The sequence below is a fragment of the Corynebacterium macginleyi genome, from assembly GCF_003688935.1.
Classification (GTDB): Bacteria; Actinomycetota; Actinomycetes; order Mycobacteriales; family Mycobacteriaceae; genus Corynebacterium; species Corynebacterium macginleyi.
This window is the reverse complement of record NZ_REGE01000004.1, coordinates 1-55910: the sequence shown is the minus strand read 5'-3', so window position 1 is coordinate 55910 and position 55910 is coordinate 1. Positions and strand designations below refer to the sequence as shown.

58 protein-coding genes, 3 tRNA genes and 4 pseudogenes (1 of these 65 running past the window's edge) are annotated in these 55910 nt (G+C 56.7%); 33 read left to right on the top strand and 32 right to left on the bottom strand.

All coding sequences use genetic code 11. From position 1 onward, the window contains the following. Positions 1–1246 carry the 3' portion of an MFS transporter gene (locus tag D9V82_RS04530; RefSeq protein ID WP_121911196.1) on the top strand. The gene continues 29 nt to the left of window position 1, outside the view, so 1246 of the gene's 1275 nt are visible here — the last part of the coding sequence; its start codon lies off the left edge, out of view; it ends in the stop codon at positions 1244–1246. A 238-nt stretch (positions 1247–1484) separates the two neighbouring features. On the opposite strand, the gene D9V82_RS04525 is transcribed toward D9V82_RS04530, so the two are convergent. From D9V82_RS04525 to D9V82_RS04500, 6 genes are all read right to left on the bottom strand, one after another. Further along, positions 1485–1557, bottom strand: a tRNA-Arg gene (locus D9V82_RS04525). Positions 1558–1724: 167 nt separating this feature from the next. Beyond that, the gene (locus D9V82_RS04520; protein ID WP_121911195.1) at positions 1725–2792 is read right to left on the bottom strand and encodes a GTP-binding protein; all 1068 of its coding nucleotides are present in this window, start codon (positions 2790–2792) and stop codon (positions 1725–1727) included. A 50-nt stretch (positions 2793–2842) separates the two neighbouring features. Next, positions 2843–4417, bottom strand: coding sequence for an SLC13 family permease (locus D9V82_RS04515; RefSeq protein WP_121911194.1), 1575 nt, complete (start codon positions 4415–4417; stop codon positions 2843–2845). 279 nt (positions 4418–4696) lie between these two features. Next, on the bottom strand, positions 4697–6061 hold the full coding sequence (mgtE, locus tag D9V82_RS04510; RefSeq protein ID WP_121911193.1) for a magnesium transporter: 1365 nt from the start codon (positions 6059–6061) through the stop codon (positions 4697–4699). A gap of 124 nt (positions 6062–6185) precedes the next feature. Beyond that, on the bottom strand, positions 6186–6509 hold the full coding sequence (locus tag D9V82_RS04505; RefSeq protein WP_121911192.1) for a DUF202 domain-containing protein: 324 nt from the start codon (positions 6507–6509) through the stop codon (positions 6186–6188). Further along, a complete protein-coding gene (locus D9V82_RS04500; protein ID WP_121911191.1) occupies positions 6502–6864 on the bottom strand; it encodes a YidH family protein in 363 nt (120 codons plus the stop codon). Before D9V82_RS04500 ends, D9V82_RS04505 begins: the two co-directional genes overlap by 8 nt. A gap of 220 nt (positions 6865–7084) precedes the next feature. Between D9V82_RS04500 and D9V82_RS04495 the strand changes: the two genes are divergently transcribed. After that, positions 7085–7285: a hypothetical protein gene (locus D9V82_RS04495; RefSeq protein WP_121911331.1), complete on the top strand. Its 201-nt coding sequence runs from the start codon at positions 7085–7087 to the stop codon at positions 7283–7285. A 376-nt stretch (positions 7286–7661) separates the two neighbouring features. Here the strand turns inward: D9V82_RS04495 and D9V82_RS04490 are convergent, their stop codons facing one another. From D9V82_RS04490 to galE, 4 genes are all read right to left on the bottom strand, one after another. Continuing rightward, positions 7662–8855 (bottom strand): MFS transporter, encoded by a 1194-nt coding sequence (locus D9V82_RS04490; RefSeq protein WP_121911190.1) that lies wholly within the window; start codon positions 8853–8855, stop codon positions 7662–7664. Next, the gene (locus tag D9V82_RS04485) at positions 8852–9322 is read right to left on the bottom strand and encodes an acetoacetate decarboxylase family protein (protein ID WP_167449728.1); all 471 of its coding nucleotides are present in this window, start codon (positions 9320–9322) and stop codon (positions 8852–8854) included. Before D9V82_RS04485 ends, D9V82_RS04490 begins: the two co-directional genes overlap by 4 nt. Positions 9323–9492: 170 nt before the next feature. Further along, entirely contained in the window at positions 9493–10380 is an 888-nt protein-coding gene (locus D9V82_RS04480) for an ATP-grasp domain-containing protein (protein WP_121911188.1), read from the bottom strand. Positions 10381–10716: 336 nt separating this feature from the next. Then, positions 10717–11751 carry a UDP-glucose 4-epimerase GalE gene (gene galE, locus D9V82_RS04470; RefSeq protein WP_121911186.1) on the bottom strand — a complete coding sequence of 345 codons (1035 nt, stop codon included), beginning with the start codon at positions 11749–11751 and terminating at the stop codon, positions 10717–10719. A 470-nt stretch (positions 11752–12221) separates the two neighbouring features. Here galE and D9V82_RS04465 point away from each other — a divergent pair. Then, positions 12222–12551 (top strand): annotated as a pseudogene (locus D9V82_RS04465) (IS481 family transposase); the annotation flags it as partial. 52 nt (positions 12552–12603) lie between these two features. Here the strand turns inward: D9V82_RS04465 and D9V82_RS04460 are convergent. Beyond that, positions 12604–12689: transfer RNA gene (locus tag D9V82_RS04460), tRNA-Ser, on the bottom strand. Positions 12690–12808: 119 nt separating this feature from the next. On the opposite strand from D9V82_RS04460, the gene hisC reads away from it, so the two are divergent. Both hisC and D9V82_RS04450 read left to right on the top strand, forming a co-directional pair. Then, a complete protein-coding gene (gene hisC, locus D9V82_RS04455; RefSeq protein WP_121911185.1) occupies positions 12809–13861 on the top strand; it encodes a histidinol-phosphate transaminase in 1053 nt (350 codons plus the stop codon). After that, positions 13862–14254 carry a phage holin family protein gene (locus tag D9V82_RS04450; RefSeq protein WP_121911184.1) on the top strand — a complete coding sequence of 131 codons (393 nt, stop codon included), beginning with the start codon at positions 13862–13864 and terminating at the stop codon, positions 14252–14254. It abuts the gene before it with no gap. A 60-nt stretch (positions 14255–14314) separates the two neighbouring features. On the opposite strand, the gene D9V82_RS04445 is transcribed toward D9V82_RS04450, so the two are convergent. Next, on the bottom strand, positions 14315–14575 hold the full coding sequence (locus tag D9V82_RS04445) for a MoaD/ThiS family protein (RefSeq protein ID WP_121911183.1): 261 nt from the start codon (positions 14573–14575) through the stop codon (positions 14315–14317). 58 nt (positions 14576–14633) lie between these two features. On the opposite strand from D9V82_RS04445, the gene D9V82_RS04440 reads away from it, so the two are divergent. The 5 genes from D9V82_RS04440 to D9V82_RS12885 all read left to right on the top strand — a co-directional run bounded on the left by D9V82_RS04440 (position 14634) and on the right by D9V82_RS12885 (position 17980). Further along, positions 14634–15770 (top strand): molybdopterin molybdotransferase MoeA, encoded by a 1137-nt coding sequence (locus tag D9V82_RS04440; RefSeq protein WP_121911330.1) that lies wholly within the window; start codon positions 14634–14636, stop codon positions 15768–15770. Continuing rightward, the gene (locus tag D9V82_RS04435) at positions 15767–16246 is read left to right on the top strand and encodes a MogA/MoaB family molybdenum cofactor biosynthesis protein (RefSeq protein ID WP_121911182.1); all 480 of its coding nucleotides are present in this window, start codon (positions 15767–15769) and stop codon (positions 16244–16246) included. Before D9V82_RS04440 ends, D9V82_RS04435 begins: the two co-directional genes overlap by 4 nt. Next, positions 16236–16697, top strand: a complete 462-nt coding sequence (locus D9V82_RS04430; protein WP_121911181.1) for a molybdenum cofactor biosynthesis protein MoaE — start codon at positions 16236–16238, stop codon at positions 16695–16697. Before D9V82_RS04435 ends, D9V82_RS04430 begins: the two co-directional genes overlap by 11 nt. Next, a complete protein-coding gene (locus D9V82_RS04425) occupies positions 16694–17701 on the top strand; it encodes a ThiF family adenylyltransferase (RefSeq protein WP_121911180.1) in 1008 nt (335 codons plus the stop codon). Before D9V82_RS04430 ends, D9V82_RS04425 begins: the two co-directional genes overlap by 4 nt. Positions 17702–17848: 147 nt before the next feature. Continuing rightward, positions 17849–17980, top strand: coding sequence for a hypothetical protein (locus D9V82_RS12885; RefSeq protein WP_267910833.1), 132 nt, complete (start codon positions 17849–17851; stop codon positions 17978–17980). 364 nt (positions 17981–18344) lie between these two features. Here the strand turns inward: D9V82_RS12885 and D9V82_RS04410 are convergent. Beyond that, positions 18345–19226: pseudogene (locus D9V82_RS04410) on the bottom strand (SMI1/KNR4 family protein); the annotation flags it as partial. Further along, a complete protein-coding gene (locus D9V82_RS13095) occupies positions 19178–19480 on the bottom strand; it encodes an HNH endonuclease (RefSeq protein WP_420826868.1) in 303 nt (100 codons plus the stop codon). The pseudogene D9V82_RS04410 and the gene D9V82_RS13095, both read right to left, overlap by 49 nt. A 57-nt stretch (positions 19481–19537) precedes the next feature. Here D9V82_RS13095 and D9V82_RS12390 point away from each other — a divergent pair, with 57 nt between their 5' ends. After that, positions 19538–19693, top strand: coding sequence for a hypothetical protein (locus D9V82_RS12390; protein ID WP_200439105.1), 156 nt, complete (start codon positions 19538–19540; stop codon positions 19691–19693). A gap of 853 nt (positions 19694–20546) precedes the next feature. Here D9V82_RS12390 and D9V82_RS04400 read toward each other — a convergent pair. Next, positions 20547–20631: transfer RNA gene (locus D9V82_RS04400), tRNA-Ser, on the bottom strand. Positions 20632–20759: 128 nt separating this feature from the next. Here D9V82_RS04400 and D9V82_RS04395 point away from each other — a divergent pair. Then, positions 20760–21716, top strand: coding sequence for an NAD(P)H-quinone oxidoreductase (locus tag D9V82_RS04395; RefSeq protein ID WP_121911177.1), 957 nt, complete (start codon positions 20760–20762; stop codon positions 21714–21716). A 27-nt stretch (positions 21717–21743) separates the two neighbouring features. Here the strand turns inward: D9V82_RS04395 and D9V82_RS04390 are convergent, their stop codons facing one another. Next, the gene (locus D9V82_RS04390; protein WP_121911176.1) at positions 21744–22997 is read right to left on the bottom strand and encodes an aminotransferase class V-fold PLP-dependent enzyme; all 1254 of its coding nucleotides are present in this window, start codon (positions 22995–22997) and stop codon (positions 21744–21746) included. Between the two features lie 213 nt (positions 22998–23210). Between D9V82_RS04390 and wzm the strand changes: the two genes are divergently transcribed. Then, positions 23211–24062 (top strand): galactan export ABC transporter permease subunit Wzm/RfbD, encoded by an 852-nt coding sequence (gene wzm / locus D9V82_RS04385; protein ID WP_121911329.1) that lies wholly within the window; start codon positions 23211–23213, stop codon positions 24060–24062. A 55-nt stretch (positions 24063–24117) separates the two neighbouring features. Next, complete coding sequence (gene wzt / locus D9V82_RS04380; RefSeq protein WP_121911175.1) at positions 24118–24918, top strand: galactan export ABC transporter ATP-binding subunit Wzt/RfbE; 801 nt, start codon at positions 24118–24120, stop codon at positions 24916–24918. 3 nt (positions 24919–24921) lie between these two features. Here wzt and D9V82_RS04375 read toward each other — a convergent pair whose 3' ends face one another. Next, the gene (locus D9V82_RS04375; protein WP_121911174.1) at positions 24922–25587 is read right to left on the bottom strand and encodes a GNAT family N-acetyltransferase; all 666 of its coding nucleotides are present in this window, start codon (positions 25585–25587) and stop codon (positions 24922–24924) included. Positions 25588–25649: 62 nt separating this feature from the next. On the opposite strand from D9V82_RS04375, the gene glfT1 reads away from it, so the two are divergent. Further along, complete coding sequence (gene glfT1 / locus D9V82_RS04370; protein ID WP_200441607.1) at positions 25650–26576, top strand: galactofuranosyltransferase GlfT1; 927 nt, start codon at positions 25650–25652, stop codon at positions 26574–26576. Between the two features lie 12 nt (positions 26577–26588). Here glfT1 and D9V82_RS04365 read toward each other — a convergent pair whose 3' ends face one another. The 3 genes from D9V82_RS04365 to D9V82_RS04355 are packed head-to-tail and all read right to left on the bottom strand — an operon-like array spanning position 26589 to position 28134. Next, complete coding sequence (locus D9V82_RS04365; RefSeq protein ID WP_183122518.1) at positions 26589–27029, bottom strand: GtrA family protein; 441 nt, start codon at positions 27027–27029, stop codon at positions 26589–26591. Between the two features lie 11 nt (positions 27030–27040). After that, positions 27041–27949, bottom strand: coding sequence for a hypothetical protein (locus D9V82_RS04360; RefSeq protein ID WP_121911172.1), 909 nt, complete (start codon positions 27947–27949; stop codon positions 27041–27043). Beyond that, positions 27934–28134 carry a hypothetical protein gene (locus D9V82_RS04355; protein ID WP_121911171.1) on the bottom strand — a complete coding sequence of 67 codons (201 nt, stop codon included), beginning with the start codon at positions 28132–28134 and terminating at the stop codon, positions 27934–27936. Before D9V82_RS04355 ends, D9V82_RS04360 begins: the two co-directional genes overlap by 16 nt. A gap of 434 nt (positions 28135–28568) precedes the next feature. Between D9V82_RS04355 and D9V82_RS04350 the strand changes: the two genes are divergently transcribed. From D9V82_RS04350 to D9V82_RS04320, 7 genes are all read left to right on the top strand, one after another. Next, the gene (locus tag D9V82_RS04350) at positions 28569–29186 is read left to right on the top strand and encodes an ABC transporter ATP-binding protein (RefSeq protein ID WP_121911170.1); all 618 of its coding nucleotides are present in this window, start codon (positions 28569–28571) and stop codon (positions 29184–29186) included. Next, positions 29186–29977: a hypothetical protein gene (locus D9V82_RS04345; protein ID WP_121911169.1), complete on the top strand. Its 792-nt coding sequence runs from the start codon at positions 29186–29188 to the stop codon at positions 29975–29977. Before D9V82_RS04350 ends, D9V82_RS04345 begins: the two co-directional genes overlap by 1 nt. A gap of 643 nt (positions 29978–30620) precedes the next feature. Further along, complete coding sequence (locus D9V82_RS04340) at positions 30621–30896, top strand: hypothetical protein (RefSeq protein ID WP_121911168.1); 276 nt, start codon at positions 30621–30623, stop codon at positions 30894–30896. Positions 30897–31022: 126 nt separating this feature from the next. After that, complete coding sequence (dprE1, locus tag D9V82_RS04335) at positions 31023–32438, top strand: decaprenylphosphoryl-beta-D-ribose oxidase (protein WP_121911167.1); 1416 nt, start codon at positions 31023–31025, stop codon at positions 32436–32438. Between the two features lie 42 nt (positions 32439–32480). Beyond that, entirely contained in the window at positions 32481–33239 is a 759-nt protein-coding gene (dprE2, locus tag D9V82_RS04330) for a decaprenylphospho-beta-D-erythro-pentofuranosid-2-ulose 2-reductase (protein ID WP_121911166.1), read from the top strand. Between the two features lie 137 nt (positions 33240–33376). Further along, the gene (locus D9V82_RS04325) at positions 33377–35353 is read left to right on the top strand and encodes a galactan 5-O-arabinofuranosyltransferase (protein WP_121911165.1); all 1977 of its coding nucleotides are present in this window, start codon (positions 33377–33379) and stop codon (positions 35351–35353) included. 74 nt (positions 35354–35427) lie between these two features. Continuing rightward, positions 35428–38871, top strand: a complete 3444-nt coding sequence (locus D9V82_RS04320) for an arabinosyltransferase domain-containing protein (protein WP_121911164.1) — start codon at positions 35428–35430, stop codon at positions 38869–38871. Positions 38872–38910: 39 nt separating this feature from the next. Here the strand turns inward: D9V82_RS04320 and D9V82_RS04315 are convergent. Together D9V82_RS04315 and D9V82_RS04310 are read right to left on the bottom strand one after the other, a co-directional pair. Continuing rightward, positions 38911–39788, bottom strand: a pseudogene (locus D9V82_RS04315) (alpha/beta hydrolase). A gap of 55 nt (positions 39789–39843) precedes the next feature. Further along, positions 39844–41778 carry a M13 family metallopeptidase gene (locus tag D9V82_RS04310; RefSeq protein ID WP_121911163.1) on the bottom strand — a complete coding sequence of 645 codons (1935 nt, stop codon included), beginning with the start codon at positions 41776–41778 and terminating at the stop codon, positions 39844–39846. Between the two features lie 42 nt (positions 41779–41820). On the opposite strand from D9V82_RS04310, the gene D9V82_RS04305 reads away from it, so the two are divergent. From D9V82_RS04305 to D9V82_RS13090, 3 genes are all read left to right on the top strand, one after another. Next, positions 41821–42402, top strand: coding sequence for a hypothetical protein (locus tag D9V82_RS04305; protein ID WP_121911162.1), 582 nt, complete (start codon positions 41821–41823; stop codon positions 42400–42402). Beyond that, complete coding sequence (locus D9V82_RS04300; RefSeq protein WP_121911161.1) at positions 42403–43281, top strand: PrsW family intramembrane metalloprotease; 879 nt, start codon at positions 42403–42405, stop codon at positions 43279–43281. 379 nt (positions 43282–43660) lie between these two features. After that, on the top strand, positions 43661–43912 hold the full coding sequence (locus tag D9V82_RS13090; RefSeq protein ID WP_375231836.1) for a helix-turn-helix domain-containing protein: 252 nt from the start codon (positions 43661–43663) through the stop codon (positions 43910–43912). Positions 43913–44439: 527 nt separating this feature from the next. Here D9V82_RS13090 and D9V82_RS04285 read toward each other — a convergent pair. Beyond that, a complete protein-coding gene (locus D9V82_RS04285) occupies positions 44440–44967 on the bottom strand; it encodes a hypothetical protein (protein WP_121911159.1) in 528 nt (175 codons plus the stop codon). Between the two features lie 264 nt (positions 44968–45231). On the opposite strand from D9V82_RS04285, the gene D9V82_RS13085 reads away from it, so the two are divergent. The 3 genes from D9V82_RS13085 (at position 45232) to D9V82_RS04270 (ending at position 47082) form a co-directional block, all read left to right on the top strand. Beyond that, a complete protein-coding gene (locus tag D9V82_RS13085) occupies positions 45232–45468 on the top strand; it encodes a recombinase family protein (RefSeq protein ID WP_121911158.1) in 237 nt (78 codons plus the stop codon). Continuing rightward, positions 45395–45565, top strand: coding sequence for a helix-turn-helix domain-containing protein (locus D9V82_RS13080; RefSeq protein ID WP_121911157.1), 171 nt, complete (start codon positions 45395–45397; stop codon positions 45563–45565). Before D9V82_RS13085 ends, D9V82_RS13080 begins: the two co-directional genes overlap by 74 nt. A 185-nt stretch (positions 45566–45750) precedes the next feature. Then, positions 45751–47082: an SLC5/6 family protein gene (locus D9V82_RS04270; protein ID WP_121911156.1), complete on the top strand. Its 1332-nt coding sequence runs from the start codon at positions 45751–45753 to the stop codon at positions 47080–47082. 18 nt (positions 47083–47100) lie between these two features. On the opposite strand, the gene D9V82_RS04265 is transcribed toward D9V82_RS04270, so the two are convergent. The 9 genes from D9V82_RS04265 to D9V82_RS04235 form a co-directional block, all read right to left on the bottom strand. Then, positions 47101–47949, bottom strand: a complete 849-nt coding sequence (locus D9V82_RS04265; protein WP_121911327.1) for a hypothetical protein — start codon at positions 47947–47949, stop codon at positions 47101–47103. A gap of 94 nt (positions 47950–48043) precedes the next feature. Next, positions 48044–48871 carry a VOC family protein gene (locus D9V82_RS04260; RefSeq protein WP_121911155.1) on the bottom strand — a complete coding sequence of 276 codons (828 nt, stop codon included), beginning with the start codon at positions 48869–48871 and terminating at the stop codon, positions 48044–48046. Continuing rightward, positions 48872–49156 (bottom strand): RNA-binding S4 domain-containing protein, encoded by a 285-nt coding sequence (locus D9V82_RS04255; protein ID WP_121911154.1) that lies wholly within the window; start codon positions 49154–49156, stop codon positions 48872–48874. A gap of 91 nt (positions 49157–49247) precedes the next feature. After that, positions 49248–49733, bottom strand: coding sequence for an alpha/beta hydrolase family protein (locus tag D9V82_RS12610; protein WP_234458148.1), 486 nt, complete (start codon positions 49731–49733; stop codon positions 49248–49250). After that, the gene (locus D9V82_RS12605; RefSeq protein WP_239088619.1) at positions 49726–50043 is read right to left on the bottom strand and encodes a hypothetical protein; all 318 of its coding nucleotides are present in this window, start codon (positions 50041–50043) and stop codon (positions 49726–49728) included. Before D9V82_RS12605 ends, D9V82_RS12610 begins: the two co-directional genes overlap by 8 nt. Further along, on the bottom strand, positions 50036–50365 hold the full coding sequence (locus D9V82_RS04245) for a YbjQ family protein (protein WP_121911153.1): 330 nt from the start codon (positions 50363–50365) through the stop codon (positions 50036–50038). The genes D9V82_RS12605 and D9V82_RS04245 overlap by 8 nt, the downstream gene beginning before the upstream one ends. A 9-nt stretch (positions 50366–50374) precedes the next feature. Next, complete coding sequence (locus D9V82_RS04240) at positions 50375–50527, bottom strand: hypothetical protein (protein ID WP_234464927.1); 153 nt, start codon at positions 50525–50527, stop codon at positions 50375–50377. Positions 50528–50605: 78 nt separating this feature from the next. Further along, on the bottom strand, positions 50606–50773 hold the full coding sequence (locus D9V82_RS12170) for a hypothetical protein (protein WP_167449726.1): 168 nt from the start codon (positions 50771–50773) through the stop codon (positions 50606–50608). A 339-nt stretch (positions 50774–51112) separates the two neighbouring features. Beyond that, positions 51113–51670 carry a hypothetical protein gene (locus D9V82_RS04235; RefSeq protein ID WP_200448764.1) on the bottom strand — a complete coding sequence of 186 codons (558 nt, stop codon included), beginning with the start codon at positions 51668–51670 and terminating at the stop codon, positions 51113–51115. Positions 51671–51779: 109 nt separating this feature from the next. Between D9V82_RS04235 and D9V82_RS13075 the strand changes: the two genes are divergently transcribed. From D9V82_RS13075 to D9V82_RS12975, 5 genes and pseudogenes are all read left to right on the top strand, one after another. Then, positions 51780–52007 (top strand): hypothetical protein, encoded by a 228-nt coding sequence (locus D9V82_RS13075; RefSeq protein ID WP_234458146.1) that lies wholly within the window; start codon positions 51780–51782, stop codon positions 52005–52007. A gap of 895 nt (positions 52008–52902) precedes the next feature. Beyond that, positions 52903–53112, top strand: coding sequence for a dihydroorotase (locus D9V82_RS04225; protein ID WP_234457480.1), 210 nt, complete (start codon positions 52903–52905; stop codon positions 53110–53112). 19 nt (positions 53113–53131) lie between these two features. Next, positions 53132–54565, top strand: a complete 1434-nt coding sequence (locus D9V82_RS04220; protein ID WP_121911151.1) for a recombinase family protein — start codon at positions 53132–53134, stop codon at positions 54563–54565. After that, positions 54566–55474 (top strand): annotated as a pseudogene (locus D9V82_RS12980) (recombinase family protein); the annotation flags it as partial. Then, a complete protein-coding gene (locus D9V82_RS12975) occupies positions 55454–55786 on the top strand; it encodes a recombinase zinc ribbon domain-containing protein (protein WP_338079643.1) in 333 nt (110 codons plus the stop codon). The pseudogene D9V82_RS12980 and the gene D9V82_RS12975, both read left to right, overlap by 21 nt. The last annotated feature ends 124 nt before the right edge of the window (positions 55787–55910 follow it).

Genomic DNA, 55910 nt, shown 5'->3' with positions numbered 1-55910 from the left:
ATTTTGGACTACCGTACGCAAGAACCATCCTGACTATCTACGGTGGTTCTTCGCTGATACAGCAAGCGCCTTGGGGGCGTCCCTCGTTGCTATCCCCATTTCACTTGCGAGCTACTACCTCACTGGAGGCCTAAGTCAGGCAGGAGTGATTGGAGCCGCAAGCTCGGCAGGCTCGATGATCATGACGATCCCAGCCGGCATGATCATCGACCGTTTTAACAAGAAGAAGTTACTTTTCTTCTACGGGCTGAGCCAAATTGGTATCTGGTCAACCTTCTCGCTACTGCTTTACTTGGGCAAATTCACTTTCATCCTTTTGTTCTTCTTTAGCCTGTTTGCAGGAATGATTACAGGCACGTTTGGAGGCCTAACCAACGCCATTTTGAGATTCATCATTCCCGAGAATTTGCTTGTTCAAGCGCAAGGCCGTAACCAGACTCGAGACAACATTATCTGGATGGTTGGACTACCTTTAGGAGGCTTTCTCTACGGTCTAGCCTCGGTTATTCCCTTCATCGTACAAACTTTGTGTGGGCTGGGTCCGCTCTATGCTTCGAAAACCCTCAGTATGGATCTGGGGAAGTCAAACAGTGGGCAACAGTATTCATTTAGAGAGTTCTGGTCCGATAGCAAATATTCTTTGACTTGGATTTGGAAATATCCGCTACTTCGAACAATCTTCAGCATCGATATCTTCTCCAACTTCGCCAACTTTTTCCTCATCGTGTCCATTGACCTATGGTTGGCCTACCTCAAAGTTGATGGTTGGATAATCGGCCTCACCTCCACCATGTTCACTCTTGGAATGATCGTTGGAGGACTTCTTCAAGACCGCCTCATCAAGCAATTTCCAGGAAGAAACATCATCCGAGCAACGATGTTCTGGCAACTAATGTGGTATCTATTTCTTCTTGCATTTTCTCAGTATTGGCCGCTTATCGCAGTTGCAGCATTTTTTATCGTAGTTCCCTCCATTGCGTGCAACTCATACTCCGGAGGACTGCTTGCGTTATCAGCGCCTCCCGAAAAAATAGGAAAATGCTCGGCAGGAGCGCGTCTGATGATGGGATTGCTACCAATCATCGTCTCCGCCAGCGCGGGTGCATTCCTCGCCGCAATTGGTTTTCAGGCAAGCATGGCACTGTGCGCTCTGTGCTCGGTTATCTCCTGTTTGATAGCGGCGAGTTCAGTCCTACGCACACTACCTAAAGCATCCGAGTTCAATTCACTCCCCGTATGCGAGTAAGTCCCAAGGTCATCTACCAACAACTCAAAGACAGATCTACAACGATCGGACCCGGCCCCCGGAAAATGGACACGCCGGGGGCCGGGCCCTAATTACCACAAGCCCTACTGGAAAAAGGCGCCCCACCCCTAGACCCAAAACACGAAAAACCGGCACCCCAGAACAAAAACAACTGAGATACCGGTTTGTCAACAATGTCGCGACTGACCTGTCAAACATGTCGCGACTCATGACAGTGTGCGCCCGGAGGGATTCGAACCCCCAACCTTCTGATCCGTAGTCAGATGCTCTATCCGTTGAGCTACGGGCGCGGTAGCTGTTAAGCATTGCGTATGCACTGCCGTACAACGAGAGTTTACTATACCCACGGACCGCAAGACAGACAAATCGCCTGCACAGAGCCGCGTTCGGCGGGATAGCCAGAGGCTTATTGTTCACCCACCGTTCACACTTTAGCTGGGCATGAAAAATCCAGAAGTTATACGAGGGCGGCGGCTTCGGCATCAGAAAGCAGGGCATCTTGAAAAGCTTGCCCGGTGGATTCGTGATCGAAGTCGACGCCAATGAGCACGAGCTCCGTGCCGGGGGTTACGCCATTGGCGGCCCATAAAGAAGCGGGCATAATCTGCAGGTTGGGCCCGGCCTGCTGCCACGCGTGAGCTACGCGCAGGTCGGTATCGATCCAGCAGTACCCCTTGGATCGCACAAGGCCCGTGCTTGCCCGAAGGGCGGCGATGAGGCGCTCGCGATTAAAAGGGCGATCGGCACGGAAGACGAGAGAGGAGATGCCGTATTCCTCGGTTTCTGGTGTATGCGGGTTCGCAAGCTCTTCGGCGTAGCCATGATAGGAGGCAGCGGTTGCGGTATTAAATAAATGCGCATCGAGAACCAGCTCCGGTGCGATAGCCCCGTGGGTGACCGGTACTACACGCGCCCGCGGATTCATGGCGCGAACGGCGGCGATAACGCGCTCGGCTTCGACCGCCTCGACGAGATCGGTCTTGGTGATGAGGATAAGGTCGGCGAATTCGACCTGGTCCACCAAGAGATCGGAAATAGTGCGATCATCTTGAGGCGTAGCCTCGATACTTTCGGATACGAGGCTGCGGCCGCGGCGCAATTGGTTCAAGAAGGTCGAGGCATCAACGAGGGAGACCATGGTGTCGATAGGGGCGACATCGGCAAGCGTGGTGCCATCGGCAAATTCCCACTCAAAGGTGGCGGCCACGGGCATGGGCTCGGAAATGCCGGTAGATTCGATGACAATCTGATCAAAGCGGCCGGAGCGCGCTAGCCTGCCCACAGACTCGATGAGGTCTTCGCGCAAGGTGCAGCAGATGCAGCCATTCGACAGTTCCACGAAGCGATCCTCGCCGCGCTCGAGGTGGCCTTCGCCGGCAACGAGGGCGGCATCGATATTGACCTCAGAAAAATCGTTGACAATGACCGCTAACTTGCGCCCCTCCCGGTTCGCGAGCAGGTGATTGAGTAGCGTGGTCTTTCCGCTGCCTAAAAATCCGGACAGCACGGTAACGGGTGTAGCCATCCTTTAATGGTACCGTTTTTCATTAAAGGATGGCTATTGGGGGTTCGCGCCTAGACCGCCAGCCCGAAGATCGGCACCGCCAGTAGAAAGACGGTAAGGGTAATAAGGAAGATGCCGATGATATTGAGGCCGACGCCGCCCTTGATCATCTCGCCAATCTTGACGTAGCCGGAACCATACGCAATGGCGTTCGGCGGGGTTGCCACCGGAAGCATAAAGGCACAGGTGGCAGCCAAGGCGACCGGAATAGTGAGCAGCAGGACGTTAATATCGCCTTCGGTGGTCAGGCCCACACCCACGGCGACGCCGCCCATAATGGGAATGAAGGTGGCCGCGGTTGCGGTATTAGAGGTGAACTCCGTCAGGAAAAGCACCAAGGCGGCAACGGCCGCAACGATAAGCATGGTTGGCAAGGAACTTAGCCCCTTGGCCATCTCACCAATCCACAGGGACAAACCGGAAGAGTTGAAGGATGAGGACAGGGAGAGGCCACCACCGAAGAGAAGGAGGACATCCCAGGGCATTTCGTTGGCCGTTTTCCAATCCAGCAGGCGGATGCGACGCTGCGAGTCGGCCGGCAGGATGAACAAGAGTATACCGGCGGCGATGCCGACGATGGCATCGTCATAAAAATTAAAATCATCAAGAACGATGGGCAGGGATACCCAGGCCACGGCAGCTAAAACGAAGATGATGCCGGTCATGATCTGCGGGCGGGTCCACGAGCCCAGGGCTTTGATTTCTGCATTGATGAGCTCGCGGCCGCCGGGGATTTCGGTCATTTCCGGCTTGAAGATGGTAATCAACAGCACCCATGCGATGAGCAGGAAGGCAAGCGCCAGGGGAACACCGACGACCATCCAGCGCCCAAAGCCGAGGGTCACGTCCCAGGTATCGGCCATGTACGCATTCAGGAAGGCATTCGGCGGGGTGCCGATCAGGGTACCCAACGAGCCGATGGAGGCGGAGTACGCGATGCCCAGCATCAGAGCGGTGGCGAATTTCTTCTGCTTGTCCCAACCGCCAACAGTCTCTGCGGTAAGCGCCAGCACGGAAGTACCAATCGGCAGCATGACGACGGCGGTTGCGGTATTTGATACCCACATGGACAAAAAGCCGGTGGCCAGCATAAAGCCCAAAATCAGGCGACGCGGCGAAGTGCCGATAAGTTTCACCACATAAAGCGCCAGGCGGCGGTGCAGGTTCCAGCGTTGCAACGACAGCGCGATGAGAAATCCACCCATGAACAAGAAAATCGTGGCAGAGGCATACGGTGCGCCGACCTCCTTGATGGTTCCCACGCTAGCGAGTGGGAAGACTACCAACGGAATCAGCGCGGTGGCCGCCAGCGGGATAGCCTCAGTCATCCACCACACGCCCATGAGAATGGTCACGGCCGCCACGGTGCGGATGGCGCTCAGCGTGTAATCGGCTTCTTCGTCCACGCCGGTGGACTGCTGGACAGTATCGATCGCGTTGGAGGGGAAGATGAAAAATACGAGGATAGCCAGGGCTAAGCCAAGGAAAAGGCCAATGAACTGGCGGCGCCATTCATTGCGTGGGGCACCGGGATCCTCAGCGCCCTCCGATCGGGCGGTCGATTCGTGAGTATGCGGGGTGGTCATGCCGCGAACTCCTTTGCTAGAGAGATTTTTAGCAGGGCGGGGTGATAGCTCTGCCAATTACCAGCAATAGAGCTAGATCCTTGGTGCATACCGAATATCATCCAGTCCGTGCAGAGCATGCTAAGACCCTACAAAACAATTGCACCGTAAACCACAAACTTTTTCAAATCACCCCCATTCTTTTTAAAATTCACAGACCACAGCTTCTCAAAATGTGAAATCTTCCCCACCGGTTCGCTACCCCCGTCCGGCGCGACCCACCCCGTGTGCCAGGGCCCCTTATAAACCGAGCACCGACTTGGCGATGAGGAAATAAATAATCAGACCCGTAGCATCGCAGAACGTGGAAATAAAGGGATTGGAAAATACGGCGGGGTCCGCACCAATGCTCTTCGCGACAATGGGCATCAGCCCACCCACCGTGGCGGATATGGAACAAATTAGAAACAGCGTCGAACCAATGACTAGACCTATATCTACGCCGTAGATCACCGTTGCCAGGCCAAGTCCGGCCAAGCCCAATACGGTACCAAGCAACATACCCACGCGGAGCTCGCGCCAAAGGACGGCGAGAAGGTCGCGCCCGCGGACATCACCAAGCGCAAGCGCACGGGTAACCGTGGTTGCCGCCTGGTTTCCCGTATTACCACCGGTACCGGTCAACAACGGGATAAACAGAGATAGCACCACGGCCTGCGCCAAGGTGCCTTCAAAAGCGTCCAAGACCCGCACGGTCAACAGCGCAGACACCGCCAGCACCAGCAACCACACGATGCGGGACTTCACCAGTTTCAATAGCGGTGTGGACAGGTACGGCTGTTGCAAAGCCTCGGTACCACCGGCGCGCGCGGAGTCCTCGCTATCCTCTGCTTCAACAATGTCAATGGCATCGTCCCAGGTCAAAAGGCCGACCAAGCGGTCTGAATCATCCACTATGGGCAATGCCAAAATATCGAGCGGGAGGAACCACCTGGCGGTTTCTTCCGCATCATCATTGGCATTGGCGTAGATAGGGCTTTGCATAATATCCCCAATCGTGGTGCCTTCCCCTGCGGTAAAAATCTCCCGCAGCGTCACCACGCCCACCAGGCGGCGGTCCGTGCGGGTAATGGGCACCGCATAGATGGTTTCCAGCTCATCGGCCTTCGCACGCAAGGTCCGCAGCGCTTCCTCCACGCTCATTTCGGGATGGATGCCGGGGACCTCAGGCGACATGCGGCGGCCCACCGAGCCCTTGGTATAGCCCAGGACAACCCCGGTGACATCCCGCTTCGATTTGGTAAGCGAGCGCAACAACCGATCGGCGATTTCCGCCGGCAGCTCATCTAAAAGAGCCACGCGGTCTTCCGGCTCGAGCTCATCGAAGAACTCGTAGACATCAGCATTGCCCAGCTCATCAATGATATCGGCCTGGTGTTTGGCGTCCAGGGCATCAAATACCACGATGGATTTACGCCGCGGCAACAAGCGCAGAGCCAGCGCGGCGCGAATAGCATTTTGCCGCTCGACGATGGCGATAAGCTCCTGCAGCGGAACCTCATCAAGCAGCGCCTGCAAGCGGGGCGCTTTTTGCGGGTCAATGGCAGAATCCTGCTTCAGCCATGCCTCGACCGTATCGCTGGCCTGCTCAGTAACATCCGCCATCGCCGTCACCTTGCCCTTCTCGCCCCTCATACCGCAGCGCCGTAAGCCGCCTTAATTGATATAACCCCACATAGATTACGCCCATCCTCACCAGCCCACAGCGTTGCGATGGAAAACTTTGCCTTCAGGCGAAAACACCCCACAGGGCGAAGGCGGCGAGCAAAGAGACCAGCCCTGCGCCGCCAGCCAGGACGGCGGCGCCGGGGAGGTGGTGGTGGGCGCGGAGAGAGGCATCGACGAGCGATGCCCGCTTCCGCACCGCCATGTTCCACACCAACCCACCTACTGCAAGCACCGCCAGCGGGATAAACACGGTGACACTGACCACGCGCATAACCCCCAGAAATATCACCGCCAGCGCGAGGAGGGTGCGCTGCCAAGAAAGGCGGGTACGCTCGGGCTGCAAGCCGGGGTCAAAGAGTTCCCCGGGCAGCTGCGGACTACGCAAGTAACTCGCCTATAAACAGCACTGACGCGATAACAACGATGGTGCCCACGAGCACCGGGATGGCGATGCTAAAGGGCAGTGAGCGCTGCTGCCGCAAAGCACGCTCAGCCCGCTTCCATTGCACCCACGCAACTACCGGCAGAATAATCGCCACCACCAGCATGAACGCAGAAACCGCCGTGCGAAGAGTCGCCGGCAGCGACACATCAAAGGCTTCCAGGGCCACGCCCCCAGCAATCAGCGCGAGCGAGGTGCGGATCCAGGCGAGGAAGGTGCGCTCATTCGCCAGCGTAAAACGCGGATCAGGGTCGCTTCCTACCCCAAATACCGAGCGGGGAAACCTCGAATCGCTCATGTCTTCCTACCTTATATTCACAGCGCGGCCTTAGCGCGCTAAGGCCATCCCTATTGGATCATTCAGCCACAAAACAAATAGCACCACGTAGGTAACTGCTAAAGCGTGCAAAACTCCGTCTTTATCTTCTGCACTTTTCCACAGCGCCATTATTCACGATAAAAATCCACCACGTGAGGGGTTCATCCTTGTGAAGAAATCTCCTTGGGAGCCAAATGAAGTGTCCCAGGTTTTGTTCCGCTTGAGTAGATGGGAAAATCTGGAACATGCCAAGAAAAATTTTGACCAGGATGCAAACAACCGTGTGGTCCGTCTCGTGGAAGACCGCATCTTGGCGGAAAACATGTCAATGCACCCCGCGTACCAGGCAGTAGCCCCAAAGCTCGGGGTTTCATGGCACACAGCTCGTCAATGGACTTAAGCCTGCCCGCCGTGCAGGAACCATCCCAGAACCTGTTCCTGAAGACGTAGCCGCCGAAAACGCGAGGCTACGCCGCGAAAATCAAGAACTTCGGGATACCAACGAGTTGTTGAAGGCTGCGTCAGCTTTTTCGCCTCACGACTAGGCCCACAACATTAAGAAATGATCCGGTTCATCGATAAATACCGGAATCGTTTCTTAATCGAGTTCATCTGTAAGACGTTGAAGAATAACCGGGCTGGTGGGTTGGGCCCGACCCGGTCAGGAGACAACTTGTCTCGGGGAACCTTGCCTCCGACCAGCCGATCGCCGCAACCAATTTACTCATATGATCAACATTCACAACTTGCTCCCATAAGAATATTTGTGCACCTGATTATTCATCCCCCTTCAACGATCCGACCACCATCCCTGTTGTGATGAGTGCGGCGCTCGTGATATATATAAGCATACTCGTGGTCAGGATATTCGAGAGATGGGCGAAAACCAGATTCCCGAGCGGCATCAACGCTGCGGAACCCGTGGTGACGACAGCGATGACCCGACCCATCTTCTCCATAGGTATCTCACGTTGCAGTCGGCTGAAGAGAATGATGTTGTAGATCGTCACGAGCACGGCGATAACCGTTAAAGAGATAATGGTCGCCCAGATGCTAGCGGCAAGGCATGGCAGTAGCGCCACGGCGGTCGGTATCATTAGATGACTTGCACGAATTCCCCTCAAGCGTGCTGCAACGAGTGCGGCAGTCAGGGCGGCGGCAACTGCTCCGATCGCTTCGAACATGTTTGCCAGTCCAAACATGTAGGCTTCTGATCTTGTTTCTGTCACGCGGTTCAGCAGAATGAACGTCGTGCTCGTCAGGAAGAAGTTGATGCTCAGCGCGCTCAGTACTTCGCCTCGCAGAATCGGATGTCCGACTATGAATCGAAACCCTTGGAAGAGTGCATGCTTCTTCCGATCTCCTTCGCCGGCATGACTGGGCGGAGCCGGCGGTAGCGGTAACGTGAGCAATAAGGAAACGATAAACGAGACGCCGTTTACCAGAATACTCAGAGCGAAGGCGTCTGGCCCTCCGACGGTTAGCAGCAGTGCTCCCAGCGCGGGCCCGGCGGCTCGGGAGACCTCGCCGAACCCTGTGTAGGCGCTGTTGAAACGCTCCAAGTCTTCTGACGATACTACAGCCGGGATGATCGCGCGGCTCGTAGGCGAATACAAGCTGGCGACTGCTGACGTCGTGACAGCGATGCCCAGCGCGATCAAGACGACGTCGCTCTTCGGCGCGAAGAACAGCACAGAAACGGCAGTGAGGCAAACTGCGGCCGCCACGGCGTCTAACAGAATGAGAAGGATCCGCTTGTCGAACTTGTCTAGCCAAAAGGTGGCGAAGAAACCGACAAGAACGATCGTCAAACCGGCGATCGCATTCACCCAGCCGACACCGTCGTTGCCTGCTGCCTCACTGACAGCCCAGGTCATCACAACGATGTAGGAGAGCGCTCCAACCTTTGAGAACGCGACGGCGCCGATCAGCCAGTGTGCACGCCCGAGATTCTGGGGTCCGAACGTCATAGTGCGGTCGCGCGGTGGAGTACGAAGCGATCCGTCGTAAGCCTGGCCGCCTTAACGTCGAAGGATCGTCCTGAGACGGTACCGCCGCCGTCCGCTCCGACCCATCCCGTATCAGTGTTCTGGCGATAATCCGATACGACTAGGCCCGTCGCTGCGCCATCGTCAGACAAGACAAATCCGCCCGTTGCGGCTGCGAGCGGCGCAGTCTCTTCCATCGGCTCATCAGAGTGGACCGTGGCTGCGAGCTGGAGTCCTATTCCGTCGAATGTCACTCGATCTTCGACGAACTTGTCAACCGCAGCCATGTATTTGTTGAACCCGAGCTGGTATCCCCGAACGAGGGAAAGCTCGTTGTCCACGTACGTCCGCGGCGGAAAGATGAATGGGCGGTCAGCGACGATGACAGGAACCTTGATAATAACCTCGTTGTAGTCTACATAGTCCACGCCATTGAAATTAGAGCTCACAGTGGAGAATGTTACGAAAAAGTGGTCGACTGAAAGCTGCTGGGCACAGTCATCCGGTGTCGAAAGGTCGGAGAGCTGTTCGAAATCAACCAATCCGTCCTGTACATGACAAGAGAATGTCGTGTTGGTGGACTTGACGATGTTCGGAAGCAGGACCCGGCGTCCGCGGATCATTGAATGACCAGCCGTTCATCGATGATTGAGCGAGCCTGTGCGAGTTTTTCTTCGACTTCCTCGGCGTCTGCGCCGATGAACTCGAAGATGGCCGCGTTATCTGTGACGACCCCAGTATTCTCCGAGAACTCGTCTCCCGGCTTCGCCCAGATCCATGCGTTCTCAGCCATGCTGAAGTCCTCGCTCGTGGGAGCGGAGATTACCTCACCCTTCACGCGGTATCGCGCATAGCAGATGGCTCGTCGCCGTGGACGAGCCAAGGTATCCCAGGTCAACGAGGGGGCCGTGCTCTCTTCCCCAGCCAAAGCGGACCAATAGTCTTCGAGAACAGGCGCGTCGAAGGCATATCGCGCAATACGCGGAATTCCCAGTCCTCTAAATCGGCGACCCACCTCACAGAAGACAGGGACACCGTCTTTCGGGATGAACCATTCGAAGTGTAATGTGTTGACCCGATCCCGGCTGCCGATAGTCTTCAGAACCCGAAGCGAGGATTCAAAGAGCGCTTTGAGGAGGTCAGATGATTCGTCATATACCTTCGACGTCGAGATCGCGATTCCATCGCGCCCGTCGAGCGAGCTAAGCACGGTCGCGTCGTATTCGTGCACATAAAAGTGACGCATGTCGTGGCCGACGGCGAACCCATCGACTGTCACCATTCGGGGAGTCTGGATGAACGACTCAGCGATGTAGTCGCAGAGGGGAAGCGCTGCGAACTCGTCGTCGTCGATATCGTTGAGGAGATACACGCCTTGCGCTCCCGCACTTCTACGAGGTTTCACGATATCGAACCCCTCAGTGAGAAGTTGCTCCCGTGTCCCGGTGAACTCTTCCAGCCCTCGGAAGTCCGGCTGGGGTATTTTTCCCTCTAGCGCCGACCGCATGAACAGCTTGTCTTTAAAGAGGGTGCCGACCGCATACTCTGATACGCCTGTTACAAAAAAACTCTTCCAGCAATCCTGCAGTCGCTATGTCTTCCTCTGCCAGCGTGGAGACAGAACGGATCGTGTGCTCTCGGGCGATGTCTCTAATCGCCCTGAAGAGAGTGGGAACCTCGAAGTCGACAAGGAACCTGACCATCGACTGATCAACGGGCGGGGCCGATTTGTAGCGGGAACTAGAACCTTCGTGACTCAAGATGATCGCATCGCGGTCATTGAGGTGCCACAGTTCAACTGGTCGAGGCGAATGCCGAAACAAAACGACGTTGACGGCATCCATCACGCTTCCCCGGCGTCCATTGCGGTGGACCGTTCGCGAATTAGTACAGACGGGAGTTTTTCTGCCCACTCTAGTGATTCTCTGACCCCGTCTGCGATGCTCAACTCGGCTTGCCAACTGAGGAGCTGTTCGGCCTTGTCGGTCAAAGTCGCACAACCCACGACATCACCGGGCCGCGGAGGAGCTGTCTGCACATTCAGGGGCTTCCCGGTCGCTTGCCCGAACGCGTCGGCGAGTTCGAACACCGTTGTTCCCGTTCCGGTTCCGAGATTAATAATATCGAAACCATCGATCTCGGATCTCGAGATGACCTCGTCGAAGTTCTGAAGCGCCGCCACGTGGGCCCGGGCGAGGTCCCAGACATGCACATAGTCACGAAGTCCGGAACCGTCGCGCGTGGGCCAATCGACACCCGTCACCGTGAATACCCCTCCGCTTCGATACGCCTCGATCATCTTGCCGAGGGCGTGTGTCGGATGTGGATCCTGGAGGCCACTACGCATACTAGGGTCTGCGCCGATCGGATTGAAATAGCGCAACGCGATCGCGTTCATCGCACCGGTGGCAGCGAAATCGCGCAGCACGCGCTCCAACATCCATTTGGATGCCGAGTAGGGACTCTGAGGGGCGACTGCTCCGGACTCATCGACCATGTAGTCATCACCAGCTTCGTACATGGATGCGGTCGAGCTAAGAATGAAGCGGCGGACTCCGAGACCGGATAGCTCACGCAAAAGCGTCAGTGACTTGGCGACGTTGTTCTCATAGTAGTCGAGTGGCGCGGACACAGATTCAGGAACGACGATTTTCGCCGCACAGTGGATGACGGAATCGATATCTGGATGCTCAGACAGGATGTTCTGCACTAAGCAGGTGTCCGCGATATCGCCTTCGTAGTTTGCATACGGCCGTGAGAACTCTTTGAGCCCCTTGCTGTAGTCATCCAAGATGACGGGCGTTATGCCATTGTCCTCGCAACATGCCGCAATGGTCGATCCAATGTACCCTGCTCCACCGGTGATGAGAACCTTCATGCATTATCCTTCAGTCGAATGCCGCAACCTTTAGCCGCGCTCGACAAGAGTATATCTGGTCGCGTCTTCTAGAGTTGTGTCTCAGCATATTTTCCTGTGAGGCAAGTGGGTCGGCAGGTCCACGCGGCAGGCTCTCGTAACCGAGCAGGAGTCCTAGAGACTCGGCCCGTCGACGCCCGGGTCCATTCTCGGAGAACTGGTCGGTCCAGACGCCCGACCGGTCCACGACTGTCGGTGCTACCGATGCTACCGATGCTACCGATGCTGCTGGTTCCGGGGCCGGCGAGAGTCGGTGGAGTACGCGCGGGATCTCCTGGTCGCGGCGTGCAGCCGGGAGCGGGCAGATGTGACCCCGCACGCGGTGTGGGGCAAGAACTGGGATCGGTGGTTGATGGATCGACTGTCGACGGATCTTACGGTGGATGTTCACCCGTTCGCCGGCACACCGATGGCCAAGGCGATGGAGGGCCCGACCCCTAAACACAACCACCCCCGCAGAAGCCTATACAGCCCTACCTAAAGCGCATCCAGTAGAAATCACACCAGACCATGACTACCGACTGCGCACCGACAAAGTAGGCACCAACGGCAAGACAACCCTGCGATGGAATGGCAAACTACGCCGTCTCTACATCGGACGCAGATGGGGCGGAGAACCCATCACAATGGTCTGCGTCGACAACCACGTCGACATCAAAATAACCGCCACCGGGGCACAAATCGCCGCCTACACACTCACCGAAGAAAAGATCTACTACAACAAGAAAGACAACGAACTCAACCTCCAACGGGGCAACTAAAAAGAAAAGTCTCGAGACACCGACCGGAACGATGTCTCGAGACTTCACACGGCGGAGATGAGAGGATTCGAACCTCCGGACCCCAGAAGGGTCAACTCCTTAGCAGGGAGCCCCATTCGGCCACTCTGGCACATCTCCAGGTTCAGAAAGAACCATTAAAGACAATACCTGCCGCATGCGCCGCGGCCAAACCAACCCCTAGTTTTGTCCGCGGTTTCTTTCCACTCGCGCAGGAGAGACGACCTAGAGTGGTAGGCATGATTCGCTCTGACTTACACGCCATCCCCAGCTACGCGCCCGGCGCGCACCACGATGATGCTCTCCAGCTGTCTTCTAATGAGGCCGCCCAGCCACCGCTACCTGAGGTCACCGAGGCTATGGTCCGTGCCGCCGCCGAAGCCAATCGCTACCCGGATATCACGGCCACCAAGTTGCGTGAGGAGTTAGCTCAACACCTGGGGGTGGGGTTTGACCAGGTTGCGGTGGGAACGGGTTCTTCCGCGTTATGCCAGCAATTGGTGCAAATCACCACCGTAGGCGGTGAAGAGGTGATCTTCCCGTGGCGATCCTTCGAGGCTTATCCCATCTTTGTCCAGGTGGTAGGTGCGCGCCCCATTCCGGTTCCACTTGATGCGGACCATCGCGTGGATTTGGCCGCGATAGCGGATAAAATTACCGCGGATACGCGCCTGATTTTCGTCTGCAATCCGAATAATCCTTCCGGCACCACCGTAACCAAGGCGGAGTTCGCCGAATTTATGGACGTAGTGCCAAGTGATGTCCTCGTTGTCCTCGATGAGGCCTATATCGAATACAACCGTAATGCCGATACCCCACTGGGCACCGAGCTTTTTGGCACTTATCCCAATGTGGTTTTTCTGCGAACCTTCTCCAAGGCCTACGGTTTAGCCGGCGTGCGCGTGGGCTATGCCTTTGGCCCAGAAGAGATCATCGCGGCGCTTAATAAGGTAGCAATTCCGTTTTCCATCAATTCCGTGGCCCAAGCTGGTGCCCGGGCTGCGCTAACAGCGCAGGATTCGCTGCGCGAGCGCACCGAAGAAACCTGTCAACAGCGCGAGCGCGTGGAAAAGGAACTGGCAGAATGGGGTGTTCCCCACTCGGAGACCAACCACGTATGGCTGCCGGCGGAGAATATCAAAAAGCTGGGAACGCCACAGGAATTAGCCACGCGCCTAGCCGAACACGGCGTACTGGTGCGCGCCTTCAACGACGGCGTACGAATAACCATTACAACTGAGGAAGAAACTAACGCCCTACTTCGGGCGTGGAGCGATGCCATAGGAGGCTAAATGCGCTTGTTGATCAATTTTGTCCTCAACGTAGTCGCCATCACGATCGCGCCTAGGGTCGTCGTGGGCATTACTCCCGGCATTTACATCACTCCGGATAAGCTGGGTAATTTTATTGCCGTGGCCATTGTGTTCATCATTATTAACGCGGTGGTCATGCCAGTACTGCGCTTTATTGGCACCCCGTTGACCTGCCTCACCCTCGGGCTATTCGCACTCGTTATCAACGGCGCCGCTCTACTAATCGTGGAGTGGATGCTCAATACCTTCGACGTAGGAATTGGCCACCTCGTGGTCAACTCCTGGGGCTCTGCGATCTTCGGCGCCATCGTCTTGTCTCTGGTCAGCAGCCTGGTCAATTTCTTCACCAGCCCGCTGCGCGGGCCAGTCTAAGGCACCAGCTGGCCTAAAACACCGGCTGGTCTAACAGACCAGCCGGTCTAAAGGAACAAGTTATCCGCCGGCGAAGGGGGGCAGCACGTCAATGCGGGTCGCGCCCTGAAGTGGCGAGTCTGCTTGAGTATTCCCGGCGCCATCGATAAGAAAATTGCAGCGCTCCAGTACCTCTTTCATGCTCATACCGGCATCGGTGGTGCCGGTATGATCTTTGGCCAGTTGATCTATGAGTTGGCCCAAGGTGTTGGGCGCTTTTACCTGCTCCGAAGCGACGCCGGCCGCGGCACGGGCTGCCGCGAAATAGTGAACTGTCAACATGCTTCTTACTATGCCCGCAGGCTTCGAGCATGTCGAACTCGCGGGTAAACTAATCCCCATGCGCACTCCCGAAACCCACGCGCACGAGATCGCGGCAGCCCTCGGCCGGCGCGAAGTCATCTCCCTGCCACTGGGGCAAGCACAGGAGATGGTGCTTGCCGCCGATGTCTATACCGCCTTCCCCTCGCCGCGCTTTAGCAACTCCCAGATGGATGGCTACGCGTTGCCCGCCACTGCAGCCGGATCGTACGAGGTTGGCCCCACTATTGCCGCAGGCGCAGATCCCGCCAAGCTTCTGGATGGCCGCTTGCGCACCGCTTGCCCTATCATGACCGGAGCCAAGGTCCCAGAGGGAACGGCATCCATCGTGCCGATTGAACAGTGCCAGCCGCAGGAGTTCCTCCAGCCGGGCGAGGCCATTACCGTCCCCGCCACTGTAGAGGGTCAATTCATCCGCAGGAGGGGCACGGACCTCGAGCGGGGCGTTTTCTTGGCCGAAAAAGGCGATAAGCTCACCCCGGTCCGTCTGGCCGCGCTGGCCTCCCAAAGCATCGAGGAGGTCACCGTTTACCGGCCCGCCCGCATCCTCGTGTGCACCGGCGGCGCAGAGATTGGCACCGGTACCGCTGCCATTCCCGATGCCAATGCACCGCTCATCTCCGCTATGGCCCACCGCGCCGGCATTGAAGTCGCCGGTTATGTCGCCACCAATGATGATCCAAAGGTGCTCACCCGCGCACTGGCGGAGGCCACGCAGCTCCACCGCCCCGATGCCATCATCACCTCCGGCGGGATTTCCGCGGGTAAATACGAGGTCATCCGGCAGGTGCTCACCGGTTGGTTTGGGCACGTGGATCAACAGCCCGGCGGGCCGCAGGGCATCGCCAGTTTCCATGGCACCCCGGTCATCTGCTTACCCGGCAATCCGATATCCACCATGGTGAGCTTCCGCCTCTTTGTCGCCCCCACTCTGGGCTGGGCGCCCGCGGCATACCGTGTGCCAATCGCGCACGGCATTGAGGGCTTGGACCACAAGGAGCAATTTCGCCGCGGTTATGTCGATGCGCAGGCCCACGTTATCGGCGGTGCTAGCTCCCACCTTTTGGCTCAAGCCGCCGCTGCCACCCACCTCATCCGCATTCCCGCCGCTAAGAGCCTCAACGCAGGAGAAAAAGTAAAGGTCTATCCGCTATGAGTTCTGCTCGCACCGCCATTGTTTTAGTCGCCTCCACCCGCGCCGCCGCTGGGGTCTACGCGGATCGCTCGGGCCCCATCGCGGTAGATTTCTTGCGCCGCAAGGGCTTCGACTGCCCCGCTGCCCGCGTGGTTCCTGATGCCGATATCGCCGCGGCAGTGGATCAGGCCTTCGCCGAACAGCCCGCGGTCATCCTCACCTCCGGCGGGACCGGCCTGACCCCGGACGATCTCACCATCGATGCCGTCCAACCCCACCTCACGCGGGAGCTTCCCGGCATCACCATGGCCTTTTGGAATAAGGGCTTGGAGACTATCCCCACCGCGGTTGCCTCGCGCGCAGTAGCAGGAGTCAATGACACCACCTTTGCTATGACCCTGCCCGGTTCTACCGGCGGGGTGAAAGATGGTTGCGCCGTGCTAGAGGAATTAATCATCCACATCGTCGATATGTTAGAAGGAAGACATGAGCACTGATCCCTCTTATGTCGCCGCGCAGACTGGGCTCACTGTCGGCACTGTCCTGACCGAACAGCCCCTCGAACCTCTTCTTGATGCCGCCAAAACCGAGGTGATCACACCGGCCATGGGCGCGGTGGTTACGTTCGAGGGTATCGTGCGCGATCACGATGGCGGCCGGCCGGATGTCACCCAGCTAACCTATACCGCGCACCCCAGTGCCCCAGAAAAGCTGCGCGAGATTGTCAATGAAGTAGCAGGCCAGCACCCCGTGCGCTTGTGGGCGGCCCACCGCACCGGTGATCTGCAGGTGGGCGATCTGGCCTTTAGCGTCGTCGCCGCCTCTGCCCACCGCAGCGATGCCTTCCGCGCCGCGGAGGCCTGCGCCGATCGCGTCAAAGCCGAGGTGCCCATCTGGAAGGAACAAAGCCACGGTGATGGCTCCGTTAACTGGGTGGGCCTCGAATGAGCATCCGCTATGCCCGCCAAGAGGCCCTGTGGGGTGAAAAGGGTCAGCAGAAATTGGCTGACTCCCACGTCGCGGTCATCGGCGCGGGCGGGCTTGGCTCACCGGCGCTACTTTACCTAGCAGGCGCCGGGGTAGGCCGCCTTTCGCTTTTTGATGACGATATCGTCTCCCCCTCCAACCTCCACCGGCAGGTTATTCACACCACCGCATCCATTGGCACTGCGAAAACCGCGTCCGCCGCGGCTACAGTACACGCTCTCAACCCTGAGGTGGACCTCATCTGCCATGGCCGCCTGGAATCCGCCACCGCTCTCAAGCAGCTGCGCGGCTGCAACGTGATCCTCGATGGGACGGATAACTTCGACGCCCGCTACCTGTGCTCGTGGGCCGCCCACAGCCTGGGTATTCCGCATATTTGGGCCTCTATCCTGGGCTTTGATGCGCAGATGAGCGTCTTTTGGTCAGGCAAGGGCCCTGTGTACGAAGATGTCTTTCCCACCGCTCCTGCCCCGGGCGAGGTCCCGTCGTGTTCCCAGGCCGGTGTTCTAGGCCCCATCGTCGGCACGGTGGGATCCGCGATGGCCCTGGAAGCTATGAAGATCATTACCGGCGTCGGCACTCCGCTTATTGGCACCCTCGGTTATTTTGAAGCTCTATCTGGGACCTGGGAGTATATCCCCATCCGCCCCACCGGCGCGCAGCCTACCCAACCAGCCGATGCCCCCGAGGTCCGCGAGATCCCCTCGCACGCCCCGCTTATCGATGTCCGCACCAACGCCGAACACGCCCACACCGCCATTCCTCATTCGACGCATTTTCCCCTCGACCGCATCCTCGCCGGGGAGAACCCGGACATCGGCCAGGGCGATGCCGCCATTCTCTACTGCGCCAGCGGCATCCGGTCTGCGCAAGCGGTCCACGTACTGCGCGGTCGCGGCTACGAGCGAGTCGTTTCCCTGCGCGGTGGCATTAACGCGTGGCTCGAGCAGCACGATATGTCCTAGCCTCTCAAACAGGGTGGGGTGCCTATGACCTTCCGTATGTGTCTTCCTTGCCGCGGACAAAGACGAACCAGATCAGCGGCCCCAAAAAGGAAGGGCAAAGGTAGCAGCGATAAAGAGCACCTTGGCCGCAATCTGTACCCAGGAGCGATGATAGAAAATAACCGCCGCAATCCAGAACGCGACGAGCAAAATAATGGGAAGGAACCCGAGGAAGCACTGTCAAATGCGGATTTCTGGTACCGGTGTTCCGAAGACTCGGTACTGCCGTATTCCGGGTAGTTAATACCAGGGCGGTCCGACGGAGTCGGCCCGGCTGTTTGCTCTAATCGTACGGTTCTATTGGGACGATGGCCTTGTACATGTCAAGGTCTCCGATGCGGATTCGGTGGCCGTAGTAGAGGCGGCTTACCAGTGAATCAGCTCCGAGCCTGTCGGGCAGTGTTTCAACCCAGTAGACGGCAGCTGATTGGAAGGAGATCAGCGTTGGAAGCCGACCATAATGGCCGAATATGATATTGGGTAGGTCTTCTGGGGCCCGACCCCCGAAAAGTGGATACTTCGGGGGTCAGGCCCTAATGGTGACATCTACTTTGGGGAATTGCTTTAAACGCTCTACACAAGGACAACAACTCTGAAAAATAAGTTACTCTTGAATCTTTCCCTGGCGAAGCTGATCGAAAACGCTACTGGCGTAATCCTCGTCGAGGATGAAACCGTTGTCGGTTTCTTTGAGAACTCCTTCTCTGACTCGACGATCCCACCACATAATCAAGGATGCGAGCGTGTAGCCTAGTTCGTATTTCTGACCAGGAACTATGAATGATTTCCTCATGAGTTCTGGGAAATTTATTGTTTGTCCTTTTCGGCCACCGTTGGCAAATGTTTCCGAATCGTGTTGGGGCTCAATATGCTGAACAATCCAGTACACAACGTCGTAAAAGGTTCGACTTTCAGGGCTATTCTCGGTGATTACTGGATTTAAATCTCGGGTAATGAGCTCGGTGGCTTGTCTTAAGAGCTTTTCGATTCCGGGCGTTGGAGTGGCAGATATCGCCTTTCGAAGCGGTTCAGACAGTAGGCTATATAGCGCACCATTAATCCCAGTACTATCCGGATCAGTATCTTCAACCGTCTCTAGTTGGTCTGGGTAAGGGCCTAGCTTAGATAAGAATGCGTCGACCGATGTTGCGACGGGCATGATGCACCCATCGGGATCGGTATCCACGTACAATACGGCGCCTTCTGGGAAATTCGGCAAGCCGTAGTTAATAACAAAGCATTGATGCATTCCGTCTTCGCTGGCAGCGAAGAGAAGGACCTCGTCGGGAATCTCCCACTCATCCATGAGGAAGCTTGCATAGTCAATCAAATCAACATGAGCGCCATTGCTTGCCGTACCGTTACCGAAGATGTCTTGAACAACGACCTCCAAGGTATCCCCATCAGGCAGGGAAATATCTGTAAGGAAGGACTTTTCTAGGTTGAGGATGCCGCCTCCAGTTTCTGAAAGCAGCATCTTGTAATCATCAGGTAGCTTTTTCCAAGCTTGCTTTCAATTTCAAGGATGCGTTGACTGTCTGCTGGCCGTGCAGTGTATTCAAAAAGGTTGGCGTAGTTTTTCATGATTGTCCTTAACGATTCGAGGGGTTTACTCCATAAAGCATATCCACCGGTATGTCGCACATATTGGTGGAGTTTCTTTGGTATTAGTTGCATACGATTTTCATCTTCATGGTGGTGCCAAACAAGTTCATACTTCTTGCGATATTCACGATCGATTCCGAACTGAAGTGTCCCAGGTTTTGTACCGTTTGAATAGATGGGAAAATCCGGAACATGCCAGGAAAAAATTTTGACCAGGATGCAAAGGACCGCATAGTCCGTCTCGTGGAAGACCGCATCGTGGCGGAAAACATGTCAATACACCCCGCGTACCAGGCAGTACCTCCAAAGTTGGGCGTTTCATGGCACACAGCTCGTCAATGGACTTAAGCCTGCTTGTCGTGCGGGAAACATCCCAGAGCCTGTGCCTGAAGACTTGTCCGCCGAAAACACCAGGTTACGCCTCGAAAATCAAGAGCTCCGCGACACTAATGAGTTGCTGAAGGCTGCGTCAGCTTTTTCGCCTCACAACCAGGCCCCAAGCCTCGGTTTTGATCCGGTTCATCGATAAATATCGGAATCGTTTCTCTGTCGAGTTCATCTGCACTGGCGCTAAAAGAATAACCGGGCTGGTGGATTTATCACCTCGCGTGGTTATCGCTACTCCACAGGTCACAGCCCATGGGGTTAAGTGCTTGTCGCCTTTCGTGACGGTTGTGCTGGTTGAACGCATTGGTGCTGTTCATCGGGATAATGACGGTGTCTTAGGTACGAGGACAATGTCGCATGCGCTTCACCGTGGCGGAATCTGTAGGGAGTGTCTAATGCCACCGTTAAAACGCCTGTATTTATCTTTTAAAACCAGTACAATAATCATCGAACTAAAAGCAATTCCCCCGTAAAGAGCAATACTTTTCCATTCCAAAAATCCTAAGAAGCCGAGAGTCAAAGAGACGAAAAGAAAGTCTGCGATGCATGCAAGATTACTTTTCATCTCTATCTACTTCCTCATTTTGGCATACATATACTGCCGCCAACTTATGTCCTAGCGCTATAACGTTTGTAGCCGGTGGAAGCCCACTCTCCCACAGCGGCTCCGACGATTTATCGCGGGTTCTGTCCTGGGGGCAACTGTCGCGAAGCACTGGCAGCAAAAACTCGCACAGAGCATAAGCTTGAACCGGCCGGTAAAGCAAAGTCTCGAGGCGTCGTTCTATTAACGATGCCTCGAGACTTTAATCTGCGGAGACGGCGGGATTTGAACCCGCGGAGGAATAAACCTCGCCGGTTTTCAAGACCGGTGCATTCGGCCGCTCTGCCACGTCTCCATGGTGCCGAAAAGGCAACTTGGTTATTCTACTAAACGGGCCCGCGCAAATCACATCGACCCCCGAAAAAATGGACATGGCACACACCACACCTTCTCCGTTAGATTGGCGGTATGAGTGCTACACAGATGAAGGCAATCGTCCAAACTGATCCCGATACCCCACGGTCGCTAGAACTACAGGACGTAAACGTCCCTGAGCTGCGTTCTGGAGAGGTCTTGGTGAAGGTGCGGGCTGCAGGCGTCAACCGTGGCGATATTCTGCAGACGATGGGCGCGTACCCACCGCCACCGGGAGCATCGGACATCATTGGGCTGGAAGCCGCAGGCGTGATTGAGGATGCCGGCGATACGGATTGGGAAACCGGCACCAAGGTCGGCTGTTTGCTCGCGGGCGGCGGCTATGCGGAATACGTCGCGGTACCACAAGGACAGCTGCTTCCCCTGCCCACAGGATTCAGCCTGGAAGAAACCGCGGCCGTGATTGAAGTCGGCTGCACTGTGTGGTCCAACCTGGGAATCGAGGCGGGCCTGCACAAGGGCCAGCGCGTACTCATCCACGGCGGTGGCGGCGGCATCGGCACCTTTGCCATTCAGGTAGCGAAGGCACTGGGTGCGGAGGTGGCGGTTACCGCCGGATCGCAAGAAAAGCTGGATCGCTGCAGAGGTCTCGGCGCGGATATTCTCATCAACTACAAAGAGCAGGACTTCGTCGATAAACTCAAAGGCAGCTGCGATGTCATCCTGGACATCATCGGCGCAAAGTACTTGGAAAAGAACATAAAATGCTTGGCCAAGGACGGCAAACTCGTCATCATCGGCATGCAGGGCGGCACCAAGGCACATATCAACCTGGCCCCCATGCTGCCGAAGCGCCTGACCATTCAGGGCACGACGCTGCGCGCGCGTGACTTGGACAATAAGGCGGAGATCGTCGCCAGCACCATTAAGAACGTGTGGCCCATGCTGGAGGATGGCCGCGTCAAGCACGCGCTGCATGGCACGTACCCGCTTGCGGATGCCGCCCAAGCCCACGCCGCCCTCGACAGCGGCGAGGTCACTGGCACGCTGGTCCTCACGGTGTAGTTCCCGGCGCGCCTTACTTAAGCGAACTTAGGCGAGCGAAGCAACGACGCGGACGAGGTGCTCGATATCGTAGTGCGTATTAAACGGGCCTAATGCCACGGTGACGGCACCTCCAATCTCTTCCACTCCCATCTCCGTGAGCAACGGCGTTTGCGGGGCCAGTGTGGTGACTAGTCCATTATCAAAGAGGCGCTTGTACACCGTCTCTGCCGGCACGCCTTGGACCGCGAAAGTAAGGCGCGGCAAGCGATTGTCGGACGCGCCCGCTGCTGCCTCGCCAGTAATACCCAGGATGTGCACGGCGGGAAGCGTGCTCAAAAATGAGTACAGATCCGCGCACAAATCTTCGAGGTAAGCACTCAAGGCGGTCATGGACTTATGCAACCGCACCCGGCGCGATCCTTTATCCCCACCGGCCAGGGCCGCTAAGTGATCCACCAATGGCCCCACGCCGCCGGCCAAACCAGAGGAGACGGGGGTTTCTAGCTTCCGGCCGTCTTCCTTGGAATAGATGGGATTGAGGGCATCCAGTCGGCGAAGCATGCGCGTATCACGGAAGACTAAGGCGGACATCTGCGGCCCGCCGAGCAGTCCGATGTCGATGCCTACTATATCCGCGCCCAGATCATCGAAGCGGATGGGGCGGTAGGGGGCGATAGCGGAAACATCGAGAAGCGTCCAGGCACGTGAGCGCCCCCGCACCGTGTCAATGATCTCATCGACCGGAGACACCGTGCCCAAAAGCTCATGCGCGGCGGAAAAGGCGACGAGCCTGGTGGAGCCATCAACAAGCTCTGCAAACTGAAATGCCGGCAATTCGCCGGTGCCGAGATCCGGCTGCGCCCACCGGATATCGGCGCGCACTTCAGAAAAAGTGGAATACAGCGTGGGCGGATCCAGCTTGGACAGCACCACCGAGGAGTTGCTGCCTAATAGCGGGCCTGCCGCGTGCGCCAAAGATTGGTACAGCACAGGCAAGGATGGCCCAAGAACCACGCGGTCTGCCTTGGAACCGGTGAGATCTGCAATAGCCATGCGCGCTGCCGCGTAGTTTCCATCGCCTGCCAACCGGCCCGGGTCCGGGGCCGCCGAGTGGGCGCCACCTGGGCCTTCTTGCGTGGCTATAGCCGCCGCCATCCGGAAGGACCGAGCTACGCCGGAGGTCACGCGCTCCGAAATTTGGGGCACCGCGTGCGCATTGAGGTACGTCCAGCCATCAGATAGCCCGGTGTACAAACCTCGCGCACTAAAGACGTCATAGTGTGCCGAAGCTGCTGGCATTAGGTCCCCCTCTTCATCGCACTGCACAACTGCCACCACGTGGCTGTCGATTCCCTACTGTATACGCGTTTGGCTTCAGTTTCCCAAATCTGAATTTTCCCTAGGCTTGACTGTTTTCGCAGGCTAGCGGCGTGTAGTTCCCGTTTGCCCAGCACGCGCGCTAGGGTGTTGGGCGTGCAAGATAACAATCAACTGCGCGCTGATATCGCCCGCATGACCTCCCGGCCAGAAGGCGAGGCTTTCCCAGCGTCCCAGTCTATGACCCTCAAGGCTGCTTTCGCAGACCTTATGCGGGGCGCACAGCAGCGTGAGCTGTGGTTCAAGCTGGGCCTACAAGATATCAAGCAGCGCTACCGCCGCTCCTTCCTTGGCCCGTTTTGGATCACCATCGCCACCGGCGTGATGGCGCTTGCCCTGGGCCTGCTGTATTCAATGCTGTTCCAGATTCCGGTCGCAGAATTCCTTCCTCACGTCACCGTGGGCCTTATTATGTGGACCTTTATCTCAGGTTGCATCAAGGAAGGCGCCACCGTCTTCATTGATAATGAGGGATTGATTAAACAGCTTCCCGCCCCGCTTTCGGTACACGTGTACCGGCTGGTGTGGCGCCACACGCTGTTTTTAGGCCATAACCTCATCATCTGGCTCTTGCTCATTATCATCTTCCCACGCAACCTGGGCTGGGAATTCTTCCTCTTTATCCCCGGGCTGCTGCTTTTGCTCGTTAATGGCGTATGGGTCACCATGTTCTTTGGCATCATCGCCACGCGCTTTCGCGATGTCGCCCCACTGCTCGAGGCCCTGACGCAGCTATTGTTCTACATCACCCCAATTGTTTGGATGACCACTACCCTCAAAGACCAAGGCGGTGCGGTGGCAGACCGCGCTCGCATCGCGGAAATCAACCCGCTCTATCACTACTTGGAAATCGTGCGCGCCCCAATGATTGGTGAGCCCGTTGCCTCCTACCATTGGTGGATAGTCATCGGCTGCACCGTAATCGGCTTGTTCATCGCCGGGCTAGTCATGCGCAAGTGGCGCTTCCGCGTGAGCTACTGGGTATAGCTTCCCTTCCTTTACTTCCACTCCACCATGAGGCTCGTTGAAAGGATAAAAACTGATGGTCTCAATTGATACGTATAACGCGTGCGTGGACTTTCCCATCTTTGATGCCAAATCCCGCTCCCTGAAAAAGGCCATGCTTTCTACTGCGGGCGGTGCCATTGGGAAAAATGACCACAACACCGTGGTGGTCGAGGCGCTGCGGGATATTAACCTGCATTTGCGCGAAGGTGATCGCGTCGGGCTCGTCGGCCACAATGGCGCCGGCAAATCCACGCTGTTGCGCCTGCTCTCCGGTATCTACGAGCCCACGCGCGGTACCGCCGATGTCCGCGGGCGCGTCGCGCCCGTCTTTGACTTGGGCGTGGGCATGGACCCAGAGGTATCCGGCTACGACAACATCATCATCCGCGGGCTGTTTTTGGGCCAGTCCATCAAGCAGATGAAGAAAAAGATGGATGAAATCGCAGAGTTCTCCGAGTTGGGGGATTACTTATCGATGCCCCTGCGCACCTACTCCACCGGTATGCGCGTGCGCCTGGCACTCGGCGTGGTGACCTCCATCAAGCCGGAAATCCTGCTGTTAGATGAGGGCATCGGCGCTGTCGATGCCGCCTTCATGGCCAAGGCCCGCGTGCGCCTGCAAGAGCTGGTCAAGCGCTCCGGCATCTTGGTCTTTGCCTCCCACTCCAATGATTTTTTGGCGCAGCTGTGCAACACCGCACTGTGGATCGATCATGGCGAAATCCGCTCCGTGGGCGAGGTATCTGAAGTCGTGGGCCAGTACGAGGGCCCAGAAGTAGGCGAATACGTGCGCGATCTGCGCGAGCGTTTTGAGCGCGAAGACGCTGCCGAGTAGAAGCTAGCACAGCATCCCCAGCAGCTGCTGGCTCAGCCCGGAGACCTCCACGCACAGGTCATCCGGGCGTTTATAGTTATAAGCCGCCACGCGCGCCGTCACGTGCCGCTGCGAACTTTTCTGTGGCCCCGCCTTTTCTTCCCCTTCAGAAACCACCTGGTAGCCCAGCTTCTGGCTCACCCGCGCCGAGGCCTCATTGTGCGCCACCCAGCTCGTGCTCATCGTCTGCGCGCCTAGGTAATCGAGGCCAAAGGCCACAACCGCGTGCCGGATGAGCGTGCCCACCCCTTGGCCTTGGAAGCGGTGAAAGACCCAGGAACCGGTCGCAATTTCTCGCGTTCTAGCGAAGTCCTCCGCCCGCGCATCGATAGTGCCCAGGATTTCCCCGGAATGCGCCTCGCGCACGATGAAATCCAAAGACCACTTTTCTGGGCGCAGCTGCGCCCGGTTAGTCCACCGGAACTGGGCCGCCGCCGCAGCCGTATTCATCCTGGGATTGAATAACCACGGAAAAGCGTAATCTGGAATGTCTGCGCCGTAGATATCCTCTGGCGCCACGCCGGCGATCCCCGCAATATTCTCATCACGCATAACGCGCAGTTCCACGCCAGGGTGGGTAGCATCGCTCGCGCGTATCGTCAGCCCGAACGGTGGCCACATGCTTTCCATAGGCAGCCAGCTTAGCCCACGCGGAGTGTTTATCCGCGGCAGATCCATCCCCCGGTGGCAAGATGGAACGCATGACTGCCTCCCTTGATCCCACCGGTACCACCGCTGCCGTCATTGTCACCCACCAGCGCGCGGAATTGCTGCGCGCCTCGCTTGAAAAGGTAGTCAACCAAACCCACCCCGTGCAGTGGGTCATCGTGGTGGATAATGGCGCCGAGGATGCGGTCCGTGACGTGGTGGAATCCCTGGCAGGCGACCGCGCGGTCTACGTGCCGTCCAAGACCAACCTGGGTGGTGCGGGCGGTTTCGCCCTCGGTTTTCTCACCGCGCTATCGCTGGGTGCCGATGCCGTGTGGTGCGCCGATGATGATGGCCGCCCCGCCGATTACGGCGTATTAGAAGAGCTCTACCGCGTGGCGGAAAATAATAACCTGCACGAGGTCTCACCTGCCGTGTGCAATATCAACGATCCCGGCCGCTTGGCCTTCCCGCTGCGCCAAGGGCTGGTGTGGCGCCGCCGCATGGAAGAGCTAGAAGGAGACTTCCTGCCTGGGATTGCCTCTTTGTTTAATGGCGCCCTGATTTCCGCCGCGGCGATGCAGACCATCGGAGTGCCGGATTATCGCCTCTTCATCCGCGGCGATGAGGTGGAATACCACCGCCGCCTGGTCAATTCCGGCTTGTCCTTCGGCACCGCCTTGACCACCAGCTACCTGCACCCGGATGGCTCGGATGAATTCAAGCCCATCCTGGGCGGCAAGATGCATACCCAGTACCCGGAGGGCGAGTTCAAGCGCTATTTCACCTACCGCAATCGCGGCTACCTGCTGTGGCAGCGCGGCATGCGCAAGCTGTTACCCCAGGAATTTGCCCGCTTTGGCTGGTTCTTCTTGGTCCAGCGCCACGATCCGGCCGGCTTCCTGGAGTGGCTCAAGCTACACAACCGCGGGCGCCGCGAGGATTTCCGCCGCCCTGGCACTAGTTCCTAAGGCGTCGAGGGCCTACTTCTCCTTAAAGATAAAAACCCGCTGGATGGCAAAGTTGGTCACCGTCGCCACGCCTTGGGCGATGATAAAAGCGATAGTGTCTTTAACCGCGCCTTCAAAGCCTAAGGAAATCAGCGGCTCATTGAGCACCCAGTACAAGAAATTCTGCACGGCAAAGGTGGTTACGTATAACACGCCCACCGTCGCGGCCGTGCGGCCGGAAACCTTCGCACCAAAGGTCCAGCGCGCATTAGCCAGATAGGCAGCGATGGTGCCAAAAACCCAACCAATCGCCTTCGCCCCAGAGCGGTGCAGACCTATGTGGGTCAGTAACAGCGTTAACCCGTAGTCAATAACGGCGGCAAAGACACCTACCGCAATAAATCGCACCAGCTGCTGCTTCAATGAGCTGGAGGGGCGCTTTACTTCTGCAGCATCTTCAAGTGGATTAGTCACAGGCAGTTAGCTTACCCGCGTAGCAGCGCGCGGTACATGTCTAGGCGGTACACCGGCGCGGCGGCGTCCTGGCCGTAGGCACCAATCTGGGATAGCTGGTCCAAGGAGGCATCGCACAACGCGCGTATCTCCGCGCCTTTCAAGGTGTTGCCATCATCGTTGACCCAGCCCAAGGCATCCATGGTGGTTTCCACCACGGAATCGGTCAGCTCGTCACCACCCATGCAAGATAGCGCCAGGGCCATGGACCAAAAAGCATCTTTGCCCTCGTTAGTGACCTCGCACGGCAGGCTGGCCAGCGCCTCTGCGGTGGCCGGCGGCAGGTCATTTCCGCGGTTTAAGTCCATGGCTTGTAAGAGGGGAACAAAATCGTAGAGCTTCGTGCGCTCAATCAGCGCCCTTATCTGTGGTTTAATCTGTGCCAGGACTTCATCGGTGATCTTTTCACCGGTCAATTCTCGGTTGACCGAGGTAAGTTCAAAGGGCGCAAAGAGGTTGCCCGAGCCACCCACGCACAGCGCACTGGGGGTGCCATTATCGCGGGGATAGATTTCAGCGACCACCAGCTCAAAGTCCCAGAGGCCCCAGACAAAATCGATCTGGTCACCTTCGCGCCAGAGAAATTCGGAAGCCTGGCGCTCTGGATCAAGGCGCGAGCCGCGGCCATCGGTGTGCTCATAAAAGTGCCATGGGGACTTTTCATCCGGCAGACCAAAACAAATGTGCAATACTTTCTGCAGCTCATGCAAGGTAAGTGCATCGCTAAAACCGATTTGGCGGTGGACTTCCCCATCCGCGCGAATATTGGCGGCTTGGCAGATGACGGTGAGTGGTTCCCGCTTTAAAGATAGCAGCGGGTCGGCACGGCGAGTCCGTGCTTGTGCAATATCAGTGACCCCTGCGTTCATGGGCCCCACCATACGCAAATTTTAAGAAGCCAGTTTTCTATATAGCGCGCTTCTAGCTCGCTGAGGATGAACGTCACGGCCGCTCCGGTCGCGCCCCGCAGCATCCATGGACGCTTAATGCCGCGCCTGCGTAGGAAAAACACCAGCGTGCGGGACACGGCGACATCGACCGATAAAGCGAAGCCTAAAGTATCCATTATCCGGGGAGAAGAGCCATGAAACATTCTTGCAGGACTGACCGGAACGATGTCATGGAATCAAATAACGTCACGCCCTAAGGAAGGCCCTGTCATTACTCGGTAGCGGCGTAGATTGCCACACGTCGGCCTTTAGCAAAAAACTTTCCTTACGGAGGGATATGGTCAACGAAACCTGATAAACTCACCTACTAGATATCTACTTCTACGAAAGGAAGTGCAATGCTAGCAGTACTGGGTCTAATTGGAATTGGTATATTAGGCGGGGCAGTTGGCTCGTGGTTAAGATCTTTTAGAAAACGGATAATTATCATCCAGCCTAGTGAGCCCATAGTTAGTCGGCACTCGGCCGAGAAGTCCGAAGGTGATGTAGCTTAATTCCGCCGAAAGTTGCTGCGCTTCAGCATTTCGGTGCGGCCGAGAACGAAGGAAAAATGAATATTCTACTAGAGTCCAATAATTTGCGGTATAGTCCCACGAACAAGCTCGCCCTGAGATACCCGGACTTCGTGGTTAACCGCGGGGATACTGTCGCTATTGAAGGCCCGAATGGCTCGGGCAAAACCACTCTACTGTTTTTGATCGCAGGACTATACCCTGCCGATTCGAACGGTTCCTTGAAGTTTACGGACCCTGCCGCGGGTACACATCGTTTAAATCGGGCTAAGTGTGGGCTGTCTCTTCCCGGCGTGGCTGACAATCCCAGTCTTAGCGGTAAGGCGGTAATCCGCAGTTCAATTAAGCTTGCAGGACGTGAGGAGTCAGAGGCACGAAAGGTGCTGGATGGTTCAGGTATTGAACAGTTCTGGCATCAGCGGTTCGGGCGCTGCTCTACCGGACAGAAATTGCGGTTGATGCTTGCTCAAGCATTCCTATCTACCGGGCCACTAGTTCTACTGGATGAACCCACCAACGGTTTAGATAAAGAAGGCGTTCGGTGGCTTCAGGAACAAATAGACGCCGCGAGTGATGCAGGACGTGCAGTTTTAGCCACAAAGCATGACGACCAGCTTCGCTTTAATAAAAAGATTCTCGTAGGAGGAGGCAAGTAATGCTCAGGGCGGTTAGGTTCTTGCTGGGACGTTTATTTGGCGATAGAGTGCTGAGGCTGACCACCTTAAGCCTGTTCACATTTTTTCTCTTAATTTACTTGTTCCAACTTATAGTTTCTTTAGGTTTGGACGGAGAAGATAATTTTACTGATACCGTGGCTGGTTATGTGCAGTCGTTTGGTGGGCGAACGGCCTATGTTTTGTCGGCGATTGTGTGCGCGTTAGCTGCGGCTCGACTTTTATCTTTCTCGCAGAACGTGATACTTTTCGCGCAAGGTACATCTGCTGCGAAAATTTGGGTCGCTAACATTATTTCGGCCCTGGTTTTATCTGCAGTTGTGGCGCTGTTCTATATCCTTTTACAGTTTGCCGTATTGGCATTATTCGTTCAATTTAACGGACTGCCAAGTTCGGAGCTAAACTACTTCGGTTACGGCCTAAGATCTTTTGTTGTACTGTTCTTATGGGGCCTTATTGGTTTTGGTTTGTCATATATTCTGCGAAACCAGGCTGTAACAATTGTGTTTTTACTAGTCTTTGGCTTCATTCTCGAACCCATCGTCACAGCTATACTCAACGAGTCTGACTCTTTCTCTAGTTGGGTCGCCTATTTGCCGGGAAGTCTCAATTGGGCGTTGTCATGGCCTGCAGACGAAGGCGCTGCACAAGGAGCCACTACATCGACGAACGCTTGGCAGTCAGCATTAGGTTTGACAATGTACGCCGTGACTGGTTGGTTGGCGGCATTTGTCATCAGCTTCCGATCCGGTGGAAACCTGCTAAAGCGTTAGCGCGTGCGAAAGCTCGATAGAGTTGCCTCTATTAGACGCCTAATCGTCGGACCAAGGGGAATGTTGCACCTTGCTCGTCACGATCGGCAGACTTCAACCGCAGAGTAACTATGTCACGCTCATGGCGAACTGAAGTGCTTCGAGTTTTGTTGCCAGGCTTGTGCATTGGTTTCTATTATTCCCTGTGTCGGGTTCTGTTTTCGAAAATCGGTTTCCACCCCGAGAACATCATTTCACCTGCACGTATGGATCAGCTCATTCCTGTGACGGTTTGTCAAAGTTCTTAGCTCGAGCGTGACAAGTTGTTTATGTGCGGGTGGGGTTTATAGGTATATGGCTAAACCGTCAGCAAAGGCCACGGCCATGTGGTTGACGGCTTGTTTCCGACCAGATACCGGTGCTCCTTTAATGAGTCTGCTGGCCGTAGCCGCGGCTCGTTTGCCTTGTTTTGCCCGTTTGATAGAAACCTGACCCCTGTTTGAATTTGATCCAGTCCGGTTAGGAGGTAACGATGCCCTGCGCGGCCGCTAGGGTGATCCGGGAAGCCAAGGTGTCATCGAGGTCGTAATAATCATCGGATCTTTCTGCCGCCTCATGATTGTTAGTCATAGCGACGACTCAAGGCGGCGGTAAGCTATTGCGCATGTACTCGGAAAAGACAGAGCATATGACGCCCGCCCAGCAAGCTGCTCAGGATGAGCGGGCCGAGGCCGATAAGCGCGACGGGCACTTTGAAGCAACAGAGCACACCAATGTGCCGCTCAGCCCCTTTATGACGCGCCTCATCGCAGAGGAAATGCCGATTTTGGATTCCACCGCGCGCCGCCGGGTGTACGAGATTTTAGGCACCTACGAAGGGCCCATCATTGAGTCCCAAGCAGGGCTTCCGGCAGAAATCCGCGAGATCATGGATCTCTAAAGCACCGCATTCGGGGCAGTCTATGAGCCCACGATGTTTTTAATATCACGAACGTCACTCCAGCCACCGCACTATGAGCTAGGTAGGCTGGTACATCGATACAATCCGTCGAGCAAAGAGTAAGAGATGGAACTACATACCACCGAAAAGTCCCTGTATGGCTGGGGCCGCACTGCCCCTACGACCGCCCACGTACTGGCCACGGAAGACGTGGACGTTATCAAGAATGCAGTGGTACAGGTCGCGGACGATAACTCGGACAAACCCGCCCACCTGCGCCGCGGCGTCATCGCGCGCGGCATGGGTCGCTCCTACGGTGACCCCGCGCAAAATGGCGGCGGCGTGGTCATCGACATGCAAAAGCTGAACAAGATCCACTCCATTGACCCGGAGTCCGCGCTTGTTGATGTCGATGGTGGCGTCACCCTTGACCAACTCATGAAAGCCGCACTGCCCTATGGCCTGTGGGTGCCGGTCTTGCCGGGCACCCGCCAGGTCACCATCGGCGGTGCCATTGGCCCCGATATCCATGGCAAGAACCACCACTCCGCCGGGTCCTTTGGCAACCACGTGGTCTCTATGGAGCTCCTGGTTGCTGATGGCCGCGTGCTCCACCTCACCCCAGAAGGCAGCGACGATGATCCCAGCGGTGATCTCTTCTGGGCCACCATTGGCGGCATGGGCCTTACCGGTATCATCCTGCGTGCCACTATCCGCATGACCAAGACGGAGACCGCCTACTTCATCGCGGATACAGATCGCACCGATAACCTGGAAGAAACCATTGCCTTCCACTCAGACGGTTCAGAGCACAATTACACTTACTCCTCCGCCTGGTTCGATGTCATATCCCCAGAGCCAAAGCTGGGCCGCTCCACCATTTCCCGCGGCTCGCTGGCAACCTTGGCGCAGCTCGAGGAGTTGGCTCCCAAGCTGGCAAAGGATCCGCTGAAGTTCAACGCGCCGCAGTTGATGACCGTGCCGGATATTTTCCCGTCCTGGACGCTCAATAAGCTCAGCCTGTCTGCTGTGGGCTTGGCCTACTACACCATGGGCGCCCCGGCGAAGAACCAGGTAAAGAACTTGACGCAGTTTTACCAGCCGCTCGATCTGATCGGCGAGTGGAACCGCGGATACGGTTCTAAGGGCTTCTTGCAGTACCAGTTCGTCGTTCCCACTGAGGCTGTGGAGCCGTTCAAGGACATCATCCGCGATATCCAACGCTCCGGCCACTACTCTGCGCTGAACGTATTCAAACTTTTCGGCGAAGGAAACAGCGCGCCGCTGTCGTACCCGATGCCGGGCTGGAACGTTTGCGTGGACTTCCCCATCCGCTCCGGCTTGGGCGATCTTCTTGATGACCTAGACCGCCGCGTCATGGAGTTTGGCGGCCGCCTGTACTTGGCAAAGGAATCGCGCACCTCTGCGGAAAACTTCCACCAGATGTACCCGGGCCTGGAAGGCTGGCTCAAGACACGCAATGACATCGACCCCACCGGGGTCTTTGCCTCCGATATGTCCCGCCGCCTCGAGCTGCACTAAACACAGGACTTGTAAACACCCTCGTGAAGGAGATTTTTAACCATGCTTAATGCAGTAGGCCAAGCCCAGCACATCCTGCTTTTGGGCGGTACCTCCGAAATCGGCCTCGGCATCGTCACGGAATTCCTTGAGCGCGGTCCTGCCAAGGTCACCTTGGCTGCTCGCGCTCAGTCCCCGCACCTCGAGAAGGCGCAGGCTGACCTGGCGGCCCGTGGCGCGGAGGTGGAGGTCGTGGACTTTGATGCCACCGACTTTGACTCTCACCCGGCGGTCATCGATAAGGCCTGGGAACGCGGCGATGTCGATATCGCCATCGTGGCCTTTGGCACCCTAGGGGATCAAGAAGAGCTCTGGCAAAACCATGACAAGGCCGTGGCGTCTGCCCAAACCAATTACACCGCAGCCGTCTCCGTCGGTGTGCTGTTGGGCGAAAAGTTCAAGCACCAGGGACATGGCACCATCGTGGCGATGTCCTCGGTGGCCGGCATGCGCGTGCGCCGATCCAACTTTGTTTACGGCGCCTCCAAGGCCGGCGTGGATGGCTTCTACATCAACTTGGATGAAGCACTGCGCGGCTCCGGTGCCAAAGTACTCGTCGTTCGCCCAGGCCAGGTTCGCACCAAGATGTCAGCCGAGGCCGGCGATGCTCCGCTGACCGTCAACGTATCTGATGTAGCCAAAGCCACCGTGGGGGCGGTGCTGGATGGCAAGCAGTCCATCTACGTCCACCCGTTGTTCAAGTACGTCTCGCTGGCATTCAAGTTCATTCCGCAGCCCATCTTCCGCAAGCTGCCATTCTAGCCAGTTCCAGCTCACAGCGCGCGCAGGCGACGCAGGCCCTCAAAAGCCTGCGGCCCTGCGCGCTTTGTTAGTTATTAAGCCGGCTCACACCGCGCCTAATCCCAGAAGAGGGATTAAGGTATGCGACACTAAAGGGCATGACAAGCCCAGCTACGCCTTCCCACACAGCTCCAGTGAGCGAGCAAAAACGCACCACCGCTTATCACGCAGATGCGCTATCCCATCGCTCTGCCCTGCTGGGTATCCTTTTCGCTGCCCTCGGCGGCGGCATCATCACCCTCCTTGGCTGGTATGCCTTCAAGGCGGTATCCCTGCCGTCCTTTAATACTTCCATGGTCACCCGCGCGTTATCGACCGTCGGCGTCACCATCACCTTGGTTCTAGCGAGTGGATTTAGTGCATGGTGGATTTATGACCACTACAAGGAGACTTTCTCTAGGCCGCGGTGGCGCACGTGGGTTACGTATGCAGTGACTTACCTATCACCGGCCCTTTTAACCCTCGCATCCATCGGCCTGCCACTTTCGGCTTCCCGCCTCTGGCTCGATGGCGTGCAGGTGGACCAGGCATTCCGCACCCAGTTCCTTACCCGCTCGGTGGATCAAATGGGCTATGCGGACATGAATTTCCTGGACATGCCTACCTTCTACCCCTTGGGCTGGTTCTGGTTGGGCGGGCGCCTCGGCTCACTACTCGGGATACCAGGCTGGGAGGTCTACCAGCCCTGGGCGCTGATTTCCATTGGAGTAGCAGGCTGCATCCTCGTTCCCATCTGGCAACACCTCACTAAATCCTTACCCGTGGGAACTGCCATCGTACTTACCACCACCGCCGTCACGCTGACCATCGCAGCAGAAGAGCCGTACTCTGCCGTCATCGCCATGGGCATCCCGGCCATTGCGGTCTTGAGCGCTAGAGCTTTCCAAGGCTCGCATTTGTCCACTCTGGCCGTGGCGCTATACCTGGGTATCTCTGCCACTTTCTACACACTATTTACTGGTGCAGCCGCGCTTACCGTCGTGAGTCTGATCGCGGTGATTACCGCATTCTATGAGCGCACGTGGCGCCCCATCGTCCGACTTATCATCATCGCGGTTATCTCCATCGCCATCGCGCTGATCGCTTGGGCACCCTATCTCTGGAGCGTGCTGCACTCCACTGCCCCGCTGCAAACCACCGCGCAGCATTACCTGCCTGAGGAGGGCACACAGATTCCGGTGCCCTTCCTTTCCATGAGCATCGTGGGATTCCTCTGCCTTGCCGGCCTTATTTTTATCGTCACCCGGTTGCGGGATGCAGAGGTCCGCGCACTGGGGTTATCCATCATTGGCATTTATCTCTGGACTGTGCTGTCCATGGTGATGACCTTGGTAGGCACCACCCTGCTAAGCTTCCGCCTCGAGGTCATCGTGGTACTGCTCTTCGCCACGGCGGGCATCCTTGCCCTTGCAGAAGTCCGCACAGCCGGTATCCACCGCCTGTATCCTGCTAGTTTCTCCCCTGCAGCCAATAAGCGGATTACGGCCGTTTTGAGCATTTTTCTCGCTTTGACTGGTGTCTACTATGCCCAGCAGATTCCCGAAGCAAACGAGGATGCCATCGATCACGCCTATAGCGATACCGATGGTTATGGCGAGCGCGCGGATCGCTTTAGCAGCGATTCTGCCCATTATTATTTAGATATCCACAACTTCATCCAGGATCAGGGCTATAAGGCCAACGAAACGGTAGTACTCACAGATGAAAAGACCTTCATGGCCTACTATCCATATTGGGGTTTTAACGCGTTTACCAGCCACTATGCCAATCCCCTCGGGGAATTCAAACACCGCAATGACCAGATTGAAGCTTGGGCGGATGAATCGTGGGACTCTACTCCTGCGGAGTTCCAAAAATCCCTCGACTCCGCGCCATGGCGCGGACCGGATGCCCTCATCTTCCGCGGCGACCTCGACAATAAGGAAGATGGGTTCAAGGTGCACTTGGCTGAGGATATCTATCCTAACCAGCCGAATATTCGCTACCGCGCAGTCTTCTTCAATCCCGAGGTCTTTGCACAAGGCTGGGAGCTGGAACAGACGGGTCCATTCGTAACGGCGGTGCGAACCAAGTAAGTTAACCCTACTTCCCCGGAGTTATCGGGGCGTGCACACGGGAACTTAGGCCAAACTGACGTACACTAATCGCCGTGTCAGATAGCCTTAAAACGAAGTCGAAAAAAGCGCGCCCCTTCGGGCTTAGCATCGCCACAGCCCCTGCCGGATTGCGCTGGACCGCGATCATTGCCGGGTTACTTGGTTTCCTGTGTTTTATAGCTACCCCGCTATTGCCAGTAACCCAAACCCAGTCTTCCTTTGCTTGGCCGCAGAATGATTCGCTGCGATCCATCAATGCACCCCTGATCTCCGTGGCGCCGGAAAACCTGGAGGCCACCATCCCCATGTCAGCGGTCGATGAGCTCCGCGATGGTCAAACCCTGGTCTACAGCACCGTACCGCCCGAGTCTAAGAGAGCCTCAAACCGTGGGCTGTTTGTCCGCTCCGGTGATGCTGGGTTGTCTGTGGTCTCGCTCGATGAGGTCCTGCTCACCTTGAGCTCTAAAGAAGTAGCGCAGCTTTCCGATGACGCCCAGCTGCACATCTCCGCCACCGGTGACGGCACTACCGTTAGCATTGGCAAACACAAGAAAACCACCGAGGATGATCTGCGCCCGCAGGTCACCGGTGTATATACCGAGCTCAAAAGTGATGCCAATGTGCAAAGCTTGATCGATGACGGGTTAAATATCCATGTCGACATCAACTCGCGGTTTACTTCTTCTCCCTCGCTGATTAAATCCATCGCGATGTGGCTCGGCATCGCCATGGTGGTTGTCTCACTGTTGTGCCTGTGGCGCATTGACCGCCTTGATGGGCAAAAGCTGCGCTTCATGCCAGAAACATGGAAGAAGGTGCGTCCCCTCGATGGCGTAGTCGCCGCAATCTTGGGATTCTGGTACATTTTCGGCGCCAATACCTCAGACGATGGCTTCATCTTCTCTATGAGCCGCGTCTTCGATAACGCCACCTACATGACTAACTATTACCGCTGGTATGGCGTGCCCGAGGCGCCTTTCGGTTCGCCATATTATGACCTCGTCGCGCTGTTGTCCCAAGTCTCTACCGCGTCATTTTTCGTACGCCTGCCCGGACTGATATCGGGACTCATTATTTGGTTTATCCTCTCGCGAGAAATGCTGCCCCGCTTTGGAGACATCGTTGATGCCCGCCGCGTCAGCCACTGGACCGCCGCGCTGATGTTCTTGGCTTTCTGGCTTCCGTATAACAACGGCACACGCCCGGAGCCGATCGTGGCCTTAGGTGTGATGGTGACATGGGCATCCTTTGAGCGCGCCATTGCCACCCACCGGTTACTGCCGGCAGCCGTAGGCACCATCGCTGCCACGATTACGCTCGCCGCCGGCCCCACTGGCCTTTTTGCGGTCGGCGTATTCCTCGTCAGCCTGCCACACCTATTCCGTGCCCTGGCCACACGCGTGCCTAGCATGGGCGGCGGCGCTCGCGGTTGGCTTAGCCTGATTGCGCCATTTTTGGCCTCCGGCACTGCCATCATTGTTGCCGCCTTTGGGGATCAGACTCTAGCCAGCGTCGCCGAATCCACCCGGGTGCGCTCAGAGGTCGGCCCGTCATTACCGTGGTATTCCGAATACGCCCGGTATTCCACACTCTTCCAAGGATCCGTGGATGGCTCACTGACCCGCCGCTTCGCCGTACTCACCATGCTGTGTTGCTTGGTGCTCATCCTGGCTGCATTTATCAAGGATCGCCGCGTTAATGGTGCCGCAGTCGGCCCCACCCAGCGCCTGCTTATCATCGTGGCGCTGTCAATGTTCTTCCTCATGTTTACCCCAACCAAGTGGACGCACCACTTTGGTATCTATGCCGGTGTTGCAGGGGTGATCGCCGCGCTGGCTGCGGTGGTTCTATCGCGGTTTGCGTTGCGCTCCCCGCGCGCTCGCACCTTTAGCATCGCCGCGGTGCTTTTCTTGCTCGCCATCTCCTTCGCCGGCTGGAATGCCTGGTGGTATGTATCCTCCTTCGGCATCCCGTGGTGGGACCGCTCGGTGCAGTTCAAGGGCGTTGAGGCTAATTCGATCTTGCTCGCCATCTCCTTGATCGTCCTCGCGGTCGGCGTGGTGCAATCTTTACGCCACAGCCATCGCAAATTGCAGGCCCAAAAGGAGGGCATGGAAGAAGAATTCAAGCAAGAAGCCGCCGCGAAGGTATCGCGCTCGGCCGGCATTATGTCTGCACCCATCGCACTCGCCTGCGCCTTGGTGGTGGCTTTTTCGATGGCTTCTTTTGCCAAGTCCACCATCGCTCAGGCGGATTCCTATTCCGTAGGCAAGGGCAACCTGGCGTCCTTGCGAGGTGATATCTGCTCGATGGCCAATGAAACTCTGGTAGAAACCAATACCAATGACTCATTCCTCACCCCGGTGGATGGTGAGTTGGGCGATTCCTTAGTAGACAAGAAGGAAGCCAGCAACGGATTCGGGCCCAATAAAATCCCCAAGTACATCGAGCCTGAGGATCAGGATTCTGCTTCGGTGGGTGCTATTGGAGATAGCTCCCAAGATTCTGACTCCACCAACCAAGAGGAAGCCACCGCTGGTACGGATAAGGATTCGGGCGGGGATTCTTCTAACTCGCAAGAGTCTCGCCTCGCTGGAAAAAAGGCTTCAGAAAGCACCGGTACTTCTGAAGGTGGTGTCCGCGGCACGAAGGGCGTCAATGGCTCGACCATGCACCTGCCGTTCAACTTGGATTACACCACAGTGCCGGTCTTGGGCTCCTACACCGACAGTCAAGAATCGCTGTCTCAGGTAACCACAAAGTGGTATCACCTGCCGGAGGCCAAGGAAAATACGCCGCTTCTGACTGTTTCTGCCGCGGGCAAGATTTATCACCACGATGTCAATGATGTTGAACAAAAGGGCATGGAGCTCACCTTAGAGTACGGCACTATCGATGAGGATGGCACGATCACCAGAAAGGGTGAAGAAGAGCTTTCTGATGTCGGCGCCACCCCCAAATGGCGCAACCTTCGCCTGCCCATGGATAAATTACCGGAGGAAGCCAATGTCGTACGCTTAGTAGCCGAGGATGATTCCACCGATGTGGACGACTGGCTAGCTATTACCCCGCCGCGCGTACCGGAACTAGACAGCATCAATAACCAGTTCCCTCGGGAAACACCCGCACTTTTGGACTGGGCAGTGGCTCTGCAGTTCCCCTGCCAGCGCACCTTTGATCACTACGCCGGCGTAACCGAGATTCCGGAGTATCGCATCCTCCCGGACGCGGCAGCGCAAAGCTCCCTGACGGATTTCCAATCCTTCTCCGGCGGCGGCGCCATGTCCACTGCGGAAGCGGTGAACTACTCCTACGAAATCCCGAGCTACCTCAATAACGATTGGGCCCGCGACTGGGGTTCTATTGAAAAGTACGAATTGCGTACCGATTCAAAGGGCAATACCCCGGCCAAAGCAGAGATCGATTATGAGACCGTTACTCGTTCTGGACTGTGGAAGGAATCCGAGATGAAGATCCGGCCAGCGGGCCAGCAATAGCAAACACTCCCTGACTGTGCAGCCCAGCCGCAGCCGGTGTTATTGCGCCAGTTCACCGCGTAAAAATCCGGCTGCATCCTGTATCCGCTGGCGTGCAACGGCCGGAGTGGATACGCGGTGGGTTGAGACGTAATCGCGTTCTTTTGCCTGCGGGATGTAGACGCGATCGGCTATCTCATCTTCGGTCGCGGTCTGCACAAAGGTCTCCGGCAACTGCGTGGGTAGTTCATAGCCCACGCGGTAATCCTCCGGCAGATTGGCAAGCGCGCCGAAATCGGGGAAGGTGAGCAAGAGGCATCGGCAGGCGCGAGCGCCGCCAACGCGCCGCCGGAAGAATATCCCCACGTGGTCACGTGGGACGCGCCCTGCTTACGTGCATAATCAATGGCGCGGTTGACCGCAGCAACCATCTCTTTGACAGTATGCTCCGGCGCGAGCGGATAATCCACGTCAATAATCGTAGTCCCGGAAAGCTGCGCGGCGGCGGCAACCTCGGGCCGCCACTGCATGTCCAGCGCCTTGCCACCGCCGCGCCACCAGCCGCCGGAGTGCAGCGATACCGCCCATCGACCGGTGGGCTCGGAGGGGCAGAAAATCGCGCCGAACTCGGCAGACTCTACGGTGATGCCGTCTGTAAACGCCGTGCCGGGTAGCGCGTGATTAACACCGGTGCCCAATACCATCATGGCGGCGTGGGTGATACGGTCTGGCAGCAGTGCGCAATATTGGTCCGCCTCCGGCGAACCACCACCAGCCCAAGGCGGGCGAAAGTCCGGCATCTGATAATGGGCGTCGATATAAGAAACCAGCTGCTCCAGCTGTTCGTGCTCACTCATCTGGCGGTCTTGTCCGCCGATGCGCCATTCTTGGCCGGGCTCTAGCGGTCGGTGCGGATCCTTATCGTGTGCATCAGTCATAACCCCCGAGCCTACGCGTGCACATGAGACGTTCAAGGAGGCTCGGGGAACTGATTTACCAGATGGTAACCCGGTGCTCTGGGGCCAGGTACATCGCGGAGTCTTTGTCCACGTCGAAGGCCTCGTAGAACTCTGCAATATTCGCGGCGATGAGGTTGCAGCGAAACTCCGCAGGCGAGTGCGGGTCAATGGCCAAGTACTGAGTCGCCATCTCCGGGCGAATGGCGGTGCGCCAGACTCGGGCCCAGGACAAGAAGAAGCGCTGCAGGCCATTATAGGTGTGCTCGGCTAATTCCGGCTCGGCACCGTCGACCACAAATTTCTCTTCTTGGCCCAGCAGATCAATACCCTTATCGGCGCAGTAATTCTTAAACGCCACAACGGAAATGCCCAATCCACCCAGGTCACCAATGTTCTCACCCAAGGTGAATTTACCGTTGACGCCAGCAGATTCGATACCAGCGTCCTTGAGAACCGTGGGGATCTGGCCATCGAATTGCTCGACTAACTTCGCCGTAAGGGCCTCAAAGTCCGCGCGGTCCTCATCGGACCACCAAGATTTCAGGTTGCCCTGCCCATCGAATTGCGAGCCCTGGTCGTCGAATCCATGGCCAATTTCGTGCCCAATGACAGAGCCAATGGCGCCGAAGTTCTCCGCTGCATCCGCATCTGGATTATAGAACGGAGGGCGCAGGATGGCAGCCGGAAAGGTGATGTCATTGACCACTGGGTTATAGAACGCGTTGACGGTCTGCGGCGTGGTGACCCACTCATCGCGGTTGGTGGGCTTGCCAATTTTTTCCAGCTCATAGTCGTGGGAAAAAGCGGCCCCCGCGCGGGCATTCGCAATCAAATCCGCGCCCCGTTCAGATATTTCCAACCCGGAGTAATCACGCCAGGTATCCGGCATACCAATCTTGGCCTTGAATTGGGAGAGCTTTTCTAGGGCACGCTCGCGGGTCTGCGGGGTCATCCACTCCAGCTGGGAAATGCGCTCGCGGTAGGCGGCGATAAGGTAGTCCACCAGCTCATCCATGTCGCGCTTGGAGGACTCTGGGAAGTGCGCGTCTACGAATTCCTTGCCAATTTCCTCCCCTACAAGGCTTTCTGCTAGCCCCACCGCCCGCTTCCAGCGGTCACGCTGCTGAGTGGCGCCAGAAAGCCGGGTGCCGTAGAACTCAAAGTTCTTGGCGCCTACTTCCTCCGGCAAGAGGGCCGCGCGGGCGCGCAGGATGTGCCAGGTGGCCCACAGCTGCCAATCGGCCATGCGGTCGGCGGTAAAAAGCTTTTCTAGGTGCTCAAGGTAGGACGGCATCATATTGACCACGCGGTGCTCCGGAAGCTTCCCGCCGGCGAACAATGCTTGGGCAATGGAAGGCAACTCAGAAAATTCGCACGGGTTATTAGTCTTTACCGCATCGCGGGTAGAGACCACGTCCCAATGTCCTGCTGCTAGCTCTTTTTCCAGGCCCACGATGCGTTGGGCGGCAACCTCGGTACCAAGGCCAAAAAGTCGGCTAGGCTCAATAAAACCCAGCATCTCGGCAACATGCTTCTCGTAGGCGACCAGCGTTTCCGCGTGCGCTTCTTCGCGATAGTAAGCCTCATCCGGCAGACCCAACCCAGATTGCACGATATAGGCAACGGCCTCTTCCGATCCAGAGTCTTTTTCTACCCAGAACGTCGCCGGTGCCCCCACGCCCTCACGCTCGAGCTCGCCCAAGCGGTACGCCAATTCCGTGGGATCGCCAGCGCTCAAGCGGTCAAGGTCCGCATCCAATGGGGCCATGCCAGCATCGTTAACACCGGCGGTATCCATGAAGGATGCATACAGCTTGCCGGGGCGGCCCTCGTTATCTTTGACTATGGCATGAACCAGCTCTTCTGCTTCATCACGCAGAGCATGGAAGGTGCCATCCACGCCGCGATCCTCTGGAACAACGTGATTTTCTACCCAAGGTCCGTTAACTAATTGATAAAGATCTTTCATGGTTGCCACTGTAGGCCAAAGGTTCCGGTTAAGGTATGAGCTATGGAAAAATTCCGCTTTCCACCAGCCCGGCAGCGCGGCCTCTTTATTGGCGCGACTGCCTGCGTGACGGTGGTCCTCGCCTTGCCTGCAATCGTCCACGCGATGTTACCACCGCACCACGCCGATATGGAGCAGGTAACCCTGTCCGATCCCATCCACAAATGGGATATTACGGTCTCCGATCTGTACTGTGAGCGCGATCATGCTTCGCTGGCCAGCGCTGGCTGGACCTGCGGTGACGCCAGCGTGCAGGCGGTCATCGTGGAAGATACCGACGACGATGAGCACACCCTGCGCCGCATGGTCCGGGCCTACGGCAGGGCTCCCGGTCTTCCGGAAAGCGAGGTCCATGAAGGAAAAGACGGTTCCCTCGCGCTTGCCGATACCCCCTCCTCCACCGCTGCAATCTCCATAAACGGCACCGGCGCGAATGAAAATAAGGACTGGGTGATCACTATTACCGGGGATTCTGCGGCTACGCGCACGACCACGGAACGCCTCTGGAAAGCCTTTGGACAGGGAGAGCTACCAGACGAAGTTGCTACTGATATCGCGGATTTTTCTGGAAAGGCCCTGGTTTAAATGTCTAAACTTTTTCACACCGCGTTGTGGATTTTCTCCGGTCTCGGCCTGATCGGTTTTCTCTACCAAACGTTCATGACGCTGCTTATCTCACCGCTGATAGGCCTTATCAGCTTTCTCATCGCGGCGATCATTGTCGCGATAGTCATTGCGCTAATGCGCCGTAGCCCCATGTGGGCACGCCCGGCGCGGGTGTGGGTACCGCTAGCCTTGTTATGGGGCTCCGGCGTGGCCATGAGCTTATCGTCTATAAGTGCCCCACCGGTCATGGAGCTCGCCATTAATTCTGGGTGGGTCAATTCCTTCATGGCATGGGCCGGCGCCTACCCCGAAGAGATTTCCAAGGCCATAGGCGTTTTATTTATCCTGCTGTCCTTCCGCCAACTCAACCGCCCCTGGCATGGGTGGATGGTCGGCGCCGTCATCGGTCTAGGCTTTGAGGCCAACGAAAACATCCTCTATGGCTCCATGGGCGCTACCACCCACCCGGAAAGCGATTTTACGGGGCTCGTCCAGATGTGGGGCATTCGCCTAATCGGTGGTCCTGGCCTACACATTTTGCTCACGGCGCTAGCCGGTTGGGGCATCGGCTGGGCCCTCTACGCAGCGGCCAAGCCGCTCTGGTGGCGCATCAGCGTGGCACTCGGCTGCCTCGCGGCATCCTTCCTCCTGCACTTTGGCTGGAACTATCTGTACGATTCCGCTATCATCGGCGTCATCCAGTCCCTCGTCGTGGCACTCATCCTGTACCCGTTAAGCATTTGGCTCATTCGGCGTTGCAATAAATACGCGAGGAGCGACGAAAGCTATAGTCACAGCACCGCCGCGGACGCGCTGGTTTTCACCCGCCAGCACCCAGCGTGCGTGTTCTCCTTGTAGTTTTGTCCAAAGCAATCGCATTCCAGAGACTAGTTGCTACGTATATGACAAATAATGACTTGCAGCATACCCTGAACCAGGTCATTAGCATCCGTGGTAGAAGTGACTAGCTCATCAGTAAGCTTCGCTTCAATCGCATCACTTTACGGCTTTATCAACTTAGATCTCGTCGTGCCACACTAGGTCATTCTGGTCCATCTCCTTATGCAGGTGAAAACCTACATGTTGCGCGGGGGTATCTAGTAACAATGTGGTGACTATCGGTTAACGCAATGGTGAGTATCGAGTAACGCTTTGGGAGAAGATTCTTCTAACCGCGTGGCAAAAGGACACGCGGCATCATCAGAGGAGTCCGATCGTGACTGATTACCGGACCTTGATGGACCTAGTCTTACAAGGCTGGTCCGTCCGCCAAATCTGCTCGACTGTGCGATGCTCACACACCACAGTCCAAAAAGCCCGCCACACAATGGCGGAACACCAGATCACAACCCATGCACAAATCGCCAGTATTACTCAAGTCCATCCCGGATGCTGTCATTGCCGAGTGATACTGAATCGGCTTGTCGTTGGCGCTGAGATCATCACGCTGGAAGGGCCGAACATGCGCCTAGAAGCCAATACGGAGTAACTGCTCACGGTCGACGCCTGGGTGTTACTCGATACTCACCCGAGCGTTACTAGTTGCTCACTACAGCGTTACTAAATCCGTGGTCCTAACACCTACACACAAACCATTAGACACTCTCTAGGTGAGCGGGCTTTAAGAAGTGTATCCAAATACAGAACCATGAAGGTTGGTCTACATCCAAAAAGTCGAGGCGGCATGAGAAACTGACTTGGAAACAGGTATAGCCGATAAAGATTACTAACCGCTACGTTGCCTCCCTTAGCTCTTGCGAAGGAAGGCAACGTTCTTCTTTGTCACTGTCAGAATAGATGGCTCTCACCGTCGCGCGGCTTCCCTTCTATCACTCGGGCAATCCTTCTAAGAGATTCACGCCCTCTAGCAGTGACCAGCGATGCGACGATAAGAGCGATAAAGAACCCTTGAAAATAAGCCTCCCAAGTTTTTGGTTGCGTATCCCAAAAAAGAGGGTGAAGACCATACAAGCAGGTCATAGCTAGGATAACCAAGAAGAACATGAGCGTCTGGTTCTACTCCCACCCCATGGCGGCAGATACGCCTCCGCCTACGCAAGAAAGCGCGAGACCCCACCCGACCCTCTTAGCGAGAAACTTAACAAAAGCAAGTTTTCCGACGCGACGCTCGAGAATGTCGAGAATTTCATCGTAACCAACAACACCAGCTACACACCCAACTACTGCTTGAGCGGCGTTCCGCATGACTGAATCGCCCGAATCGTACGTTTGGATTTGCTTTTGCGCTTTACTTGAAACCGCATGATCAGGGAAACTTACAGGCTTTCCGTTCTTGTCAAAACCCTTCATCTTAAGGTCAGAATCAAGCTTAATTGAATCTACTTCTTTAGGTAGGCTAGGTAGCCCCTCTTCTCGGCGAAGGTGATTGATTATTGAGACGTCCTTTGCACTAACTTTGAACTTTCCACTTTGCTCAATAGGAGCATGTTGCACGGGTTCCGCGTTAGCCAAAGATACTCCGGAGAATGAAATCATTACCGCAAGACTGGCGACTGCGACTTTCTTAGATAAAGTTTTTTTCATTGAGCACCTTCCATGTGTTTCAACAAAAATACTTCCCAACGAAAGCTTTTCCGTTATCGGATATAGTTATCATCGTAAGTTGGGTACCATAGAGGAGCAATGTGACCCTCAGAAATTTTTAAGCTCCGCATCGCAGCTACATCTCTAGGAAAAACCGCCCAGGCGGTACCCACCACAATCTTGACACATATCAAATACCTTCGCCACTAATGTTTCCGAGTACTCATTGGAACACCCCTGTGGGGATGTGAGGGTGTGAGAAACATGCAGTTAAGAGCTTGTTCCAAGGTGGCTTTGGTACAGGAGGGTACGGATGCCTTGAACCGGAAGCTGGTCATTACGCTCCTCGCAGCGGTAGCGGAGTTCGAACGAGAAACGATTAGACAGCGTCAGGCAGAAGGAATCGCGCCATCTCGACGCAGGGGGGATGTACAGCACATCGAGGATCAGTCGGGAGCAGTGGGAATCAGCTCAGCGAGATATGGAAGCCGGTGTACCTAAGACTGTGATTGCTAAGAGGCTGGGAGTTGGTCGACCCTCGCTGTATAGGCTGCTCAACGAAGGTCCGCCGGAGTTCTGGCTGCCACATAGGTTATAAACAATATGCCCGGCAAAATTCCTCCGCTGTGTGGATAAACGCGGTTGCGGGGCACGCCTGAATAATTTGAAGCGCACCGGGCGGATAAATATGTGGGTTAAGACACACGAGGGTAGTAATTGTCGTTATACTCCCTACAAGGCGCTATTGCCACTTATCCTCCATTTTAAGGACTGAGGACCTACATGAATGCCCCGCCCCACGAGTCTCGCACGGATGACAGCACGGAAAGTGCTGAGGGGGCAGCTCCGAAATGTTCCGCCGAGGAAACCAACCGACAAAAGGCAGTGGGCTCCACCCTATCTTGGGTCATTGCACTTTTTGGCACCAGTGTGGGAGCCGGCATCCTTTTCTTGCCGCTCAACGCCGGCGCCTTCGGATTTTGGCCACTCGTCTTTGCCACCGTCTTCATTTTCCCGCTGGTATATTTTTCCCACCGGACCTACGCCCGCATAGTCAGCGGCGCGCCACCAGAACAGCACGGCAAGGACGTCCTGGAGTTGGTGCGCTACTACCTTGGCCGCAATAGCGGTCTTTTCATTGCCATCATGTATTGGCTGGCTATCGTGCCAACGGTGCTCATTTACGGCATCAGCATCACCAATGTGGTCGATAGTTTCATCGTCAACCAGCTCGGCGGTCCAAGCATCAATCGGTGGATATTATCCATTGCCTGCGTGGGCGTCATGACGGGCCTTTTTGCCATCGGCCGCCGCCCCATGCTGTGGCTGGCGCAAATGCTGGTCTACCCGCTCATCGTCGCCCTGGCGGCTACCTCTATTTATTTGATCCCCAAGTGGGATTTCGAAAGCTTCCGAAACGTTGAATACGACGGCGGCCTGCTGGGAATCCTCAAGGGCATTGTGCTCATCCTGCCGGTGCTGGTCTTTTCCTTCTCCCACATGGCCGCATTGTCACAGTTCTCCGTCGACGTGCAACCAGCCTACGGCAAGAAAACAGAGAAATTCGTTTCCCGTGTAGAGCTCTATACCGCCGCGATACTCGTGGTATTTACCATGTTCTTCGTCTGGTCCTGCGTTCTCGCGCTCGGCGCGGACGGGATGAATGAGGCGATCGACCAAAATATCCCGGTCCTGTCTTATTTCGCCAACTCCACCGGCACACCGTTCATAGGTTATATGGCACCGCTCATTACCGTATGTGCGATCATTTCTTCGTATTTTGGACACATGCTCGGCTCCGAGGAAGGCACCGAGTATCTCCTGCGCATTGCCGTGCCTCGCCTGGCCAATAAGCTCTCGCGCCGCGCGCTCCTCAACATCATTTATGTCATCGTATTCATAGCAACGACCCTGGTGGCAGTGTTCAACCCTTCCATCATGGATATGATTTCGGTGGTCGGCGGCATCTTCGTGGCATTCTTGGTCTATTTGCTGCCGGTCTACATGTTCAAAAAAGTCAACGATTATTCCCGGTTCAAAAACGATATCTGGAATTACTTCGTCTTTGGCATGGGCCTTGTCATTATGGCCGTGACCGTCTGGAACTTAATCTAAGGGCCATTTACTCGGCGCTTATTGGCACACCCGCATCTGGCTTAGCTGCGCTAGTGCTTGATTAGCGTTCGCGCACGCTTGGCGCTCAAGGTCGGCCGTGGTGCGGGTGGCATCGCGAAGCGCCTGCTGCACAGGTCCCTGCAGGTTGAGGTGATGTTCAATGCGCGCGCCGATGGCCTCACTGGACCCGCCGAAACGGACATTGCCGCTGCCGTGCGTGACATCCGCAGTATGAGTCTGCGCATCACCGTACGTATTGGCGGCTACGGTAAACCCATGCCCAGTAGATACGGAGGCGTGAATGGTGCGGTCATCGGACCATCCGAATTTGGTGCCCCACACTCCGGGAATGTGGGAGGTACCGAAATCCTGGCGGTACCCATCCGCAGCCACCGGAGCGGCAGTGGCCATCCCCGCGAAAATGGGCGCTGCGATGGGATCGTGCTGGATCTCGGCAATAAACCGTGCGACATCTTCGGTTGAGGTCTTCGTGGTTCCCCAGTAGCCGGTGTAGTGAGTCTCGCTCAGCCCGAATTCCCGGATGATGCTGGAAATGGCCTGCGGGTAACGTCGGTCCAGGTCGCTGGCCACTTTATCGTCGCTGTAGCGAATCATATGTTCCACTTGGGCCTTATCGGCGGCAGAACCATACTTGAGCACCCAATATCCCAGGTAGAGCTTGCTCAAGGACAGCGCCGGGCGGGACTCGTGGCTGTTGGCAGTAGAGACGGTAGCGCCGGAGTCGTGCCTAACGGTGATTTGCGTACGATCAGGCACGGATTGGGGATCAAGGCTGACCGCTTGAGCAGCGGGAATGGTCACGAAGGAAAGTGCGGTAAGGAGAGAACTAATTGCTAATTTTTTCATAATGCATTTAGTGTAGCGGGAGAGGTGCCGCACCGCAGGCTATAACTGTAAAAAGTTTCCCTACTGCTCCATCATGAAACGCCTCTCCCCGCGCTTATTCCCTGGTGGGGTTGAGCACGTCATCGGATTCGGTGGGCTCATCCTCGGGCGCGTCTTCGACCTCAGTCAGGGTGATGGTCGCGCCGGTGGAGTCCGCGAGCAGGCACATGCGCCCGAAGGGGGAGTCCCACGGCTCGCGGATGATTTCACCGCCGAACTCCACCGCTTTCTTGGCAGCTTCATCGATATCGCACACCCCTAGGTAGGTCTGCCAAAAGCTCGGCACCTGGGGTGGGAACTGGCCTTCGGCATTCCACAGGCCGGCAAACGGCGCACCGTCTTCTTCCGCGGTGGCGTAAATGAAATTCTCATCCTCAGACTCCATGGCGCGAATCTCCCAATTAAATAGCTCGCCATAAAAGTCCATGACCTGCTGGAATCGCGTCGTGGCGGTCAACTCGTACCACACTGGGGTGCCAGGTTCGCCACCAGCGACGAAGTGCCCCGGGCCGGAGGGCTGGATGAGGCCGAACATGCCACCGGCGGCATCGGCAAGCAGTGCCATGTGCCCCAGCTGCACGGGTTGGGGCGCGGCGAGGATGCGCCCGCCGAGGTTCTCCGTGCGCTGGCAATCGCCGTCGATGTCCTTGGAGAGGAAATAGGTCACCCAAGTATCCGGCATGGGCGCCTCGTCCGGTTGCGGGATGAGCCCAGCAATAGGCAGACCCTGCAGGCGCGCCATCTGGTAGGGGTTTTCCTCTTGGGACTCGGCCGAGATTTCCCAGCCCAAGACCTGCTCATAAAAGTGGGCGGACTTGCGCGGATCCGAGGTGGCCAGGTCAATCCAGTAGGGCATGCCCACTTCAGCTTCAAATGCTGGCATCTACATATTCCTCCACTTTTCCGGATCAAAGTTATCGTCTGCGGTGGCTTCATCAAAATAGTCATCATCATCGTCGGGCTCGCCCACGCGCGCGCAGGCATCCTCGATGCACACCTCATCGCCTGGGCGGAGCATGGCGCCCCGGCGCGTTTCGGGATCGCCGTTGACCGTAACCACACCTTCTACAATGAGCTCCTTGGCCTCGCCGCCGGTAGCCACCAAGCTGGCCAGCTTGATGAACTGGCCCAATTTGATGGAGTCGCCGTTGATAGGAATGTCTAGCATGCCGCCCAGCTTACCCAGCCCGCACGCTGCGCTCGCTACGAGTGGGCACTATGGAAAAAGTCCGGCACCGTATCGGTGGTCCACTCCGCTTTCACCAAACCGGAATGGTCCGTGGCCCCGCCATTCCACGTATGCGTGCTGCCGCGGATGGTGTACTGCTCAGTGCGCGCATCACATACCCGCCAGGTGAAGTGCTCCACCGCTTCTTCCGGCGCCTCTTTGGAAACGGATTGCACCCCTTCTCCCTCGCGATTCCGCGTAGCGATTGCTTCACCGAGCGGTAGTGCGCACCGTGCTGGTGCTCGCCACCGTATTTCATGAGCACGTCCTCCGTGCTGTGAATATCGAGGTAAACAGTGGGTTCGCTGGCGCAGTCTTCTTCCACGCGGTCATACTTGACCGCCGAACCCGTAGCCACCGCATCAAATAGTCCCGGCCGCTTGCAGGTCACCGCGTGGGCGAATCCGCCACCATTGGAAAAGCCCACGCCATAGGTGGTATCAGAGGCAGGATAGTGGCGGCGAACGTAATCAATCGTGTCATCCACGTATTTGAGGTCATCTTCCAAGCTAGTCACCGCATGTGGTGCCGGCGTCCATCTCATAGCCGTGCATCGCCACGACCACGAGCAAGCGGCGGCGCTTATCCGCATTAACCGGCACGTGCACCACAAAACTGCGATGATTTTGCAGGTTAATAATCTGGCAATGGCCGTTAGCCGTTGTGCCTCGGTCCGGCAGCGTAGTGATGTAACCATCGTCCGCGCCTTGCGATTCATTTGGCACGCTGCCCGGCTGCGGCAGTTCTTCCTCGCAACCTCCCATCAGTCCAGCCACCGCGCATAATCCGGTGCACAAGGCCAGCGTTTTCTTGCCTACCTTAATCATGGACGCGCAGCTTCACCGCCGTGCCGGTGACCGTGACCATCAATATGTCATTCGAGGTACCCATGGGTGAATAATCAAAGGCGATGCCCACCACGCCATCGGCACCGAGTTCTTGTCCGCGCCACCACAGCCCATCCAGCGCCGCCTCGCGCGCTTTGATGGCCTCGCTCTCGTATCCGGTGGAACGCCCGCCGGTGATATTGCGGAGGGATGCCCCGAAATCTTTCAGCATATTAATACCGATGACGGTTTCCCCAGCGATAATGCGGATATAGTCCGTGATCTCGTAGCCATCAACGGTATTAGTAGTGGTAAAAATCAGGGCTCCAGATTACATGGCTATAAACCCATGCATTCCCTCAATTAGGATGACCACGCCCAGCAGCAAGAAGACCACGCCGCTGACAATATTCACCGAGGCGGAATTCTTAGCCATCCACTTCGAGACCGCACGGGTGCTCAAAGCCACGCCTACAAAGAGCACGAGGCTTTCCAAAGACCAGGCGAAGGACACATAGAGGCCAGTGTTGAGACCACTTTCACCAGGCTCACCTACATCGGCTTAGCCCATCTTCACCTTCACCGCAGCGAGATGGAGATCATGGTGTTCGGGCAGCTGCTGGATCTGGTGGACTGTTGGCTGATCGACACCGGACGCGCTCAATCTAAGCGGCACTAGTTTATCGACGACATCATCCCAGCAGGAATCTAACTCACGCCATGTCGACACACCCCCGTGACTGATTCCGCATTACAATTGCCGTCAACCTTGAGGGGTGAGACCTTGTTCTGAAGCGCGTCCATTCTTCCCCAACAGTGCGACGCTGGGGCCCTGCTCAATATGGAACAAACACGTGATCCACATTGAGCAGGGCCCCACACTCTCAAGTAAGAAATTATTTCTGACTATCTTCTTTTCGGCTTAGACCGATAAAATCTGGGAGCATCAAGAATACAGTGCCAATCAAGGCTACCCACCAATAATCCCAGCTCTGTGAAATCTTCGTCGACAACATCAGCAGAACGAAGAAAATCAGAACAACATCCCGCACTAAACGTAGCCTGTTCATCACAAGAAACACCCCGCTGCCGCATCTCCGACCCGAACCCATCCGGAGGCATCAGACCTATACCAAGCCCATCCAGCTCCAACAGAGCATAGCACGAGTGCGCCAGGTCCGACTTTTTTTGCGACGACTTTTCCCTTTCCTGCAACCCATTTGGTACCTGACCAAGATTTACCACTAAGCCACTTTGCTTTCGGGCCAAGCCAGTTAGCAGCCGATTTCGCTTTGCCGACGACCCAAGATCCTTCACTCTTGAACCACCCCTTCACGTTATCCCACCATGAAGGATCAGCAGTAATCGGATAGGCAAAATCCCCTGACTTGTGTTCGACAACTTGGGTTAAGACGTTGCCTTGGACTTCGAAATGTGTAGGAACTTCCACCCCATTCGCATCTCGAGCCCATGGTGCGTCTACACCTCCAACAAGCTCAGGCTCTCCTTCAATATAAGCAAAGAGAAATGCAACACCGGTCTCAGCATCTAGAACAATTGCGTCAACACCTGGGAAAGAATAAGAATATTCCTCAACGGTGCCCACCTCGTCGCTGCCATCTGCCACTACTACAGGCTCGGACACCCCGTGTGGGGGTAAGAACGTGTTCGGCCACAAGCATTTCTCTGCCACCGAATGCCCGGCCTCGCTGGCAGGAAGCCAGCATGCGGCCTACATGGCACGCGCCCAGTACTGGTACGACCGCATGAGCGGCACCAAGCCCGCCCCCACAGCACCGGCAAAGCCCACACCGCCCGCACCCAAGCCCTCCGTCAACATCGACGCTCTCGCTGATGCAGTCATCCGAGGCGAGTACGGCAACGGGGACGAGCGCAAGCGCCGACTGGGAAGCAACTACGCTGCCGTGCAGGAGCGCGTTAACGAGAAACCCGGCATCGGCTAACCCGCGCGAGAACACTCTCTGGCCCCGTCATCACCTTCATCGAGGTGGTGGCGGGGCCCTTTGTGCGTTAGCGGAGCTGGTGTTTACCGCAGGTCTTCGAACGGGTCGATGATGGACTGCACTCCACAGTTCGGGCAGTTGAACGCGATTCGGATTGCTTCGCCTTCGTCTGGAACAAACGGGTCAGGGACACAATCTGAGCCGCATTCTGAACAGGTTCGGTACGATTTGTCGTCGAGAAACACCGGGAGTTCACCGTCGTCGTCAGTCCTCTTCACCCGCCCTTGCTCTGTCGCGGTTCAAACGTCGATCGCTTCGCATTGCGAATTGAGCAAAGAATAGCTGCCTAGACCCAATAGAGGCGCAAACCCCAGCCACAGGCGCGAACGCGGCAGCGAGCTTTGTTTCTGTTGTCCGGTTTCGTCTGGCGTGACCGGCGTATGGGCGACCACCTTTCGCCTCGTTGCCAGGAGGGCCTGCTCATGGCTCTGAATCAGACTGATCGCCATCAGATCCAGGTGATGCGCGCTGCGGGGGTTGCCTACTCTCGTATTGCTGCGCACCTGGGTCTAAACGCCAACAGTGTCAAGACCTATTGTCTGCGACACGGCATCACCGTCGATCCTGCAGTTGAGCAGGTCACGGACCCAGTTGGAGTGTGGTGTTTGCACTGCTGCAAGCCAATCAAGCTCCGGCAAGGATCAAAGTTCTGTTCCACTGCCTGTCGACGAGCCTGGTGGGCCGCCCACCGCAGGGTGGTCACCGAAGAATTGGTGTGCGCGAACTGCCACCAACAGGTCACTGTTGCTCGCACTGGCCAGGTGAAACGCAAGTACTGCTGCCACCCGTGCTACGTCCAGCACCGCTTCAATTCCCGTGGCGGTAAACGATGAACATGGCAGCCGAGCTGAAGGCTCATCACCAGCTTACGCAGGTCAAGCAGCTTCTCGAACGCGGCATCCTCACCCCACGCGAAGCCATCACCGAGTGCCAGCGCCTCGACGCCCCAGATGCGCCGCTGGCAGCCCTACAAACAGCCAGTTTCGTTGACTATCTCGAGGGTTTGAGTGATGTATGGATACAACCTGAAACCCTGTCTGAATAGGAGAAATACCTTGAAGAGAATGGAGCAAATCACCCCGCCACCGATCAGCGCTTCTCCACTTGTGAAAGTGGCAGTGTATGCCCGCATCAGCATGGAAACCGAACGCACACCGCTGAGTTTGTCCACCCAAGTTTCCTACTACCAGCAACTCATTCACGACACTCCTGGCTGGACTTTCGCCGGAGTGTTCGCCGATTCTGGAATCTCTGGAACCACCACGCATCGACCCCAGTTCCAAGAAATGCTGGCCCTTGCCCGTGAAGAGGCAATCGACCTGATTCTCACCAAGTCGCTCTCGCGCTTCGCTCGTAACACCGTCGACCTGCTCAAAACCGTTCGCGCGTTGAAAGACCTCGGGGTGGAGGTGCGATTCGAAAAGGAGAACATCTCCTCAACCAGCGCTGACGGTGAACTCATGCTCACCCTGCTGGCGTCTTTCGCGCAGGCAGAATCGGAACAAATCAGCCAAAACGTGAAGTGGCGCATTTGGAGAAGCTTCGAAGAAGGCAAAGCGAACGGCTTCCACTTGTACGGTTACACCGACTCCGCTGACGGCACCGACGTGCAGATCATCGAAGAAACAGCCGTGGTGCGCTGGATCTTCGCCCAGTACATGACGAAGATCTCGTGCGAAAAGATGGCCGCGCAGCTCATCGCTGACGGCAGGGTTCCACACCTGGCTGACAACAAGTTGCCCGGCGAATGGGTCCGTCACATCCTGAAGAACCCGCACTACACCGGCGACCTCCTGTTGGGACGATGGTCTACTCCGGAGGGTAGGCCCGGACGAACAGTGCGCAATACCGGCCAGTTGCCGCAATACCTGGTGGAAGACGCCATCCCCGCCATCATCGACCGCGACACCTTCACCGCTGTACAAACCGAGATTGCACGCCGACGTGAACTCGGGGCCTGGGCGAACTGGTCCATAGAAACTGTGGCGTTGACGTCGAAGATCAAATGCGTGTCCTGCGACTGCTCGTTTGTGCGCAGCGTACGCAATCCGAAAACCCAAACCTCGATCTCCACCGAGCACTGGATCTGCACCGAACGGAAGAAAGGCCGGAAAACCGGATGCGGCACCTGCGAGATCTCTGACACGGCACTGGAATCCTTCATCGCTCAAGTCCTGGGTATCGATGCCTTCGACGAGGATGTGTTCAACGAGCGTATCGACCACATCGACGTGCAAGGAAAAGACCATTACACGTTTCATTACACTGATGGCACCAGCAGCTCGCACACGTGGCGACCAAGCCTGAAGAAGAGCTCGTGGACCCCAGCAAGAAAAGCCGCCTGGGGTGAACTCGTGCGTGCCCGCTGGGCCGAAGCCAAAAGGCTGGGGCTAGACAACCCACGGCAAGCACCAACACCACCAGAAGCATTGGCGAAGTACCGGGCCGTGGCTAAGGCAGAGGCTGAGCGCCTGCGCGCCGAGCAAGGCGAACGCTAGATGGCCCGCACCGTCACAGCAATTCCCGCCACCCGAGCGCTCCACACGGGTGCGCCACTTGGTCAAACAACCCTGCGCAGGGTCGCCGGGTACGCCCGCGTGTCCACCGACCACGACGATCAGGTCACGTCCTACGAAGCCCAAGTCGAATACTACACCCGCTACATCAGCGACCACGCAGGCTGGCAGTTCGTCAAGGTCTATACCGACGAAGGCATCACCGGCACCTCAACCAAACACCGCGCCGGATTCCAGCAGATGGTAACCGACGCAGTCGACGGCAAGATCGGCCTGATCATCACCAAGAGCGTGTCCCGTTTCGCCCGCAACACCGTTGACTCGCTCACCACCGTTCGAGCCCTCAAAGACTAAGGCGTGGAGGTCTTCTTCGAAAAAGAAGGCATCTGGACCTTTGACACAAAGGGTGAACTCCTCATCACCATCATGAGCTCCCTGGCGCAAGAAGAAGCCCGCTCCATCTCCGAAAACGTCACCTGGGGACACCGCAAACGCTTCGCCGACGGCAAAGTTACCGTCCCATACTCTCGGTTCCTCGGATACGACAAAGGCGAAGACGGCAGCCTCGTCATCAACCCCGAGCAAGCCAAAACCGTGCGCCGGATCTACAACATGTACTTAGGTGGCATGTCCATCGGTACGATCGCCCGCATCCTCACCGACGAACCAGAAACCTTCACCGCCACAGGCAACAAGAACTGGTATTACCAATCCATACGAGCGATTCTCACCAACGAGAAATACAAGGGTGACGCCCTCCTGCAGAAGTCGTACATCGCTGACTACCTGACGAAGCGTCAAGTCATCAACCAAGGCGAAGTACCCCAGTACTACGTCACCGCCAGCCATGAGGCGATCATCAGCCCCGCAGTGTGGGACTTCGTCCAAGCCGAAATAGCTAAAGGCGCTAGAGAGCAGCGAACCCAGCACCGCACCCGCCCCTTCTCATCGACCTACGAGTGCAGCCAGTGTGGGCACTTCTTCGGCTCGAAAACCTGGCACGCGGGCAGTAAGTACGAAAAGGTCATCTGGCGGTGCGGCCACAAATATGCAGGCCAGGAAAAATGCGATACCGGGCACATCAGCGATCAACGACTCAAGGACATGTTCCTTAAGGCCATTCGCCTTCGATTCGGGTCACCGACCGACACCGGTGTCAACCAAGCCGTTCTCGACGCCCTCGACACGAGCGACCTGGAGTGAGGTTACCCTCGTTTAGTGGACACCCTATTAGTACGGATCTTGTGTCCGTAGGAGAGGATGTTCATTGTGAGTTCGTCAAGGAAGAAGTACACCCCGGAGTACCGGCGTGAAGCCGCGAATCTGG

Bases quoted from the DNA above. Each gene is read 5' to 3' on its own strand.
- D9V82_RS04445 (WP_121911183.1), bottom strand. From the start codon at position 14,575: ATGTTGACAGTTCACTATTTCGCGGCAGCCCGTGCCGCGGCCGGCGTC.
- D9V82_RS04500 (WP_121911191.1), bottom strand. From the start codon at position 6,864: ATGAGCGATTCGAGGTTTCCCCGCTCGGTATTTGGGGTAGGAAGCGAC.
- D9V82_RS04305 (WP_121911162.1), top strand. From the start codon at position 41,821: ATGGAAAAATTCCGCTTTCCACCAGCCCGGCAGCGCGGCCTCTTTATT.
- D9V82_RS04225 (WP_234457480.1), top strand. From the start codon at position 52,903: ATGGCAGCCGAGCTGAAGGCTCATCACCAGCTTACGCAGGTCAAGCAG.
- D9V82_RS04390 (WP_121911176.1), bottom strand. From the start codon at position 22,997: ATGCCAGCAGCTTCGGCACACTATGACGTCTTTAGTGCGCGAGGTTTG.
- dprE1 (WP_121911167.1), top strand. From the start codon at position 31,023: ATGGAACTACATACCACCGAAAAGTCCCTGTATGGCTGGGGCCGCACT.
- hisC (WP_121911185.1), top strand. From the start codon at position 12,809: ATGATTCGCTCTGACTTACACGCCATCCCCAGCTACGCGCCCGGCGCG.
- D9V82_RS04340 (WP_121911168.1), top strand. From the start codon at position 30,621: ATGTACTCGGAAAAGACAGAGCATATGACGCCCGCCCAGCAAGCTGCT.
- D9V82_RS04440 (WP_121911330.1), top strand. From the start codon at position 14,634: ATGCGCACTCCCGAAACCCACGCGCACGAGATCGCGGCAGCCCTCGGC.
- D9V82_RS04435 (WP_121911182.1), top strand. From the start codon at position 15,767: ATGAGTTCTGCTCGCACCGCCATTGTTTTAGTCGCCTCCACCCGCGCC.
- D9V82_RS04285 (WP_121911159.1), bottom strand. From the start codon at position 44,967: ATGAAAAAAACTTTATCTAAGAAAGTCGCAGTCGCCAGTCTTGCGGTA.
- wzm (WP_121911329.1), top strand. From the start codon at position 23,211: ATGACCTCCCGGCCAGAAGGCGAGGCTTTCCCAGCGTCCCAGTCTATG.
- D9V82_RS04520 (WP_121911195.1), bottom strand. From the start codon at position 2,792: ATGGCTACACCCGTTACCGTGCTGTCCGGATTTTTAGGCAGCGGAAAG.
- D9V82_RS13075 (WP_234458146.1), top strand. From the start codon at position 51,780: ATGGCACGCGCCCAGTACTGGTACGACCGCATGAGCGGCACCAAGCCC.
- D9V82_RS04255 (WP_121911154.1), bottom strand. From the start codon at position 49,156: ATGCTAGACATTCCTATCAACGGCGACTCCATCAAATTGGGCCAGTTC.
- wzt (WP_121911175.1), top strand. From the start codon at position 24,118: ATGGTCTCAATTGATACGTATAACGCGTGCGTGGACTTTCCCATCTTT.
- dprE2 (WP_121911166.1), top strand. From the start codon at position 32,481: ATGCTTAATGCAGTAGGCCAAGCCCAGCACATCCTGCTTTTGGGCGGT.
- D9V82_RS13085 (WP_121911158.1), top strand. From the start codon at position 45,232: ATGCAGTTAAGAGCTTGTTCCAAGGTGGCTTTGGTACAGGAGGGTACG.
- D9V82_RS04430 (WP_121911181.1), top strand. From the start codon at position 16,236: ATGAGCACTGATCCCTCTTATGTCGCCGCGCAGACTGGGCTCACTGTC.
- D9V82_RS04490 (WP_121911190.1), bottom strand. From the start codon at position 8,855: ATGACGTTCGGACCCCAGAATCTCGGGCGTGCACACTGGCTGATCGGC.
- D9V82_RS04265 (WP_121911327.1), bottom strand. From the start codon at position 47,949: ATGAAAAAATTAGCAATTAGTTCTCTCCTTACCGCACTTTCCTTCGTG.
- D9V82_RS04345 (WP_121911169.1), top strand. From the start codon at position 29,186: ATGCTCAGGGCGGTTAGGTTCTTGCTGGGACGTTTATTTGGCGATAGA.
- mgtE (WP_121911193.1), bottom strand. From the start codon at position 6,061: ATGGCGGATGTTACTGAGCAGGCCAGCGATACGGTCGAGGCATGGCTG.
- D9V82_RS04220 (WP_121911151.1), top strand. From the start codon at position 53,132: ATGGAGCAAATCACCCCGCCACCGATCAGCGCTTCTCCACTTGTGAAA.
- galE (WP_121911186.1), bottom strand. From the start codon at position 11,751: ATGAAGGTTCTCATCACCGGTGGAGCAGGGTACATTGGATCGACCATT.
- D9V82_RS04515 (WP_121911194.1), bottom strand. From the start codon at position 4,417: ATGACCACCCCGCATACTCACGAATCGACCGCCCGATCGGAGGGCGCT.
- D9V82_RS13090 (WP_375231836.1), top strand. From the start codon at position 43,661: ATGGACCTAGTCTTACAAGGCTGGTCCGTCCGCCAAATCTGCTCGACT.
- D9V82_RS12885 (WP_267910833.1), top strand. From the start codon at position 17,849: ATGATAGAAAATAACCGCCGCAATCCAGAACGCGACGAGCAAAATAAT.
- D9V82_RS04360 (WP_121911172.1), bottom strand. From the start codon at position 27,949: ATGGTGGGGCCCATGAACGCAGGGGTCACTGATATTGCACAAGCACGG.
- D9V82_RS12605 (WP_239088619.1), bottom strand. From the start codon at position 50,043: ATGATTAAGGTAGGCAAGAAAACGCTGGCCTTGTGCACCGGATTATGC.
- D9V82_RS12390 (WP_200439105.1), top strand. From the start codon at position 19,538: ATGCCAGGAAAAAATTTTGACCAGGATGCAAAGGACCGCATAGTCCGT.
- D9V82_RS13080 (WP_121911157.1), top strand. From the start codon at position 45,395: ATGTACAGCACATCGAGGATCAGTCGGGAGCAGTGGGAATCAGCTCAG.
- D9V82_RS04300 (WP_121911161.1), top strand. From the start codon at position 42,403: ATGTCTAAACTTTTTCACACCGCGTTGTGGATTTTCTCCGGTCTCGGC.
- D9V82_RS04395 (WP_121911177.1), top strand. From the start codon at position 20,760: ATGAAGGCAATCGTCCAAACTGATCCCGATACCCCACGGTCGCTAGAA.
- D9V82_RS04375 (WP_121911174.1), bottom strand. From the start codon at position 25,587: ATGGAAAGCATGTGGCCACCGTTCGGGCTGACGATACGCGCGAGCGAT.
- D9V82_RS04310 (WP_121911163.1), bottom strand. From the start codon at position 41,778: ATGAAAGATCTTTATCAATTAGTTAACGGACCTTGGGTAGAAAATCAC.
- D9V82_RS04480 (WP_121911188.1), bottom strand. From the start codon at position 10,380: ATGCGGTCGGCGCTAGAGGGAAAAATACCCCAGCCGGACTTCCGAGGG.
- D9V82_RS04355 (WP_121911171.1), bottom strand. From the start codon at position 28,134: ATGGATACTTTAGGCTTCGCTTTATCGGTCGATGTCGCCGTGTCCCGC.
- glfT1 (WP_200441607.1), top strand. From the start codon at position 25,650: ATGGAACGCATGACTGCCTCCCTTGATCCCACCGGTACCACCGCTGCC.
- D9V82_RS04450 (WP_121911184.1), top strand. From the start codon at position 13,862: ATGCGCTTGTTGATCAATTTTGTCCTCAACGTAGTCGCCATCACGATC.
- D9V82_RS04350 (WP_121911170.1), top strand. From the start codon at position 28,569: ATGAATATTCTACTAGAGTCCAATAATTTGCGGTATAGTCCCACGAAC.
- D9V82_RS04260 (WP_121911155.1), bottom strand. From the start codon at position 48,871: ATGCCAGCATTTGAAGCTGAAGTGGGCATGCCCTACTGGATTGACCTG.
- D9V82_RS04325 (WP_121911165.1), top strand. From the start codon at position 33,377: ATGACAAGCCCAGCTACGCCTTCCCACACAGCTCCAGTGAGCGAGCAA.
- D9V82_RS04425 (WP_121911180.1), top strand. From the start codon at position 16,694: ATGAGCATCCGCTATGCCCGCCAAGAGGCCCTGTGGGGTGAAAAGGGT.
- D9V82_RS04270 (WP_121911156.1), top strand. From the start codon at position 45,751: ATGAATGCCCCGCCCCACGAGTCTCGCACGGATGACAGCACGGAAAGT.